Source organism: Sphingorhabdus sp., from assembly GCF_046596595.1.
In the GTDB taxonomy this organism is placed as follows: Bacteria; Pseudomonadota; Alphaproteobacteria; order Sphingomonadales; family Sphingomonadaceae; genus Sphingorhabdus_B.
In genome coordinates this window covers 1-57,671 of record NZ_JBKJMB010000121.1, presented here as the reverse complement: position 1 = coordinate 57,671, position 57,671 = coordinate 1, and the positions used below count along the sequence as shown (strand labels likewise).

Genomic DNA, 57,671 nt, shown 5'->3' with positions numbered 1-57,671 from the left:
TTATGACTTGCCCGACGATATGATCGGACGGATCTGGAAGGGCAAATATCGCGGCCAGCGGCAGAGCTGGTTCTTGATGCGCTTCAAAGGCACCGACGCCGATATCAACATCGAAACCGCGCATCAGGAATTCACCCGTTGGCAATGGGTCGATGCCCCGCAACTCCCGCAATTAATTGTGCCGTTCAAAAAGCGGCTATATGAAAATATCCTGGCGGAATTTGCCGACCTTATTTGAGGCGGCGGGACGAACGGCGTTTTTCGTCGGCAGCTTTAACGTCAATTCGTCTTGGGCTCTGGCGGTGCGCCCAAAGTCGCTTTCAAATCCACTGCGCTCGCCTGCGCCTGCTGTTTCTGGGACGCAGAATCAATCGCTAGCGAAAGCCGTTCGGCGGAAGAACAATTGGTGCGGCATAATGTTTTCAGCCGCGCGATATTTTTGCGTGCGAGTTCAAGCGCACCCTTTGAAATAAATGCATCGGCCTGTTCAGCCAGTGCGATCTGGTCATTGGGTTCAAGCTCCAACGCCTCTTTGTAAAAGCCGATTGCCTTGCCATCCAGACCTTGTGACTTAACTGCACGTGCCATGGCGACATAAGCCGCCCGGTTGCGTGGATCGACGGCAAGCGCCGATTCATACCAGCCAATGGCGTTGTCGAGGCGGCCTGCACTGGCTTCCTGATCACCCGTCTTCATCAGTGCGACGGATCGCGCATCAATTTCATCGTCTGCACGCCCGCCGATACTGGCGCTCGACATGACGGCTAGGGTAAGTGAAAGGGCAATGGCGGCAGGCGAAAAGCGCATAAAATATATCCAAAAAAGTTCGAAGCGCGACGCTATCACAGCTTTTGGAGCCTCGCGAAGTAAAATCCATCACTATTGTCATGCAACGGCGTCAGCAACACGCCATCTCCGTCGGCACGACCCGCTGCAACGCCGGTGTCAACAGCACGCCAGCCCTGATGCGACTTCAAAAATGCTGTCACTTGTCCCTTGCCCTCACTTTCGATCAGCGAGCATACCGCATATACCAAATACCCGCCACGCGCGACCATTTCCGACCCAATGTCCAACAGCTTTGCCTGTTCGTCAATGACGCGTTTCAAACGCGCAGCATCCAGACGCCATCGTGTTTCAGGGTTCCGCCGCCAAGTGCCACTCCCCGAGCAAGGCGCGTCAATAAGCACAAGGTCACAAGCCGCATTCAGATCGGACAGCATCTCCTTTTCCTTGCCGGGGTTCAGCAGCCGGGTTTCGACATTCGTTGCCCCTGCCCGCGCCGCACGCGGCTTCAACTGGTCCAGACGGTTACGGTTAGTGTCGGTCGCAATCAGCCGCCCGTGGTTTCGCATCGCCGCTGCAAGACCGAGCGTTTTGCCGCCTGCCCCTGCACATAGGTCAAGCACAGTTCCAACGCCCTTTGCCTGACATGCCTCAACTATAAGCTGACTACCGAAGTCCTGAATCTCGACCAAGCCATTTTCCACTGCTGGATGGCTGTCGATGGCCGTTCCGCCGGGAAGCCGAAGCGCAAACTCCAGCGCGGGCAAAATTTCCGCCTCGGGCAATAAAGCCGCCACTTCGTCGCGGCGTGCTTTCAACGCATTGACGCGCAAATCCATTGGCGCGCGGTCAAGCAGCGATGCCTGCTCATTCTCGTCGATATGTGCCGAGAACAAAGGCTTTATCCATTTGGGCAAATCTCCGCCCGTCGAGCGCGCCTCCGCCGGGTCAAGGACCGCCGGACCATAATCGCTGCCATCGAACAACGCCGCAAGTTCGGGGTCGGCATCCGCCATGGCTGCGAAGGCCGAACGCGCGGTCGCTGGCCGTTTGCCAAAGCGCCGGATGACGCCCCATGCCAGATCGCGCACCGCGCGGCGGTCCTTTGATCCTGCATAGCGCCGCTCGGCAAAAAAGCGTTTGGCAATTTGGTCAGCAGAAGCACCGCCGTCTTTGGCAGCAAGAATGATTTGATCCACCAGCTCAATCGCCGATTGCACACGTGCGGCGGGTCTCATAATTTAACGCGTCGGATAATTTGGTGCTTCGCGTGTGATGGTAACGTCATGAACATGGCTTTCCCGTAATCCGGCATTGGTGATGCGCACAAACTGCGCGCGTTCCTGAAGGTCGGCGATGGTACGCGAACCTGTATATCCCATAGCCGCCTTTACGCCGCCCACAAGCTGGTGGATGACGTCGCGTGCTGGCCCCTTGAATGGCACCTGCCCCTCAATGCCTTCGGGAACCAGCTTGAGCTGGTCCTTGATATCCTGCTGAAAATAACGGTCGGCCGAGCCACGTGCCATTGCGCCTACACTGCCCATGCCGCGATAGCTTTTATATGCGCGGCCCTGGTAGAGGAATGTTTCGCCCGGCGCTTCTTCGGTGCCAGCCAAAAGCGATCCGACCATCACCGACGATGCGCCTGCGGCAAGCGCCTTTGCAAGGTCGCCCGATGTGCGCAGCCCGCCATCGGCAATGACGGGAATCCCCGATTTCGCCGCTTCGGCAGCCGCGTCCATTACCGCGGTCAATTGTGGCACGCCAACGCCAGCAACAACGCGCGTAGTGCAGATAGAGCCTGGGCCAATGCCAACCTTGATGCCGTCTGCACCCGCATCAATCAACGCGCGGGTCGCGGCTGCAGTTGCAACATTGCCGGCGACGACCTGAACCTCTGGGGCCATGCGCTTGATTTCGGCAACCGCCGCAGCAACCATTGCGCTATGGCCATGCGCGGTATCCACAACGATCAGATCACATTCGGCGTCGATCAATGCCTTGGTATAGGCCAAGCCCTTTTCACCCACAGTCGTCGCCGCCGCAACGCGCAAGCGACCCGAACTGTCCTTGGTTGCATTGGGATACAGCACGGCCTTTTCGATATCCTTGACGGTAATCAGGCCAATACAATGATAGGCATTGTCAACCACCAGCAGCTTTTCAATCCGCCGCTGATGCAGCAAGCGCCGCGCCTCTTCCTGTGTCACCGACGCCGAAACCGTCGCCAGATTTTCGTGCGTCATCAATTCGGACACAGGTTGCGCAGGATTTTCGGCAAAACGGACATCGCGATTGGTCAATATGCCGGCAAGCTTGCCGCTCGCTTCGACCACGGGAATGCCGGAAATCGCGTTCACCAACATCAATGCCTGCGCCTCGGCCAATGTCGCATTGGGCGCAATGGTGATCGGGTTGACGACCATGCCGCTTTCAAAGCGTTTGACCTGACGCACCGCCGCGCACTGTTCTTCAATGCTGAGGTTGCGGTGCAATACGCCAATACCGCCAAGCTGCGCCATTACGATAGCCATGCGGGCTTCGGTTACGGTGTCCATCGCCGATGAAATCACCGGGATGTTAAGCGAAATGGTTTTGGTCAGCCGAGTCCGCGTGTCTGCCTGACTTGGCAAAATGTCCGACGCCCCGGGCTGCAACAGCACGTCGTCAAATGTCAGTCCGAGGGGGATGTCTTTCATGTGGCCACCGCTTTAAGCTTTGATTCGTGGCGGCCCATGTAAACAGTAACCCCTTTATTCACCAGCCTTCTTCGATTTATATTTTCGCGTGTCGGCAAAGTACCGGCCAAGCGCGATGTGCAAATCGGCATCTTCGGCCGCGCCACCCAATTGCGTGCTGTCGGTGAGTTCGTCATTTGGACCGTGATAGTCGCTGCCCAAAAATTTTTGAATTAGGTCCAAATCGGCAAAGGAACCGCCAACCATCAATGCTGGTACACCTTTTTGCGCCAGTGCCCAACCGTCCTGCCGTTGAATGAACGCATTCGCATCGGTCGAGCTCTCAATCAACCGGCCCGTTTTTTTGGCTACTGCCTCGACAACTTGATCAAGCGGTGTCGTGCCCCGCCCGATGATCGTAACCTTGGACCCGCGCGGCGCGATGGCAATCATGTCAACGTTCAGCGATAATATAATCTGATCCAGCGGCAAAACTGGCTTTTCAGCGAAAGCATAAGCGCCAAGCAAGCCGCTTTCTTCAGCCGTCGTGGCAAGGAAGTAAATATCACGGTCATGCTTCTTCTTGGCCAAGGCGTCCGCGACTTCGTTCAGTACCGCGATGCCACTGGCATTATCGACCGCGCCATTGCAAATCCGGTCCGGCGCGCCCTCTGGCGCACAAATGCCCAAATGGTCCCAATGCCCCATATACAGGACCGCGCCTGCATTTTTTTTACGGCCCGGTATCTTGCCAATGACGTTGGAACTGTTGAAGCGATAGACGTCGGTTGTGACATTGACGTCAGCATCGATGCCCAGCACTTCGCCTGCATAGTCCGATTGTTTGGCATGGGCGCGCAGCTGGTCCCAATCCAGGCCCGCTGCGGTTACCAGCCCCACAGCAAATTCGGTTGTTATCGCGCCTTCCAATGATGCGCGTCTTTCAGCGCTTTCCAATCCAATCGGGCGCGACAAAAGCAAGCGGCGAAGCAAGGGCCAGTTGCCGTTGCTGTCGCCCACAAAAATGACTGCTTCTGCGCCAGCGGCAATCAATGCTTCGCGCCGGGCACGCGGCGACTTGAAAGGGTCGGGCACATTTTCCGCGTCGAAAAGCACAAGTGCAGCCTTTCCAGTAACATCGGCGCGAACAACTCCATCGGACGTCACGCCAGCTCCGGTAAACACCAAAGGCAGCTTGCTGTTGGCATATTCGGCTTGCTTACCAATTAGGATAACATCGTCAGACCCGATGCGAAGTTTCCTTCCCTTGCTGGTAAAGCTATATGTGGCGCTGCCCTGCCCGCGCTGAACCAATGGCACCGGCTCAAACCAGCTTCCGTCCGAAGCGGCAGGCTTCAGGCCAGCCTTCGCCCATTGCTCGGCAATATATTTTACCGTTTTCGTCTCGCCTTCGGTGCCTGGTTTCCGGCCTTCAAACGCATCGCTTGCGAGGATTTCGACATGGCCCCTTAAGTCCGCCTCAGTAACTGCTTTTGCCATGGCGGGACCGGACGCCAGAGCCAAAAGGCTCACAAACATTGCAGAATGGACAAGACGCATCGTTTTTCGCTCCGGACTAAGACACGACGTCACCCATCGTGCACAGGGAACGCTCTATCGTCGAATTGGGTCCCTTTATATATATCGATTTAATGATGCGACCTTTTAATAGACTTACTGCGCACGCGCAGATTGGCCCAGCGGGATATCAGCCGCATTTTTTTGTCCGCCATCAAAGAAATTCAGACCCTGAACCAAGTTCAGGGTGACTTTGGAGGCTGAAATATATATTCGTTGACCGCCCGTTATGCTGTACTGGTTTCACCATGGGGGTAGCGATGTTGAACGCGTTTCACGATGACGGGCGGATCATGCTGAACTTGTTTCAGCATCTTACTTCTTACTGTATCTTAACGTGCCTTAATATTAAAAACCGAATGCGTTTTCGGTAACAGCAGCGATTTGTGGTTCGTGTGGCCCAACACCGCGTTTGTATTCGGCACATGGACGGCACCGGCATCTTAATTTTTCCTTTGTAACTGTCGAATAAAGCGGCATAATCTATCGTTCATAATCGGGAGGTTTCAGCATGGAATATTTTTTTGGCCTGCTCGTGCTTATCGTCATCATATTTGTGATGATGGGCGTTACGGTGGTTCAGCAAGGCTTTATTTACACAATCGAGCGTTTTGGCCGCTACACCTATTCGGCCCAGCCCGGCCTGACGATCATCATCCCGTTTTTTGACCGCGTCGGACGCAAGGTCAATGTCATGGAACAGGTCCTTGATATTCCGGGGCAAGAAATCATCACCCGCGACAACGCGATGGTCGGCGTGGATGCTGTCGTTTTTTTCCAGGTGTTGGACGCGGCCAAGGCGGCTTATGAAGTGTCGGACCTGTATAACGCGATCATGCAGATCACGACGACCAACTTGCGGACTGTGATGGGCAGCATGGACCTCGACGAAACTTTGTCGAAGCGTGACGATATCAACGGCCGCCTGCTTTCGGTCGTGGATCATGCAACCAGTCCATGGGGCATCAAGATCACGCGCGTCGAGGTAAAGGATATTCGCCCACCCGCCGACATTTCCAACGCAATGGCGCGCCAAATGAAGGCGGAGCGCGAAAAACGTGCGCAAATCCTTGAGGCAGAGGGTCTACGCGCTGCCGAAATCCTGCGTGCAGAAGGTGAAAAGCAAAGCCAGATTTTGCAGGCCGAAGGACGCAAGGAAGCCGCCTTCCGCGATGCAGAAGCGCGCGAGCGCGAGGCCGAAGCAGAAGCAAAGGCAACGGTCATGGTATCCGATTCCATCGCGATATCGGGCACACAGGCGTTGAATTACTTCATCGCCCAGAAATATACCGAAGCCATCAGCCAGTTTGCGACCTCGCCCAATGCGAAGACAATCCTCTTCCCCGTTGAAGCTACGCAATTGATTGGAACGCTTGGCGGCATAGGCGAGCTTGCGAAAGACGCATTTGCGACGAAGGATAAATAAGGACCAGTTGGACAAAAGTCTGACCGGTTTCCCGCCTTCGCGCCGGCAACAAAAGATGATACTGGCGGAAATGGCGCAGCAGGGAGTAAAATAGATGGCAGAATGGCTCGATACGATATCAACCCACTGGTTCTGGCTGTCGCTTGGGCTGCTACTTGGCGTCGCCGAGATGGTTGCGCCAGGCTTTTTCCTGATGTGGCTTGGGCTGGCTGCTTTGATCGTCGGAATACTGGACTATTTCCTGCCCATTACGCTTGCCTATCAAGTTGCGATGTTCGCCATATTGTCTGTCCTTACCGTGTTTGCGGGTAAAAAGTTTTTGCAGAACAACCCGATTGAAACCGAAGACGCAATGTTGAATGACCGCGGCGCGCGTCTCACTGGCGAAATTGTTACCGTGGTTGAATCGATTACCAACGGCAATGGCCGTGTAAAAGTGGGCGATAGCGTTTGGTCCGCCCGGGGTGCCGACGCTGACGTTGGAGCCCGAGTTAAAGTCACCGGCGCAGACGGCGCAGTGCTTCTGGTTGAAGGGGCATAGGCGCAGGGCCTTTCCCACTTGCAATGTAGGATTTGCTTTGAGAGAAGCGCATGTTGACGCCGCAAGGTATCAACGCGGTTCTTTGACATCGTGACGGTCCTTTATGCTCCAAACAACGAAGTCTAACGCATCGTACCGGCGCGATTTTAGCCTGAGCCTGGCTGTGCCGCCAACCGGTTTAGGTGAGACTTTAGTGTGACCTTTCGTGCATTTTCGCCAAATATGTCCGGTCGCGGAACAGCTTAGCACTCCAAACGTTGTTTTGTTGCCGCTGTCACCGCTTTGCAGTGTGCAATCTTTTTGCCCGGCTTCATTTGCGGTCGGGCCCAATCAGAGGAGGCTCACATGGGCATATTCAGCAGTATTAAAGACGCGATCTTCGGCAAAAAGGCAGTTGCCGCCACGCCAAAGGCATCATCCGTCGCGCCAACCGAAATAGTCGCATCGGCCCCTCAGCCAGTCGAAAGCCAACAGGTGACCGAAGTCGACGTGATGGCAAACTTAGAAGCCATAGACGCAAACGATGGCCGCAACTTGAACTGGCGGTCATCGATTGTCGACCTGATGAAAATGCTTGGTATGGAAAGCTCGCTTCAGGAACGCAAAGACCTGGCGATGGAGCTCGGCTACACCGGCGAACTTGAAGGTTCGGCCGAAATGAACATGTGGCTCCACAAGGCCGTCATGCGCGAACTCGCCAAAAATGGTGGCAAGGTGCCAGCGGAACTTTTGGATTAATTCTGTGGCAAATGCGGCGCGCTTTATATGTCGATCAGATTGCCCAAATCTGGCTCAATAAATGTGCGCCGCGCTTGCACCGAAAACAGCCGCTCTTTGGAGTAAAAGCGAAGTGGCACATCCCGCCTTCCCCGGTCGGATAGAAGCAGCGCGTTGACCGCCTTGTACAGCGGTATTGCAGAATCGACTTCGGCCAGGTGCGCCTTTACCGCCTCGATATAGACCTGCGTGATGGTCTCATGATATCCTTGGCTGTCGTCATTCACGCCGCCTGCCGCGACATTATACGCCGAAATAATGCCTGCCATATCGGAAACGGGGTCAATGTCCGGGCGGTCTCGCAATAGCCAGGTACAGGCCGCCAAATGTGCCTCATGCGTCCACGCTTCGCGCGGCAAATTGCAGGCAAGTAAGCCTTCACCGATCGCCTCGATTGACGCATCATCTTCGAACAAGCGGATCTTAAAATCGGACATTTCCGGACTTCCAAATAGGCCCGGATATGTCCGGACGGGTTACGCGGCTTTAGGCGCTGATTGCCTTACACCTTCATCAACATGGTCTGCAAATTGCGCAAAATTGTCGATAAACTGTCGCACCAGCTTTTGCGCGGTAACGTCATACTCAGCGCCATCTGCCCACGCCGCACGCGGATCAAGGATACCGCTATCAACCCCAGCAACGGCAACCGGGAATTCAAACCCAAAATTCGGGTCTTTACGGAAATCTGCGGTGTTAAGACTGCCGTCAAGCGCCGCATTGAGCAACGCGCGCGTTGCCTTGATGGGCATGCGGCTAATCCCCGGCATCGTTGCCTTGCCGCCAGTCCATCCGGTGTTGACGAGCCAGCATTGTACGTTGCCCTTGGCAATGCGCTCTTTCAACAAATTGCCGTAGACGCTCGGGTGGCGCGGCATGAAAGGCGCACCAAAGCATGTCGAGAACGTCGCTTCAGGCTCAGTCACGCCAATCTCTGTTCCAGCAACCCGCGCGGTATAGCCCGACAGGAAGTGATACATTGCCTGATCAGGGGTCAGCCGAGCAATTGGCGGCAGGACGCCATAAGCGTCAGCGGTCAGAAAAATGATCGTCTTTGGCACTGGTCCCATATTCTTTTCCGAAGTGTTCGGAATAAACTCGATGGGGTACGACCCGCGACTGTTTTCGGCCAAACTGTTATCGTCAAAATCCAGTTCGCGCGTTTCAGGGTCAATGACAACATTTTCCAGAATTGTCCCAAAGCGCTTGGTCGTGGCGAAGATCTCTGGTTCTGCGTCGGCAGACAAGCGGATCATCTTTGCATAACAGCCGCCTTCAAAATTAAACACGGCAGTGTCGGACCAGCCATGTTCGTCGTCGCCGATTAACGTGCGGCTGGCATCTGCCGACAATGTCGTTTTTCCAGTACCCGACAGGCCAAAGAACACCGCAGTATCGCCATTGGCACCAATATTGGAGGAACAATGCATCGGCATCACGCCCTTGGCTGGCAACAGATAATTGAGGATGCCGAATACCGACTTCTTCATTTCACCAGCATATGCGGTGCCACCGATCAAGATCAACTTCTCGGTGAAGTTCACCGCAATGACGGTCTCGCTGCGGCAGCCATGCCGCGCTGGATCAGCGCGGAAGCTTGGCAAGTCAATGATCGTATATTCAGGCACGAAGCTAGCCAATTCCGGCTGCGTTGGCCGGACCAGCAGCGTGCGGATAAAAAGATTGTGCCATGCAAATTCGTTGATGACGCGCACATTCACGCGGTGCTCAGGCTGCGATCCGCCAAACAAATCGGCGACATACAGCTTGTCTTTCATACCTAGCGCAGCGATGAAATCCTCTTTCAATGCCGCAAAATGTGCAGGGTCCATCGCAACATTGGTTTTGCCCCACCAGATGCTGTCTTCGGTTTCGGCATCGCGGACAATGAATTTGTCCTTTGCCGAACGGCCAGTGTGCACCCCGGTTTTCACGACAAGCGGGCCGTCTTTGGCAAGAATGCCTTCTTCGTTCGCAAGCGCTGCTTCAACCAGTTGAGCAGTGCCCAAATTGCAATGCAATGTTGCGTCCGTGCCGAAACCCTGTTGCGATAGCGAGATGTTCAGTGGTGTCGACATAAGTAACTCCGGCGAAAAGTGGCGAATCTAGGGCATACGTATGCACCTTTAAGCGGCTGCCGGTATACGAAGCACAATATAAGGTCAAATGGCGTTGGCGGATAATCCTCAAAACAAACGTTATCCCCAACTCAATAAGCGGCCAAATAGCAATAGATTGAACCAACGCCCTTGCGTCACTATACTCAGTTCATGAGCGCCCAAATCGCCTTGGTTGATGATGACCGAAATATCCTTACTTCGGTATCCATCGCGATGCAGGCCGAGGGATATGTTACCCGGATATATTCGGATGGCGAAGCTGCCTTGAAAGCGCTTCTCGACAACCCCGCCGATCTTGGCATTTTTGATATCAAAATGCCGCGCATGGACGGGCTTGAGCTGCTGCGCCGACTGCGCGAAAAAAGCGATATGCCCGTCATATTCCTGACGTCAAAGGACGAGGAGCTGGACGAGGCACTTGGCCTAGCGATGGGCGCCGATGATTACATCACCAAACCGTTTTCGCAGCGTTTGTTGATCGCCCGGGTCAAAGCTATCCTTCGGCGCGCGACGTATGACAAGGCGGTCGTTAATGGCGAATCCGAACCCGAGCCCGACCCGATGGTTCGCGGAAAACTCGAAATGGATCCCGCCCGGCACCACGTCAAATGGGACGGCAGGTCGCTCACGCTGACGGTCACCGAATTTATGATCCTTGAGGCATTGGCAAACAGACCCGGCGTCGTACGCACCCGCGATCAGCTAATGGACGCGGCTTACCAAGACGATGTCTATGTCGACGACCGCACCATCGACAGCCATATCAAACGGCTTCGCCGCAAATTTCGCGAGATAGATCCGGAATTCACGGCAATCGATACGCTATATGGGGCCGGATATCGTTTCGCCGACAGCTGAGCCCGCTGACCTTCAGTTGGGATGGAGCCGTGGGTTATCGCTGACCACGCGGATTCTCGCTGTAAACCTGTTTGTGGTGGCATTACTTGGTGCGGGGCTATTCTTTCTCGACAGCTACCGCGTGCGCCTTATTGCCGAACGCGAACTGGCCGCCCGCAATCAGGCCACTTTCCTTGCCCGCAGCTTGCCTTTGGTCGCTTTCAAAAACCAAGCCGAATATGTCAACAAATTTGGCCAGCAACACCAGTCGCGAATCCGCATTTATAATCAAAGCGGTGTCAAAATTCTGGACAGCTTTGCCAATCAACGACCCACCTATGTGTTTCGCGACCCGGACAAGGAGCCGTGGCGCAAAGTTGCTGCCCGCGGGATCGACAAACTGTTTGACTTCCTTGTGGGGGCGCAGGTGCTTGAACCATTTGCAGAACCCAAAATGGACAACAGCCAAGCGTGGCAAGAAGTTGCACAGGCAACACCGGAAAGAGCCGCCTCCAATGTGCGCTTTGCCCCGGACCTTACCCATGTCATTAGCGCCGCTGCGCAATCTGATGACCAAAGCTATTATGTGCTGACGACAGCGAATGAGCGGGATATCCGGCTTTTTGTAAGGGCGGAACGGTTTAACATCGGGATGTTTTTCCTATTCGCATTGGGCATTGGCGTTTTGCTTTCGGTATTTCTTGCCCGCACTATCGTTCGGCCACTGCGTCATCTTTCGCGCGCAGCGGTTAAGGTTCGCCTCGGCCGGGCACAGGAAGTAACAGTGCCGAGATTGCCCTCGCGCCGCGACGAAATTGGCATGCTTGCGCGCGCATTATCCGATATGAGTATCGCGCTGCGACAGCGGATAGACGCCACCGAGGCCTTTGCCGCAGACGTTGCGCATGAGATTAAAAACCCTCTAGCGTCCTTGCGTTCGGCTCTTGATGGCGCAGAGCGGATTGAGGACCCGAAATTGCGAAAGCAGTTAATGGATGTCGCAAAGGCGGACGTGCAACGCATGGACCGGCTGATCAGCGACATATCGGACGCAAGCCGCGTGGATTCGCAGCTGGCAAAAGCAAAGTTTGAACCAATCGATCTCGGCGACATGATCGAACAACTGCTTCAGGCACGCGAAGACCGCGGGAGCGACAATGATGTAACGATCGCCTTTGCAAGGCCCCGCCGCAAGATTGCCACGGTGATGGGCGAAGACGTGCGCCTCGAACGCATGCTGACCAACTTAATCGATAATGCCGTTTCGTTTTCGCCCCCTGCATCCGTTGTCGAAATCGCTGCGACTTTGGCTGAAGATGAGGTGATTATTCGCATCAGCGACGAAGGTCCTGGCGTCCCGCCGCACGAACGAGAGGCCATTTTTCGGCGGTTTCACAGTGAACGGCCAGCTGCGGAGAATTTTGGCAAACATAGCGGACTGGGCTTGGCGATTGCGCGGACGATCATTGAAGGTCATCACGGGCGCATCGCCGTGCGTGACCGGGTTGATGGCAAAGGCGGGGCATGCTTCGAAATCGCCCTGCCCTGCGCGGCGACAGCGACAAGCTGATGCGCGAGATGCGGCATGGCAGCGCGGTGGCGATCGATGGGCACGCTGTCTTAATATTTGGGCCGTCGGGGAGCGGAAAATCAGACCTTGCACTTCGTTTAATCGACCGCGGTGCAACACTCATTAGCGACGATATGGTCGGAATTGAGTCCACCGATAACCACCTCGTATTGTCTGCTGCGCCGAACATCGCAGGCAAGATTGAATTGCGGGGCGTCGGGATTTGCACCGTGGATTTCGTACCTTCCGCGCCGCTTGCTCTTGTCGTCGAACTCACCCATGACGTTGACCGCATGCCATCCGACGACCAGCGCGCAGCGATTGGCAACTTCCGGGTCCCGATGGTGAAGCTTGATCCATTCGAACCGAGTAGCGCGTTAAAGGTGGAATGGGCGCTCCGCTCGGTGATTGACGCCGGACGTCTGCCAGTGGCAAAGCAGCAGACCGTAGCGAATGAAGGCACAGGATATTGAACCGAACGACATCGTCCGAACCCCAAAAAATCTTGCTGGTAACAGGCGTCTCCGGAGCAGGTAAGACGACAGTCCTCAAGACACTGGAGGATTTGGGCTGGGAAGCTGTCGATAATTTTCCGATTAACTTGGCCGGTCAATTGCTCAAAATACCTGCTTCGGGCGGTGACGATGGTCCCAATATCCCGTTGGCGCTCGGGTTTGACAGCAGAACGCGCGGTTTTGATGCCGAGGCATTGATCCGACAGATCAAGCATCTGCAAAACCAACCAAAACTGAATATACTCACGCTTTTTCTCGATTGTGCGGGCGTGGAAATCGAACGGCGCTACGCCGAAACACGGCGGCGCCATCCTATGGCACAGGACCGACCAGCGATGGACGGCATTGCTATTGACCGAACGCTGATGGAACCATTTCAACGCTGGGCAGAAAATGTCATCGATACCAGCAAGCTGTCCGCGCATGATTTGCAACAGGTGATCCGCGAACGCTACACGAGCGAGAAATCACCCCATTCGACCATCACAGTGACGAGTTTTGGCTATTCACGTGGCGTACCCCACAATGCCGACTTGGTGTTTGACCTGCGTTTTTTGCGTAATCCACATTGGGACAGCCTATTGCGTCCGTTGACTGGCTTGGACGCCAGCGTGTCTGAATATGTCGCGGCAGACCCGGAATATGACGAAGCAATGCAGAAAATCCGTGAGCTATTACGCTTTCTGCTGCCACTCTACGACGCCCAAGGAAAGGCCTACGTAAACATTGCATTTGGCTGCACAGGCGGGCGACATCGCTCGGTGCATGTGGCCGAAAAATTCGGCAATTGGCTGCGCGAAGATGGCTTTGCGCTCACCGTTTCGCATCGCAACCTGACGTCAAGACCGATTGACGCGCTTGAGGAGCCTGCTAACGGCGCAAACAGAACTATGTCGCGACAGGACAGTAAAAGCACATGATCGGTTTGATTTTAGTCACGCATGGCAAACTTGCGAACGAGTTCCTCGTTGCGCTAGAACATGTCGTGGGGCCGCAACGGGACGTCGCTACGATCTGCATCGGACCGCATGACGATATGGAAGCACGGCGCAACGAGATTGCCGCAGCCATTAAGAAGGTTGATACCGGAAAAGGCGTGATCATCCTATCTGACCTATTCGGCGGCACGCCATCCAACCTTGCCATCTCGTTGCTCGACGGCGGACGGGTCGAAGTTATCGCGGGCGTCAATCTTCCCATGCTGATCCGGCTGGATAGTGCGCGTAAGAACCTTGATGTTAAGGAGGCTGTGGCCGCAGCGCGCGAGGCGGGACGCAAATATATCAGTGTTGCGTCCGAAGTACTTGAGGCATCACGGTGACTCGCCTCAGCCGCAATGTCACAATCGTAAACCAAAAAGGTCTCCATGCGCGGGCAAGCGCCAAATTCGTCACATTTGTGAGCCGCCTTCCCGATGGTGTTAAGGTGGAAGTCGAGAAGGACGGACAGTCCGTCACCGGCACATCAATCATGGGGTTGATGATGCTAGGCGCGGCCAAAGGGAGCGAAATCATCATCCATGTAGAGGGTGAGCAAGCCGAACTTGCAATCGAGAAGCTTGTGGGACTGGTTGTCGACGGTTTCGGCGAAGACTGATGCGCCGTGAAATCACCGGATTTTCCAATCCGTTGTTAAAAGAAATCCGCGGGCTTCGCGAAAAAAAACTACGCAAACGCGCTGGTCTATTTCTTGCCGAAGGGCTTCGCATCATGACCGAAGCGCGCGAGGCCGGGTTTCTCCCGGAGATGCTGTTTCGTGTGAAAGACCGGCCCGTGCACGACCTTGTCATTCCACTTGAGAATCAAGTCCTTGCAGCTGGCGGCGATGTAATCGAAACAAGTGCCGACATTATGGCGAAATTGTCAGGCAAGGATAATGCGCAAACGGTCGTTGGCGTTTATCGCGACCACGCGACAGCACTGACCGAAATTGATCGCACTGCCGCTCCCATTTGGCTGGTCGCGCAATCGATGCGAGATCCTGGAAATTTGGGCACGATGTTGCGAACGGGCGATGCTGTTGGGGCTGGTGGCCTAATCCTGCTCGACGATTGCACCGATCCGTTTTCGGTTGAATCCGTACGCGCAAGCATGGGCGCAATTTTTACACAGAAGGTCGTTCAATGCCGCTGGGAGGAATTTACCGCGTGGTTACGCAGCGGCGAAGGCCAATTGGTTGGCACAAGCCTCCAAACTGAAACAGATTATCAGGCCGCGCGCTACAGTGCGCCTTGCTTTATTCTGACCGGCAACGAAGCGCAGGGCTTGCCCGGCGACTATGAAACCCAATGCGACATTTTGGTGAAAATGCCTATGCAGGGCAAGGCGGATAGCCTGAACGCGGCTGTCGCAACCGCGGTCATGTCATATGAAGTCTTGAACCAGTTCCGGCACTCGCAAGCGAATTGATCAGCGACCGCGGATGACTGTGTTTAATCCAAGGCGCGTTGGTCGGCAACTGACGCCGTTATCTCGCTTTCACTTTATCGCGGCAGAGCCTCAACCAACGGAATATCTTCCAGTTCACGCTTGCCAGTTTCAACGTTGAGCTCAGCAAATTTTCGTCCAGTGGACATGACATTGCGTTCAAAACTGCCGACGAATTTATTGTAATTGTTCACGGCGGAGGAAAGGCCGCTGCCGACCGATTTCAGGTGCTGCGCAGCAACGGCAAGGCGGTCGTACATTTCCTTCCCAAGCGCCCCGATTTGCTTCGCCTCGCGCGCCAATCCCTCTTGGCGCCACACGCTGGCGACAGTCCGGGCAATTGCGACGAGGTTGGTTGGTGTTGCCAAAAGTACCTTTTTGTCGAACGCAAAATCCCACAATTGGGGCTCATGCTCCAATGCGGCGGCCAAGAAATGCTCGCCAGGCACGAACATGATGACATAATCAGGTGCATCGGAAAACTGATCCCAATAGGCTTTACGCGACAGCCCATCGATGTGATTTTTCATCGACTGCGTGTGCCGCGTCATCGCGACAGCGCGTACATCATCATCCACCGAGTCAAACGCGTCCTGATAGTCGTTCAACGACACTTTGGCGTCGATGACCAAGGTTCGGCCACCAGGCACGTGAATGACCGCATCAGGCCGCAGCCGCAAACCGTCGCCGACGTCGATGCTGGTTTCCAAATCAAAATCGACATGCTCCGACAAGCCGCAGCTTTCGAGCACATTCTTTAATTGTTGTTCGCCCCAGCGTCCGCGTGCCTTAGGCGCGTTGCGTAACGAATTCATCAGGCCGGAGGCAACGCTCGACACGCGCTCCTGGCCAATACGCATTTCGCCGATCAGGCCCTTTAGGTCGCCATAAGCCTCTGTGCGATCCTTCTCGATTTTGCCAACTTGCTCTTCATAAGCCTTTAGTTTGTCGCCGACAGGGCCAAGCAGTTGCTTCAACCGCTCCTCGTTTTTCTCGCCAGCCTGATGGAAACGCTCGTCGGCGCGCTGCAAAAAGGCAGCTTGCGCCTCACCCAATAACTTTTGGCCGATCTCTCCAAATTGCGCGGACAGGTTCTCCTTTGCATCACCGAGGGCGGCAATCTGCTCGTCAAAGCTCCGCTCGCGCTCTTCGAGGCTGGTTTCAAGCCGCGCCAAGCGGTCCTTTGCACTGTCGCGTTCAATAACAACCTCATCGAGCATGGACCGCAACTGTGCCGTCGTTTCCAGCCCCGCATTTCCTGCGCGTCCGCCAGCAAACCAGCCAAGCACAAGGCCAGCCAACAAGGCGACCATCACGATGGCGATGACAATTAACGGCTCCAACGCGGACCTCCCATTTAAGAACGAAACTGGAACATAGCCGGTGAAGGCCGGAGGTCAAGTCGCTTCGACTGAGCTCCGTTGCGTCCTTTTCACCCGGGCGTAGCTCATCATGCTGAACGGCAACAACGCAGCATAGATGATGGCAGCGCCAATCAGCGCCACCCAAGGTGCCGCTACCAATGTAGCCGCAAATAAGCCAACGGCTGCAAGCGCCATGAACCGGAGGCTTCGCCGAACCTTGATCGACGACCAGCTGAACGTAGCGACATTGGAAATCATCAGAAGCGCGCACAGTAACAACCATGGCGCAAGCAATCGATAGTCGCGGACCCATTCAGCCCCGGTTTCGAACCAGATCATCATGGGCAGCAAAGCCAAGGCCGCACCGGGCGGCGAAGGCACGCCTGTGTTAAAGCCAGCGGATTTATGCGGCTGATTTTCGGTATCAATGCGCGCGTTAAACCGTGCAAGGCGCAGTGCGGCGCACAGCACAAAAAACACCGAAATCGTCCAGCCAAAACGGGGCATGTCCTGCATGGCCCACATATACATCACAAGCGCCGGGGTTGCCCCGAAAGCAATGACGTCCGAAAGCGAGTCCAGTTCCGCTCCAAACCGGCTCTCGCCCTTGAGCATTCGGGCTATGCGGCCATCCATGGCGTCCAACACGCCGGCGATCACAATCGCGGCTACGGCACTCTCCCATCGGCCTTGCATCGCAAACCACGCACCCGACAATCCAGTGCATAAAGCGAGCGCAGTGATTGCATTTGGCGCAAGCGCCCGCAGGGAAATACCGGGACGGGAGGAATGCGAGTCCATCAATGCGCGACGGCTATCAGATCCTGGTCTACGCCAAGTTCAGCGAGAACGGTCTCACCAGCGACGCAACGCTGCCCTTTGATGACGCGCGAAGAGGTGCCTTGCGGCAAGTATACATCAACACGGCTACCAAAACGGATCAGGCCAACACGCTGTCCATTCGCGACGCTATCGCCTTCTTTTACAAACGCGACGATGCGGCGCGCGACCAACCCTGCGATTTGGGTAAACCCGATCCGGACGCCGTCGCTACGTTCCACAAGAAAATGCTGACGTTCGTTTTCATCACTCGCTTTATCAAGGTCGGCATTCAAAAATTTGCCGGCAATGTATACAACGCGCTTGATCGTTCCGCGAATGGGAGTCCGATTGATATGCACATCAAAGACGCTCATGAAAATCGACACCCGCGTCATCGGCTCGTCGCCAAGGCCGTCCGGGCCACGCAATTCAGGCGGTGGAGGCACTTTTTCGATCAATGTGACGAGCCCGTCGGCGGGCGCAACAACGAAACGGTCCTCAATTGGCGTTGCGCGCGCTGGATCGCGGAAGAACGCCAACGTCCAAACGGTCACAGCGACCATTGGCCATGCGAGTGTTTCCCAGGCCATAAAGGCAAAAAAGAGGGTAATACCCCCGGCGATAAGTCCGAACTTGCGGCCCTCAGGGTGGACGGGCGGAAATGACCATTTCGCGACCCCGGTCCCCCGGTTTGTCAATTCTTGTCTGCTCATAGGGCCTAGCTAGGGGATGCTTGGCAATGTTACAACCATAGATGCCATTTCCGCCATTCTCCGACAATCATGGGGAGTCGGTTGAACATATGACAGACTTTGCTATGGCTCCGTTCAAATTCCAAACTCCCTTACGGAAAGTGCTTTCTGCCATGGCAAAAATTAAGGTCAAAAATCCGGTCGTCGAACTCGATGGTGACGAAATGACTCGCATCATCTGGGAGTGGATACGTGAGCGGCTCATTTTGCCGTATCTCGACATTGACCTGAAATATTATGACCTCGGCATGGAATATCGCGACAAGACCAATGACAAGGTGACAGTCGAATCCGCGAATGCCATTCGCGAATTCGGTGTGGGCGTCAAATGCGCGACAATCACGCCGGATGAAGCGCGCGTCGAAGAATTCGGGCTGCAAAAAATGTGGAAATCGCCCAATGGCACCATCCGCAACATTCTGGGCGGCGTGGTTTTCCGCGAGCCCATCGTGATCCAGAACGTCCCGCGCTTGATCCCTGGCTGGACCGACCCAATTGTCATTGGACGCCATGCTTTCGGTGACCAATATCGCGCGACCGATTTCCTCGTTCCCGGCCCCGGTACACTTCGTCTGGTGTGGGAAGGTGACGATGGCGGTAAGATTGACGAAGAGGTTTTCCGTTACCCGTCGCCCGGTGTGGCGCTTGCTATGTATAACCTCGACGACTCTATCCGCGACTTTGCGCGGGCGTCTTTGAATTACGGCGTAACGCGTGAATGGCCCGTATATCTATCGACCAAAAACACGATCCTGAAATATTATGATGGGCGTTTTAAAGATCTGTTTCAGGAAGTGTTTGAGGCGGAATTCGCCGAAAAATTCAAGGAATTGGGCATCGTCTACGAACACCGTTTGATTGACGACATGGTCGCATCTGCGCTGAAATGGTCAGGCAAATTTATCTGGGCGTGTAAAAATTATGATGGCGACGTCCAGTCCGACCAAGTTGCGCAAGGTTTCGGTTCGCTCGGCCTGATGACCTCAATCCTGATGACGCCAGATGGCAAGACTGTTGAAGCAGAAGCAGCGCACGGAACCGTTACCCGCCACTTCCGTCAACATCAGCAAGGCAAGGCAACCTCTACGAACCCGATTGCGTCGATTTTCGCCTGGACGGGCGGCTTGAAATTCCGCGGCAAGTTCGACGAAACACCAGATGTGACGCGTTTTGCAGAAACACTTGAAGAAGTCTGCATTCAGACCGTCGAAGATGGCCACATGACCAAGGATTTGGCGATCCTGATCGGCCCGGATCAGGCATGGATGACCACCGAACAGTTTTTTGAACAAGTCCGCGCCAATCTCGAAGTCAAAATGGGCAGTTGGCAGTAACGAGACTATTCCGAACAGGGCGCGGGGTAAAACTCTCGCGCCTTTTTTGTCGCGCCGCCCTTTCCTTCTGATGCTGCATATGCGTAAAAGGGTGAATGGCAGCCGAACTCAATACCGACGGTTTACGCGACGTCATAGTTATTTTAGCCGCGGCCGGTGTGGTCATTCCCGCGTTCGCGCGGTTTCGCATTACCCCCATTATCGGCTTCATTCTCGTTGGCATCCTTGTTGGCCCGATGGGGTTGGGAAGCTTGGTAAGCAAATATCCGGCGCTCGAATGGGTGACCATTTCAGACACTGAAAGTATAAGCCCCATCGGCGAATACGGCATTATTTTGCTACTGTTCTCCATCGGCCTCGAGCTCTCTTTTCGGCGACTGTGGAAAATGCGACGCCTCGTTTTTGGTGTTGGCGCAGCGCAATTGTTCGGCGCAGGTCTGATCATCGCTGCCGGTCTCTTGTTATTCGGCTATGGCCCAACGGCTGCAATGGGCATTGGAATTGCGCTCGCCTTATCCTCAACTGCGCTTGTCCTTCCAATCGCAGGCACGCATTCGGCCGTAGGTAAATCCGCTTTGGCGATGTTGCTGTTCGAAGACCTCGCGATTGTTCCGATAATCTTCGTGCTGGGCGCACTTGCACCAAAGGCGGGCGACAGCTCGTGGGAAGGTCTGTTTACGGTCCTGTGGCAAGGTGGCCTCGTTATCGCTGCAATGTTGGTACTTGGCAGGTTCCTCCTGCCGCGCTTGTTTGGTCAGGCCGCCCGCACAAAAAGCCCCGAGCTATTTGTATCGGTGAGCTTGTTGGTCGTAATCGTCGCCAGCCTGGCAACAGGTGCGGTTGGGCTTTCACCTATCGTCGGCGCAATTATTGCCGGGCTTTTGATAGCCGAAACGGATTACCAGAGCGAAGTCGAGGTGATGACCGCTCCTTTCAAGGGCCTTGCTCTCGGCGTTTTCCTGATCAGCGTCGGTATGCAGATCGACCTTAGCTATGTCGCCGACAACTGGCCCACATTACTTGGTGCTGTGGCTGCTGTTGTCATCATCAAGGCAATCGTCACCGCCTCACTTTTGAAGCTGAATGGTGCGCGGACGGGCACTGCGACCGAAACGGGCGTGTTGATGGGCAGTCCGTCGGAAACAACGCTGATTGTCTTGGGCGCCGCTGGCGCAGCGCAGATCATCGACGGTGCGACGATCAATTTCTGGCAAGTTGCGACCGCCATTGGTTTGACCATTACTCCCATATTGGCGCGAATAGGTCATGACATGGCAACGCGGCTTGAGATGCGGGAAAGCGATGATGCAGCCGTCGAAAATGATGCGACAACCGATCCTCGTACGGTCGTCATCGGCTTTGGTCGGGTGGGCAAACTTGTTGCAGATATGCTGGTCACGCATGGCCAGCCTTATGTTGCGGTCGAATCCAATATCGACACGGTGGCAGTCGCCCGCCGTCAGGGATACAAAGTCATATATGGCGATATTTCGCGACCCGAAACGCTTGATAAGCTTCATCTGGGCTATGCCCGCGCGCTCATTCTCACAATGGACCAACCCGTTTTGGCCGAACATATCGTTAAACGCGTACGCGCGTGGCTGCCCGATATAACCATCGTCGCACGTGCCCGCGACCCTGACCACGCCGCGCGACTTTATCAAGCCGGCGCAAGCGACGCCGTGCCTGAAACACTCGAAAGCTCGCTTCAATTGTCAGAAGCCGTTCTGGTCGACCTCGGCGTTGCCATGGGACCCGTCATCGCCTCGATCCATGAAAAGCGAGACGAGTTCCGGCGGCAGATAAAGGAAGCCGGAGGCCTTGACGAGGCCCCCAAACTTAAACTCACAAGTTAACCTGCAATTTTTGCCCTGATCGCGTCCAGCGCCGCCTGCGCAAGCTCAGCGCCTGCAGGGCCGCCGCCTTGTGCCATGTCGGGGCGACCACCGCCACCTTGCGCGCCCATGGCCTCGGTTGCCACGCGAACGAGGTCAGGCGCAGTCACTGTGCCATGCAGTGCGGGTGATACAGCGACCACGACCGTGTTGCTGTTTTCATTCGCCGCAATGATAGCCACGATGCCAGACCCTATTGCTTTCATGTGATCATCGGCCAAGCCACGCAGTGCCTTGGGCTCAATACCCGAAATGACTTGCCCCATGAAAGTCACATTGCCGATTTGCTCTGCCTCAGCTTTGGGACCACCGCCGCCTGACAATGCGAGCGCGTTCTTCGCTTCGGACAACTCTTTTTCCAACCGCTTGCGTTCGCTCATTAGCGTCTCAATGCGCGCACCAACTTCATCAGGTGCCGTTTTTAGAAGCGCGGCAAGGTTTTTCAGTTGGGTTTCACGGCCAACGAGCCAAAGCCGCGCCGCTTCGCCCGTCAGAGCTTCGATCCGGCGGATACCGCTTGCCACCGCACCTTCGGAGATAATCGCAAACAATGCAATGTCGCCAAGCGCGTTCACGTGCGTGCCGCCGCACAACTCGACGGAGTAATCGGCATCATCGCCTTTGCCCATGGTCAACACCCGCACTTCGTCGCCATATTTTTCGCCGAATAAAGCGAGCGCACCAGCAGCGACGGCATCATCGGGTGTCATCAACCGAGTCGTGACGGCCTGATTGCCGCGAATTTGGGCATTCACATCCGCTTCTACCAATGCGATCTCTTCAGCCGTGAGCGCCTGATTATGCGAAAAATCGAAACGTAACCGCTCCGGCGCAACCATGCTGCCCTTTTGAGTCACATGGCTGCCAAGACGGTGCCGCAGCGATGCGTGCAGCAAATGCGTTGCGCTGTGGTTCGCCCGAAGGGCATCACGGCGCTCGGTATCGATTTTCAGCGTTACAAAATCGCCAACTTTAATCTGGCCAGTGCCAATGGTCACTTGATGGGCATGCAGACGTCCCAAAGGTTTGGCCGTGTCAGTAACTTCGCCAACCAATTTGGTGCTGGAAATCACCCCGGCATCACCCATTTGACCACCGCTCTCTCCATAAAATGGCGTCTGGTTCGTGATTACTGTCACGGTATCATTTTCAACTGCAGACTGTACTTCAATACCGTCATTGACGAGCGCAACGACCTGCCCCTCGCCCTCGCTGGCCGCGTAGCCAGTAAATTCCGTCTCACCGACACGCTCCACGATGTCGAACCACACATCGTCCGATGCCTTGGCGCCTGAGCCTTTCCATGCCGCCCGGGCCATCGCTTTCTGCGCGTTCATCGCGATTTCGAAACCGGCCTGATCGATGCCGAAGCCCTGCGCGCGGAGCGCATCTTCGGTTAGATCATATGGAAAACCGAATGTGTCATAAAGCTTGAAAGCTGTCTCGCCTGCCAAGACGTCGCCCGCAGTCATACCCGACGTGGCTTCATCGAGCAGCTTGATGCCTTTGTCGAGCGTCCGGCGGAACTGCGTTTCTTCTTGGCGAAGCGTTGCTTCAATAAGCGGCTGCGCGCGCAATAATTCTGGGTACGCAACCCCCATTTCCGAAACAAGGCTACCGACAAGACGATGCATCAACGGCTCTTTTGCGCCGAGTATGTGCGCATGGCGCATGGCGCGGCGCATGATGCGGCGCAAAACATAACCGCGGCCTTCATTGGAGGGCATAACGCCATCAGCCAAAAGGAAGCTGGTCGAACGCAAATGGTCGGCGATGACGCGATGACTCGCCTTTTGTTCGCCAACAGCCTTCGTGCCCGTCAGTTCTTCTGACGCGTTAATGAGGGCCTTGAACGTGTCGGTGTCGTAATTGTCGTGAACCCCCTGCATGACCGCAGCGATGCGCTCAAGCCCCATGCCAGTATCGATCGATGGCTTTGGCAAGGGCACGTCGGTGCCGTCATCCTGCCGCTCAAATTGCATGAACACGAGGTTCCAGATTTCGACAAAACGGTCGCCATCCTCAGTTGGGCTTCCCGGAGGACCACCGAAAATATGATCGCCATGGTCATAGAATATTTCACTGCATGGACCGCACGGCCCAGTATCGCCCATGGACCAGAAATTGTCGCTGGTGGCGATACGGATTATCCGTTTTTCAGGCAGACCGGCAATTTTGCGCCACAAGTCAAAGGCCTCGTCGTCGGTGTGGTAGACCGTCGTGGTCAACCGCGAAGGGTCAAGGCCCCATTCTTTGGTCAATAATGTCCATGCGTGGGTAATCGCCTGCTCTTTGAAATAATCGCCGAACGAGAAATTACCCAGCATTTCGAAAAATGTATGGTGGCGCGCAGTGTAGCCGACATTATCAAGGTCATTGTGCTTTCCGCCAGCACGCACACATTTCTGGCTTGAGGCAGCGCGCGGGGTGTCCCGGCTTTCAAGGCCAGTGAACACGTTTTTAAACGGCACCATCCCGGCATTGACGAACATCAACGTCGGGTCATTATAAGGCACGAGCGGCGCAGATTGTACTACGTCATGGCTAGCGCCCCCGAAATAATCGAGGAAGCCGCGGCGGATATCATTGGTCGAAGTCATAGTGTCAGCGACTTAGTGAACGACTCGCCGCGCTGCAAGCTGGATATACAGTCTGGCAGCAAGGTCAAGCGTAGGCATACGGCCCGCCTTTTTCGAGAGCTGTCTTGAATGCGGGGCGGGCGTGAATTTTTTCCACATAGGCCATCAGGTTTGGCCGGTTCGCGGCCTGTCCCATTTTGACTGCCGCTTCTGCAGGAAAACTCATCATGATGTCGGCACCAGTCATCTGATCTCCGACAAACCAACCCGTCGCGGCAAGACTGTCTTCCATAAATGTAAAATGGCTGTCCAATTGTTGATGGATACGCGGATGTAACGGCGCAGCCGCTTCACCCAAACGCGCGGTGTAAAGGTTCAACAGGATCGGTGTCATCGCCGAACCTTCGGCAAAATGCATAAATTCCAGATAGCGGATATGGCTGTCAGTGCCGCGCGCCGGAACAAGAGCGCCACCGCCATGACGCTCACAGAGATATTCGACGATCGCGCCGGATTCAAAAATTACCTGTCCATCTTCTTCAATAAGCGGCGATTTGCCCAACGGATGGACCTGACACAGCGCGTCCGGGGCAAGATTGGTGACGGGATCACGTCGATAATGCTGGATTTCATATGAGAGGTTCAATTCCTCCAGAAGCCACAAAACTCGCTGCGATCGTGAATTATTAAGATGATGCACTATGATGGTCATGGCCGTTCCTTCTTTGAATGTTCGTAATTGGCGTGGATGAGCGCCGCAACTTCGCGCAAAAGCTTTGCTGCGACGATTGCAGTGATGTCATTGATGTCGCGCGCAGGGTTAAGTTCAACGATATCGGCCCCGACAATGTGGGCACGCTGCCTCGACAGGATGGAGAGGACCTCGCGCACCGTCAGGCCACCTGGCTCTGGATGGGCCACGCCCGGCGCTTCTGACGGGTCAATACCATCTATATCAATGCTGATATATAAAGGGCCATCGAGCACCGGCACGTGCTCGGGCCGAAAATCGAGCATCGGCAGAATTTCCACATTGTAGCGGTGGGCCTGTTCACGGCAGTGGCGGTTCAATGTGCGGATACCAACCTGAACAATACGCTTGGCGTGGCCCGCTTCCAATATGCGTGCGAAGGGTGAGGCATGACTGCGCGGGTTGCCTTCAAAATTTTCATAAATATCGGGATGGGCATCAAAATGCAGGATGTTCAGCGGTCCATGATGCTGCGCCAGCGCCGCAACCACAGGGTAAGTCACCGCATGGTCCCCGCCAAGCAAAAGGGGGATCGCGCTATTGCCGAAGGCTTGAACGACAGCTTGCTTGATCAACGCATCATCGGCAACGCAATCCACATCCGATAACTGCAAGTCACCGAGGTCTTGTAGCATGACGTCCGTGCCGATTTCGAGGCCTGACTGCGCAGACAAATTGCCCCGGTCGCTCCATAAAGCAGCGCGGATTGCAGCAGGTGCCAAGACTGCCCCTCGTTCAAACGAACTGTTCTGGTCCGTTGGCAATCCGATAAGATGAATGAGCGGGTTCATGTGATCAGTTGGGCTGGAGCAATCGTTACTGTCAAGGGCCAGCGTTTTTATAAGCTAAAATATGGGCACCATATTGGTGAATGCACTTCGAACCAGACGCAAATGACCCGCCCCGGGGTGGACCAGGACGGGTCGAAAGCAACGGCCTCAGGCAAGGCCGTGCCTGTCTCTTAGAAGGCGTGTCTGTCTCTTAGAAAGCGCGCATGGCTCCAACCGGGACAGCGCGCCTTAAACGTCGTCGTCCGCTTCCGGACCAGCCATCAGCACCTCGGCCACCTCTTCGGTTTTTCCGCGGATAGCCGTTTCCAACCGCGCCGCAACTTCAGGATTCTCGGTAAGATAATTTTTCGAATTCTCACGACCTTGGCCGATCCGGATCGAATCATAGCTAAACCAGCTTCCTGATTTTTCCACCAAGCCAGCCTTCACACCCAAGTCCAGCAATTCGCCGGTCTTCGAAATGCCTTCACCATACATGATGTCGAATTCAACTTGCTTGAACGGCGGAGCCACCTTGTTCTTCACAACCTTCACACGGGTTGTGTTACCAACGATGTCTTCACCTGACTTAATCTGGCCAGTGCGACGGATATCCAGACGGACCGATGCATAGAATTTCAGCGCATTGCCGCCGGTTGTCGTTTCGGGCGAACCGTACATGACACCAATTTTCATACGAATCTGGTTGATGAAAATCACCATGCAGTTCGACCGGCTGATCGAACCTGTGATCTTACGCAGCGCCTGGCTCATTAATCGCGCCTGCAAACCGACATGGCTGTCGCCCATTTCACCTTCGATTTCCGCGCGCGGGACAAGGGCGGCGACCGAGTCGATCACGATAATATCCACAGCGTTCGAACGCACCAACGTATCGACAATTTCAAGCGCCTGTTCACCGGTGTCTGGCTGCGACACAATCAAATTGTCGATATCTACACCAAGCTTTTTTGCATAAGCTGGGTCAAGCGCATGCTCAGCGTCAATAAAAGCGGCCGTGCCTCCAGCTTTTTGCGCTTCGGCAATGGCATGCAACGTCAGCGTTGTTTTGCCTGAGCTTTCAGGACCATAAATTTCAATAACGCGCCCTTTGGGCAATCCACCAATGCCAAGCGCAATGTCTAGCCCAAGTGAGCCCGTTGACACTGCATCAATGCTAATGGCTTCACGGCTACCCAGCTTCATCGCTGAACCTTTGCCGAAAGCGCGATCAATCTGCGCCAAAGCCGCTTCAAGCGCCTTTTCACGTTCCGAATTTTTCATACCTTTTGCCTGATTCCCATCAATTATCTTGAGACTTGCTGCCATTTTTCCACTCCTTAGCGTCATGCCTGTTCAGGAAATCTTTTCCGGAACACGCCCTATGTACACCTTCTGTTCCAAAAGAACAAGAGCGGAACAAATTAAATTTCATATTTGTTTTCAATATCTAAACTATTCGCCCTTCGCAAGCGCATCGTGCACCGCTTCTGCGATCTGTTGCACCGAAAACGGCTTGGCCAAAAAGGACACATTGTCGAGGCTGATCGTTTCCCGCAACTGCTCTTCGGCATAGCCCGACATGAATAATATTCGGATTTCACCATAAATTTCGCGCAATTGACGCGCCATCGATGGCCCATCCAAATTTGGCATCACAACGTCAGACACCACGAGGTCATATCGCTTACCACCTGCAAACAGTTCAAGCGCTTGCTCCCCATCGGCGGCGGTCTCGACGACATAACCTTGCCGGACTAGCGCGCGTTCGGCCACTGCCCGAACCATGTCCTCGTCTTCAACAATCAATATTCGGCCAGTTCCCCACAGGTCTTTCGGTTTGTAAAGTTCGCGCTTGGTGACTTCAGGGGCGGGGATTTCTCCTCTATGCAAAGGCAGGAATATGTCGAACCGCGTGCCTTCTCCTGGCGTTGAGTCTGCAAAGATAAATCCGCCAGATTGTTTGACAATGCCATAGACTGTGGAGAGGCCAAGGCCGGTGCCCTTACCCATTTCCTTGGTTGTGAAAAACGGCTCGAAGATTTTCGCCAGATTTTCTTTGGGAATGCCAACACCGCTGTCTTCAACCGAAAGCTGAACATAATCACCAATTGGAAGGAATTCACGGCCCATCGCAGCGACTTCATTTTGACTTACGGCTGCTGTGCTGATGTTTACAACGCCGCCTTTCGGCATGGCATCGCGCGCGTTAACGCCCAAGTTGATGATCACTTGCTCAAGCTGCCCGGGGTCTGCACGCACCGCGCCAACCCCGCGTCCGTGATGCACCTCGAGCCGGACCGTTTCACCTAACAAACGCTTCAGCAGGCTCGAGACGTCTGCGACAACATTGGCCAATTGCAGTATCTGGGGACGCAAAGTTTGCTGACGGGAGAACGCCAACAGTTGACGGGTCAAGCTAGCGGCGCGATTTGAATTGTTCTTGATCTGCTGGATATCGTCATAGTCGCTGTCGCCCGGTTGATGGCGCAACAACATCAAATCGCAATAACCAATGATTGCCGTCAAAATATTGTTGAAATCATGCGCCACGCCGCCGGCGAGTTGACCAATGGATTCCATTTTTGTCTGCTGCGCAACCTGCCGTTTTAGCGTGATCTCCTCACTGTTGTCTTTCAGACCAAGCAGAACGGCTGCCTCGCCCAGCCCGCGCACGCCAGCTATGGACAAAGCGATTACCTCATCTGGCCGTTCCTTAAGCCTGATGGCGATGTCGCCCGAGGTCATCGAGCCGCTGCCATAACGGCGAATGCTGTCGAGCACCGCGCCCTTGTCTTCGCTGATGACAAGGTCACCGGGATAGGGCGGCAATTTGGTCGGCTCAACGTCCAGAACGCGTGCAAAGGCGTCGTTTGCAAACAGGAACCGACCATCGCGGTCCACGAGCGCTAGGCCCAATGGCAACGTCGAGAGCAATTGCTCGACATGCGCCAACGCAAGGCCCCGCTCTACTTTTGCGCCCTCTTCATCAACAGCAAGTAACAACGCTGCGCCCTCGGCATCATTTTCATTCAAGGGCACATGCAGCAACCGGATAGGTAGTCCACGGCGCCCTTCACGTTCGAAAAAGACGCTGCCTTTTTCATCCATCCGGACAAAGTCGGCAAATAGCTTGCCGGTGATGCGCTCCGCATCCGTACCTGTCGCACGCAATGTGAAGGCGGTGTTTGCGGCCCGTATTTGTCCATCGGGACTGACCGCGACCGCCATAACGCCGCTGCTGGACATTGCCCGTCCGATCCGGCCGGTAATCAATTCGATCGCGCGGCTCTCGATCGCCAGTTGTTCTAATATGGCGAGACGCCAGAGAAGATATTCGTCGGCACCGCCTGCCCGCGCAACTTTGACACTGTAGCTTCGGCCGTCCTTTGTGGTTACCGACAAATCAGCGCTGCCGTCGCGCCAAGCGGCCCGGCCTGCTGCAACAAGAATAGCGCGGTTTGCGTCATCAACCCCCAAATCCGGTGGCGCTTTCAGCCCGGGAAAGGCGAAAGTAAAATGGTCGTTGGCGCACACCAGACGCCCGGCGCGGTCGCTAATAGCAATGGCCGCATTGCTCAGTTGAGTCGCGGCGTGGGTAATCGACCAGTCAGGAACCGAAAGTTGAGCCTCGGTTTCGACAGAACGACCGCTGCGAAAAAATTGAATAAGTCCTGCCGCCGCAATGATGCCGGCGACACAGGATCCAACCAAAATGACATTTTCGGTCGATAACCACAAAATTGCCAGCGACAGCAGGCTTGCCAGAGATAGAGCCGCCAATTGCTTGACGTTCGGCTTCGAAGACAGGTCGACATCCCCGCCAAGCAGCTGAAAGTCAGTCGGCGGGGATATCTTGTTCAAAACGGCTCCTTACCAGATGCGAACGCGGTCCTCAGGCTTGAGGTATAATTTTCCGTTAGATTTCGGCTGGAACGCATCGTACCATTTGTCAAGATTGCGTACCACCCACCCTCGCTGGGCCGATGGACTGTGTGGATCAGTTATCAACCGCTGCCGCAGATTAGCCTCACGATAATTCCGCCGCCATACTTGGGCCCAACCGAGAAAAAAGCGCTGGTCTCCCGTCATTCCATCAAGAACTGGCGGCTCTTTGCCGTTCAGCGACGTGCGATAAGCGTCATAGGCGATGGTCAACCCTGCAAGGTCTCCGATATTTTCGCCAAGCGTAAATTCACCCTTGACCGATGCATCCGGAAAAATCTGATACGCGTCATATTGCGCGATCAATTTCTTGCCAGCTGCTTCAAATGCTTTCACATCGCTTTCAGTCCACCAATCGGAAAGCTTCCCATTGGCGTCGTATTTGGCCCCCTGATCGTCGAAATGGTGGCTGATCTCGTGCCCAATAACCGCTCCAATTCCGCCATAGTTGACGGCCGCATCTGCCTTTGCATCAAAGAATGGCGGCTGTAATATCGCGGCAGGGAAAACGATTTCGTTCATTCCGAAATTTGCATAGGCGTTGACCGTCTGCGGCAACATGCCCCATTCCCACCGGCGAATTGGCTGTCCAAGCTTCGACATGTTGTCATCGAACGTCCACTGATTGGAACGCAGATCGTTTCCAAATAAGTCCCCGCGCAGGATTTTTAGCTTGGAATAATCTTTCCAACGATCGGGATAACCGATTTTGGTTGTGAAATTCGCCAATTTGGCACGTGCCTTGGTTTTTGTTTCAGGCTGCATCCAGCTCAACCCATCAATCCGGCGACCCATCGCTGACAGTACATTTTTGACCAGTACGTCCATGGCAGCCTTGGTTTCAGGCGGGAAGTATTTGGCCGCGTAAACCTTGCCGACTTCATCACCGACCGTGCCCTCAGTCAAAGCGACTCCACGCTTCCAGCGGGGCTCGCGCTGAGGCGTTCCCTGAAGTGTCGTCCCGTAGAAAGCAAAACTGGCGTCAGATACCGAATCGGGCAGAACGTTTGAGAATGATGCCAAGCTATTTACGATCATCTGGTCTTTCAAAACGGCCAGATCTGTTTCCGCATAAATCTTGGCAATGCCCGTCAACGCGCTTGGCTGGCTGACAATGATATCACTAATCTTGGGGCTTAATGTCGTAAGGATAGGCGACATCTTCAGGCCGGGCGTAATCGCGTCCAGTTGCTGCAACGACATCTTGTTGTAGGTCTTGGTGGCGTCGCCTGAATCTTCGCGTGTCCACTGAACACCCGCAATCCGCTTTTCCATAGCGAAGATGGCGTCGGCGCGTGCGACAGCATTTTTTTCGCCAGCTAATGTGAGCATCTTTGCGAGATACTCCCGATAAGCTTTTCTTATACCTTCGAATTTATCATTTTCGACAAGATACATGTCGCGGTCCGGCAATCCGGTTCCGCCTTGATAAATCTGGTAAATATAGGTGTCTGGATTCTTGTCATCCTGACCAACATAGCCGCCAAACAGTGCGCCTACACCGTTCCGCGCTGCAATCGGCATCAGCTTTTCAAATGCCGCTTTGCTTTTTGCGCCACGCACACTCCTCAGCCAAGGCTGAATGGGCTTCAAGCCCTTTTTTTCTACTGCCGCATAGTCGATGTAACTTGCATAAACGTCTCCCGCTTTGCTTCCCTTGCGGTCCTTTTCCACGTCTAACACCAGTTTTACCCGATCCTTTGACAGGTCATCGAGCGCTGTAAACATTCCATAGTTCGATTTGTCCGCCGGGATGGGTGTTTGCGCCGCCCACTTGCCATTGGCATACAAATAGAAGTCATCTGCGGGCGACACGCTGGCGTCCATTCCCGCTGCATCGAACCCATAGGACCCAAGTTGCGGCCCTTCATTGCTGGTCTCCTGAGGCGCTTTCGGCGCTTCTTGTGCAAAAGCCTGCACCGATAGCGAAGCTAAAGACACAGAGGCAATGAGTGCGAGCCTGGCTGCAAATTTCATATTCATACTCTCCGTAAAGTTATGGAGAGCAGCTATTGCCAGCGCATCACGCCAACAAAGTTTTATCCACCAGACGCAACTGATTTCGACCGGCGTCGCCATTTGGCGCTGATCCGCCAGCGCCAGAACCAAGCGGATATGAAATATCCGATGGCCGCCATCACTACGGAAATAATGGCAAGTCCGGCAATCCCCTGAACCAGCGCAAGTGGCGCCTCGTTCCAGACATAATCGCCCCACGCCGACAATGGCGCCGACGTCTCAATGAGTTCATAGAAACGGGCAGAACCGTTATTCAAATGCAGAACCGATTCCCCGACATAAACCGATCCAAACAGGATAAACGGCGTCGTCGCTGGCATGCTGAGAAAGGTCATCGCAGCGCCGATGGGTATATTGGCGCGAAACGGCAATGCCAACAGCGCGACCCCGGCTATTTGAACGCCGGGAATGAGGAGGAATATGCCAACCAGCAATCCAAGCGCAACGCCGCGCGGGACGGAACGGCGCGTGAACCGCCAAAGCGCAGGGTGAAATACGCGCTGCGCAAACGGACGCAAGAAACGGCTGCGTTCAAAGCTGTCGCGCGTCGGCGCTTGCCTGTGTAACCAGTCGTTAAACTTGCTCATCCGCGATCTCGCATGATCCGACCTTGCTCCCGCTTCCAGTCACGCTCTTTCTCCGTCGCGCGTTTATCAGGTGCCTTCTTACCCTTTGCCAACGCAAGCTCAACCTTCGCCCTGCCCCTGCCGTTGAAATAAATCGACAATGGCACAAGGGTCATGCCCTGCCGCATCACTGCGCCATGCAGCTTATTTATTTCACGTATGTTAAGAAGCAACTTACGCGGGCGTTTTGGTTCGTGGTTGTTCCGATTACCATGGCTGAATTCAGGGATATTGGCGTTAATGAGCCACACTTGGTCATCACGCAACTCGGCATAGCTCTCGGCAATTGACCCCTCACCAAAACGAAGCGATTTCACTTCAGTGCCCGTTAGGACAATGCCCGCTTCATATTTGTCATCGATAAAGAAATCATAACGAGCCCGCCGGTTTTCAGCGACTGTTTTGACCTTGTTGAATGCTTCAGGTTTGGGTCGCGCCATCAGATTAGACCTGCATTCTCCAAGGCGGCATCAACCTGATATCGGCTCGCTTCGCTCGGTGGCGTCATTGGCAGACGCAACTCGGTCGGGAACCCATCGATAACGCGCGAAAGCGCGTACTTAATCGGGCCGGGAGACGCATCAGAAAACAAAGCCAAATGAAGCGGATAGAGTTTGTCATTAAGTTGCCGCGCCAGGTTGTAATCGCCCAAAGCGCACGCTGCCTGAAACTCGGCGCATAATTTCGGTGCGACGTTCGCCGTGACCGAAATACACCCCTTCCCGCCTGCGGCGTTGAAAGACAAAGATTGCTCGTCCACACCAGACAGCAGGCAAAAATCCGGCCCGCATGCTAATCGGTGATCCGTTACGCGCGGCATATCACCGCTTGCGTCCTTAATTCCAATTACCGTTGGAAGTTGCGCAAGACGCGCAACAGTTTCGGGTTTGATGTCTGTCACGGTCCTTGCCGGGACATTGTAAAGCAGAATGGGCAAGTCATTCTTTTTCGTCATATGCTCGAAATGGGCGTAAATACCCTCTTGGTTCGGACGGTTATAATATGGCGCAACAACCAACCCCGCCGCAGCTCCACTTTTTTTGGAAAAGTTAAGATGAAGGACCGCGTTATTGGTGTCGTTGGACCCACAACCCGCAATGACTGGCACCCGTCCGGCGGCCTGTTCGATGCACACCTCAATCACCCGATGATGTTCAGCATTTGAAAGCGTCGATGCCTCGCCGGTGGTGCCGGCGGGCACAAGCGCGCTTGAACCTTGTTCGATTTGCCAATCGACCAACGCTCGAAAATGCTTTTCGCTAAACGCTCCGTCGCGAAAAGGAGTCACTAGAGCCGGTATTGATCCGGAAAACATAGCAATTAACTTTCATTTTGGCTCGTATAGGCCGCTATAAACTATATAGTCGTTCGTTCAGCACCTGATAAGGATGGGGCACATATTATGTCTAGCATGGTAAAGCATCTCATTTCAGCATCTATCCTTATAATTCCTTTTATGGCCTCAGCTTCTGCCCAGCAGGCCGATGGCGTAATTTGGCAAGCCGGTACTGGTGACGCTACGGTTGCCTTACCTAATGTGCAACCGGTTGCAGAACCCGTCGTGTATGATCCTAAAGAGGGCAAAATCCCAGCAGCTATACAGCGCTGGAAAATGTTAAGCGCACCGGGCAACTTCAGTTTTAACGACTATGCATCGTTCCTGATGGTTTACCCCGATTGGCCGAATACTGACGATATGCGGAAAAAGGCCGAGCAGGCCATAAACCCCTTGTCTTATTCCCCAAATCAGTTGGTTGCTTATTTCGACCGTCTTCCGCCCGTTACAAACGCTGGGCGAGCAAAATTCGCAATGGCGCTTGATGCCGTCAGTGATACATCACGTGCCCAAACCCAAGCCCGCGAAGCGTGGCGCGGAGGGACGCTTGATGAGCAAGATGAAGCGCTCATATACCGCATTGCGGGCAGCAAGCTGACCTCTGCGGATCACGACGCACGCGTTGACCGTTTATTATGGTCTGGAGCGACGAGTGCTGCGGAGCGCTGGGTTGCGTATACATCGCCGCGACGGCGGGCCGCGTTTAGCGCCGCGCTTGCAACGCGGCTTAACGCGCCTGACGCGGAACTTAAGGTCCAAGCTGCTGGCGCGTCTGCAAACAGTGAAGCCAGCTTAATCGCTGCACGAATTGATGCCATGCGGGCTTCAGGCAATAGCTTTGGTGCACGTGAATTGCTTGCAAATCGCGGTAATCTAAACGCCCCTGCGCCGGTGCTTAAAGACTGGTATCAGTTGCTGCTGACACATGCACGTGCCGCCGAAAATGATGGCCAATATGATGTAGCGTACCGTATTGCTTCACGCGTGGATGACGCCATACCTGCTGGCGTTATTATGGCGGATCAAGACCTTACGACGCGCGATCGATATACAAGCCTCACCTGGTTGGCGGGGTCGATCGCCATGGACCGCCTTGGCCGTCCACGAGATGCTGTAACGATGTTTGAACGTTACGCATCCGCCGCAAAAAGTGCGCAGACCCGCTCAAAGGGTTTCCATTGGGCAGGCAAAGCTGCTGCGAAAGCCGGAGATCAAGCAGGGGCCATACGCTTTCACGAGCAAGCGGCGGCTTACTATGAAAGCTTTTTCGGCCAATTATCGTTGGAGCAATTGCGTCGTCCGTTGCCGCAAGTACCACGCGTAACACCTACAGCGCCGATATTGGCCGAAGGAAATGTACCGCCTGTTATTCTCGCTGCTGCACTCGCCTCCAAATATGGCAGTTGGCGCGACCAAAGCAACTTTTTCAGGGCAATTGCGCGCAACGCGGATGACCGGGATAAATATGTTGCAGCGGTCGGCCTCTCGCAAAAACTCGGCCGCCCTGACCTCGCGGTGATGGCAGGCCGAGCAGCACGTACGGATGGCATTCCCGATTTACTCGGCAACAGCTATCCCACCGTAAATGTTCCGGCGGCACACAGCCGTACTTGGACGCTTGCTCATGCGATCATGCGGCAAGAAAGCCAGTTTGACCGGGCAGCCGTCAGCCAAGCAGGTGCGCGCGGCCTTATGCAATTGATGCCAGGGACCGCGCGTGAAACATCGGGAAAGATTGCGATGGCCTATCGTCCCGATGCCTTGACTGTTGATACCGATTACAACATTGCTTTGGGTGCGACTTACATCGAACGGATGCTCGATTATTATGGGGGCAACTACCCCTTGGCGATCGCTGCCTATAATGGTGGACCCGGGAATGTGAACAAGTGGCTAAAGACTTATGGCGACCCACGCACCGGCAGCATCAACATCATGGATTGGATTGAGAAAATCCCGCTGAGCGAAACGCGCGATTATGTGTATCGCGTGCTTGAAAACGCAGTGATGTACGATCATCTCCATCCAGAGAAGGCACGGGTGCGGTCTGCAACGCCCCTGAGCACCTATCTGGGTAAGTCGACACCAGGTTAGGTGTACTTTGCTGCATAGAATTTAAGCTCCGACAATGCCGTTCGTGTCGAGCGCAGTCGAGACGCCATCCGTCAGCGCATGCATTTGCGGCATCTCGGATGCGCTCGATGCGAACGGATGTTTAAAACTTCCCATCTGCGCATCTCGACTTTGCCCGACTCAAACGGCTAAGGCGGATGGATGGCCGAGCGCACAAACCCGATTACGCCTCCTGGATTCGCAGCCTTACGCGCTCGGTACGAACAATTGTTCGCTATTGACCGCCCTGCCGTCGTGGAAATTGTCCACTGGGCGGCAGGCAATGGCGACCGGAGCGAAAATGGTGACTACATCTACGGCAGACAAAAACTGCGCGCAATTGACCGGGAACTGGGTCAGCTATCCAAAAAGATGAAGGCTGCCAAGGTACTTGACCCGTCGAAGCAGGAGGACCGCAGCCGGATTTTCTTCGGGGCAACTGTGACGATTGCCGATGTCGACGATGTAGAGCGAACCGTCACAATCGTCGGCGACGACGAGGCAGATGCCAGCATTGGCCGCGTCGGATGGAACGCGCCGATTTCCCGAGCATTGCGCGGAGCACGCGTAGGTGATGTTAAAACGGTAACTCTGCCGGCAGGCCCCAAGGAATGGGAAATAATGGCAATCGATTATCCCTTGGGCGAATAGCCAATTGTGCGGTGTGCCAACGCAACGATTTGTGAATCTGCATTGGGAAATTCCTGCGGCACACTGTTCTCCAGTTCCTGAATAACATGCGTGAGGACGGCAATCCGTGCTGCTTTTTGGTTGTTGCCGTCAATAACTGTCCAGGGTGCCCAATGCGTATTGGTGCGCTTGAACATGTCTTTTAACGCATCGAGATATTCCGCGCGTCGTTCGCGGTTGCGAAAATCTTCGGCCGTTACTTTCCATCTTTTGGCTGGATCGTCCAGTCGCTCGGTCAAAACCTTATCCTGCGTTTCAGCCGTTACATGCAGGAATATCTTGATAATCTTTGTGCCGATTTCGCCCTGACGCGATTCAAATTCATTAATCTCGTCATACCCGCGACGCCATTCGGCTTCGTTGCAGAAACCCTCCACGCGTTCGACGAGCACACGGCCGTAATGGCTCCGGTCCCAGATGCTGATCTCCTTTTTGCCCGGCAATTTATTCCAGAAGCGCCATAGGAAATGCTTGTCTTTTTCCTCATCGGTCGGCGCAGAGATCGGAAACACCTGATAATATCGTGGGTCGAGCGAAGACGTCATCCGCTTTATGGCTCCGCCTTTCCCGGCTGCATCCCAGCCTTCCATGACGATGAGCGTGCGCGCTCCGTGCAGGATATGCAGCGCCTGCAGCTTTGCAAGCCGATCCTGAAGATCCTTAAGGTCCTTGTCATAGGTCCCGGTATATTTTTTGCCGGATTCAAAATGGGAAAGGTCGATGGCCATCCGTGCCTTCCAGCATCTATTGCCCCCCGGCACAAGGGCAAGCGCAGCCCTGTCCATAAAAGGGACAAAGCGTAGGTTCGGTCTTACGACGCACTTCAAGCCTTTGGCGGCTGTTCCACGACGCGAATGTTCAGCTCGCGCAATTGCTTGGCCATAGCGGGTGAGGGCGCGCCCATCAAAAGGTCTTCTGCGCGCTGGTTCATCGGGAATAGCGTAATTTCGCGCAGATTCTGCACGCCGCACAACAACATCACCATACGATCAACCCCGGCCGCCATGCCGCCATGCGGTGGCGCTCCAAACTGGAATGCACGATACATTCCGCCGAAACGGTCTTCGACATCAGCCTGCGTGAGGCCAGTGAGTTCAAATGCCTTGACCATCAAATCCGGATGCTGGTTCCGGATCGAGCCAGACGCAAGCTCATAGCCGTTGCAGACCATGTCATACTGATAGGCTTTGATAGTGAGCGGGTCCTGCGTCTCCAACGCTTCCAAGCCGCCCTGCGGCATCGAGAATGGATTATGCGCAAAATCGACCTTCTTGTCTTCCTCACTCCACTCGTAGAACGGAAAGTCGATGATCCAGCAGAAACGGAAGGCGTCTTTGTCAATCAAATCAAGCTGCTCGCCCGTACGTGTCCGCGCTGCGCCAGCAAGCTTTGCTGCTTGTTCTTCCTTCCCGGCAGCAAAGAAGCAGCCGTCGTCCGGACCAAGGCCAATTGCTTCGTACAGCGCGCGCATGCCTTCTTCGCCATGGTTCTTGGCAATGGGACCGCCGAACTCGCCGCCCTTGCGAGTCACATAGCCAAGGCCAGCATGCCCTTCGCTTCGCGCCCATTCGTTCATATCGTCAAAAAACTTGCGGCTTTTGTCAGCGGTCTTCGGCGCAGGAATTGCGCGAACCACGCCGCCGCTTTCCACAATGCGTTCAAACAGACCGAAGCCGGACGTTTTGAAATGAGCGGTGACATCGTGAATGATCAAGGGGTTGCGCAAATCCGGCTTGTCGGTGCCGTAATCGAGCATTGCTTTTGAATGCGGGATGCGTGGAAACTGCCCCGCCGGAGTAACTTTTTTCCCGTCAGCAAATGCCTCAAATACGCCAGCCATTACTGGCTCCATCGTGTCCCAGACTTCTTCTTGAGTCACAAAGCTCATTTCAAGGTCGAGTTGGTAAAATTCGCCGGGCAGACGATCGGCACGCGGGTCTTCGCCGCGGAAGCAAGGCGCGATCTGGAAATAACGGTCGAAACCCGCAACCATCAACAACTGCTTATATTGCTGGGGAGCTTGCGGCAGCGCAAAGAACTTGCCTGGATGAATTCGGCTCGGCACGAGGAAGTCGCGCGCTCCCTCGGGGCTGGATGCGGTCAGGATTGGGGTCGAATATTCGGTAAAGCCAATATCTTCCATACGGCGACGGGTTTCGCGGATAATCTGCGTGCGCTTTACGATGTTGGCGTGCAGCGTATCGCGGCGTAAATCGAGGAAGCGGTACTTCAGACGCGTTTCTTCTGGATACTCTTGCTCGCCTGCAACTGGCAAGGGCAGCTCTTCGGACTTGCTCAGCACCGTGACGCTGCGTGCGAAGACTTCAATTTGGCCAGTTGGCAAATTGGTGTTGACCGTGCCGGCGCTGCGAGCCTTTACCTCGCCATCAATCGTAATAACGCTTTCGAGCCGCAATGCTTCCAATGTGGATAATGCTGGGCTGTCACTATCGGCAACAATCTGGGTCATCCCATAATGGTCGCGCAAATCGACAAACAAAACGCCGCCATGGTCGCGCTTACGGTGGACCCAACCCGACAAACGAACCGTTTCCCCCACGTGGGAATCCCGAAGTTCGGCGCATTTGTGCGTACGATATGCGTGCATTGTTCACTCAATTCAAAAAAGCTGTGGAAAGCGCGCCTGTCAACAGTGCAGCGGCACTTTGTCAAGTCGCGAATGGGTGCTACGGCCATGGCTCATGCAGATTCATCCTCTCATCTCCGACAGCAAACGTCTCGCCGAATTGTGCGCGCGGCTTGCACAATCGCCCTTTGTTGCGGTTGACACCGAATTCATGCGGGAAAACACGTATTATCCCGACCTTTGCCTGGTCCAGCTGGCGGACGCAAATGAGGCGGCAGCGGTTGACCCAAAAGCCGATGGCCTTGACCTCACGCCAATGCTGCAACTGCTTTGCGAGAATGAGGATGTTTTAAAGGTTTTCCATGCCGGTGGGCAGGACATTGAAATTTTCTACAATTTAACCGGCAAGACCCCTCATCCGATGTTTGATACACAGATTGCTGCCATGGCGCTCGGTCAGGGAGAGCAAATTGGCTACTCCAATCTGGTCGATTTGTGGATGGGCATTCAATTGGACAAGGGTGCGCGCTTCACCGACTGGTCGCGTCGGCCGCTAGATAAGCGCCAGATCGACTATGCGATCGCTGATGTCACCCATTTGTCAGTAATCTTCCCGATGATGCTGGAAAAATTAAAGGTTACTGGTCGCGGCGCATGGTTGAATGACGAGATGGAGCGGATATCCGATGCCGCTAACTATCGGAACGATCCTGAAAACGCTTGGTCGCGGATAAAAGTGCAATCGCGCAAGCCCGAGGTGCTCGGTCGGCTTCAGGCGATGGCCGCGTGGCGCGAGAAAGAAGCCCAGCGTAAAAATATTCCTCGCGGACGGATTATGAAGGATGAAACGATGGCGGATATCGCCGCGCATCCTCCGAAAACGCAGGCGGATTTACCCAGAGTACGAGGTTTGTCACCTGCGTGGCGGGATAACGACATCGGCGCGCGGTTAATTGCTATCATTGAGGCAAGCCAACCTATGGCGCGGGATAATATGCCAGACCGCGGGCGTTCGGCACCCGGCGGCGGTAAAGATGGTTCGCTGGTTGCCGACCTCCTGAAGCTTTTGCTGAAAATCCGTTCGCGCGAAATTAATGTCGCCCCGCGCCTCATTGTAAGAACTGAGGAACTTGAACGCCTTGCGGCGGGGGAACGCACGGACCTTGAGGTTCTCACCGGGTGGCGCTTTGAACAATTTGGCCGAGATGCGCTCGATTTGGTTGAGGGCAGAGTGGCGTTTGCAGTGGTAAACGGCAAGCTCAAGATGACGCTTACGCACGAAGAAGACATGGTAAGAGAAACTGCGGTTTAGTTAGCTTTCGATTATCTTCTTTACCAAGCTCAAATTGACTGGCGCATTCTCTGCCAAGGCCATTGCGTTTGCGGCACGCGCAAATTTTTCGATAGCGGTGTAGCTCCGCTCGATTCGCCTCTTCACATAACTCAATGCATCGATGCTGATGGCGGCCCCCCGGTCGGCAAGTTGTTTTTGCAACAATTGTTCGATCATCTCGTCATCGGGCGGCGCGATATTGAGCAACAACGCCGCACCCAACCGGGACTGCAAATCGGGCAAAGCCACATTCCATTCTGCCGGTTGCCAGCGTGAAATGAGTAACAACGGTAAACCGCTCTCCTGCGACCGGTTCCATGCATTAAACAATGTCTCAGCGGCTTGTGCCTCGGCATCGTCAATTACTGTTCCGTTCTGACCGGAAAAATAGCGGGCCATCAAACTTTTCCCGGAGCGCGCAGGTCCAGTTAAGATCGCACAGCGTTTTGCCCAGGTCGATGCACTGGCAAGCCCTGCAAAAGCCGTCGCGTTGCATTCGGTAATGATAAGGCTCGAGGAGGTGCCTGAGCGCAATTCGTCCAAGGGCAAGGCAATTTGACGCATATCTGCCGCGTAAAATCGCTTAGGGTCGCGGTTGCGGGACAGGTGCAGATGGCGTTGCCGCGTCACGCGAGTCCTGCGCCTCTGGCACAATCGATTTGACCACCTCGTCAAGCGAAGGACCAGCATCACTGTCAGGCAGCAATTCGCCTTCATCTGGCAATGCAACGTCTTCGATCTCGCTCGCCAACTCCTCATCCTCAACAACGTCGGGCTCAAGCACGAGCGAAGCGTCGGCGCGTAAGCGACCGGACGCAAATGCCGATTGGAACAACTCATCCATCCGGACAACCGCCTTATCCATCATGGCCGGGATTCCCGCGCTGCTGGTCGTGCGCAGCATAAAGGCCCCCAGAAATTTGTTATCCGGGCCGTAGCGCGCCGAAAAACGACCGACAACTGGGCCGCCAGGCCATTGCCGCTCGATCCGCGCGATGGGGATGATGACATCTGCTGCCCCAAACTGGTCGAGGATCGTGCGCCACCAGATGCGGCTGCGTCGATCCGGTTGGCCTGCGTTCAGCAACAGCGACTCGCCCCCCGCCCCGCTCGGCCGAACATAATCAATCGTGCTATCCGCAGTGCGATATTTGGCCCAGCTGCGTTGCCACGATGTTCGTTGTTCAAATACCGTCGGCGCGCCAGCAGAAAAGGTCACTGGCAATAAAAGCAAGGGCGCCGAGCGCCGCGTGACGCCACTTACACCCAACAACTGTCCTGCACGTGCGCGGTCAAAAAGCACACCAAGTTTGGCCACATAGCGGCGAGGGCCAATCTGTTCTTGCTCGACGACGATGGCTGATACGATGCCGTCCAACGTCGAGTCGGACAAGCCGCTGCCGGTATTGCCGTTGGTTTTGCGCCATAATGCTGACCATGCAAGACGTTGGGCGAGCTCCCAACCCTTTTGACGCGCCTCAAACGCATCTTTTCCAACAACATTGACCGATACACCCGTGACTTCAAAGTCGCCAGCGCTCGCAATTGGTGCAATTCCGCGCTTCGGGCCCTCAATTTGGGCGACAACAATTCCGCCGCCAATCAGCGCCAACGGCAACCCGAACGCTGCAACCCGCAACCATTTTTTTGGCAAAAATTTCATTACGGCACCTTTAGGCGACATAGGCGTGGAATTCCAAGCATGTTCTCGCTAACGGCGATACATGGACGCAAAAGAACAGCAACCCGAAACCTACACCTACGCCAAGGCAGGTGTTTCCATTGCAGCCGGCAATGCTTTGATACGCGCCATCGCGCCGTTGGCCAAGGCTACCCGCCGCGCCGGCGCAGACGCCGATCTGGGCGGCTTTGGCGGATTTTTCGATCTGAAGGCTGCTGGTTTTAATGACCCGTTGCTCGTCGCAGCGAATGATGGCGTTGGTACCAAACTTAAGCTGGCAATAGAAACCGGACGCCATGATGGTGTAGGAATCGACCTTGTCGCCATGTGCGCTAATGATTTGATCGTGCAGGGCGCAGAGCCGTTATTTTTCCTGGATTATTACGCGACCGGAAAGTTGGATAACGAAGTCGCAACAGCCGTTGTCGCCAGCATTGCTAAGGGATGCAAAATGGCCGGCTGCGCGCTTATCGGCGGAGAAACGGCAGAAATGCCAGGCATGTATTCCGACGGCGATTATGACCTTGCCGGATTTTGCGTCGGCGCTGTCGAACGCGACCAAGTGCTGACTGCTGACAAGGTCACGGAAGGCGATGTGATTTTGGGCCTCGCTTCGTCGGGTGTCCATTCCAACGGATTTTCACTTGTCCGCAGATTGGCATCGGACAAAGGGTGGAAACTGGACCGTCCAGCATTATTTGACCAAAATGTTATCTTGATTGATGCACTTATGGAACCGACGCGAATTTACGTAAAATCATTATTGCCATTGGTTCGTACCGGCAAAATTCACGCAATGGCGCATATCACTGGCGGAGGGTTGCTCGAAAACATTCCGCGCATCCTGCCAGAAGGACTTCACGCACATATTGATGCCGACTCTTGGGAGCAACCCCGACTGATGGCGTTTCTGCAGGCGCAGGGCCATATCGAGCCCGAAGAAATGGCGCGCACCTTTAATTGCGGCATTGGCATGGCCGTCGTTGTTGCACCTTCGGATGCTGCCGAAGTCACTTCGACCCTAGAAGCCGCTGGCGAGACTGTTTACACGATTGGCCGCGTTGCAGCTGGCGACAAGGGATGCACTGTCACCGGATCTGTAGAAACATGGAGCGCGCAGTCCGCATGGACTGCGACTTACAATGGCTGACATCCTAACCGTCACCCTGAACTTGTTTCAGGGTCCGTCTTTCAAAGTGGCACCGCTCGATTTCGCGCGATTGATGCTGAAACAAGTTCAGCATGACAGTATTCTGTTAGTGGTATGACAGCCAGAGTCGCCGTCCTGATATCCGGCGCTGGCACCAACATGGCCGCGTTGGTATATGCCTCAAAACTGCCAAACTGTCCTTATGAAATTGTCTTGGTTGCCAGTAACAATCCAGACGCTGAGGGCTTACAGATCGCTGCAGCAGAACGCATCCCTACATTCGCAAAATCCCATATCGGCCTTGAGCGTGCAGAGCATGATGCAATCATGCACGACCACATCGTCAAAGCTGGCGCTAATTATGTCGTATTGGCGGGATATATGCGGATTTTGGGCACTGATTTTGTCCAGAAATGGGACGCGCGGATGTTGAACATCCATCCGTCACTGCTTCCGAAATACAAGGGGCTAAACACACACCAAAAGGCATTAGACGCGAAAGACGACTTTGCAGGCTGCAGCGTCCATTTGGTGACGGCTGCGCTCGACGACGGACCGGTGCTCGCTCGCATTGAAGTTGCAATCCAACCCGATGATAGCGCAATAACTTTGGCTGAACGCGTTCAGATGGCGGAGCATCAGCTATATCCTCACGCTCTGTCTGAATATGTCGCCCGTAGCTATAATCCGGAGTATTTAATTGCGCAGGTGCGCGATCTGGCGCTCGCGCTACCGCAAGCCGACGAAGTCCTGTCTCACGGCATGCCGTGCTTCGGGATCGCAGGCGGCAAGAAATTCGCTTATGTTTCGGCCGACCATCATAATGACGGCAAAATTGCGCTTCTTGTAAAAATCAGTGGCCCAGAAGAACAGGCGATGCTGATCGAAAGCGATGGCGAACGATATTATCGCCCACCATATTTCGGCGATGGCTGGGTTGGAATTCGGCTGGACCTTAGCGACACCGATTGGGATCATATTGGTGACTGGATCGCGAAAAGCTGGCACGCGGTTGCTCCACAAAAACTAAAATTACATATTTTATAGAGAGTTAAATGCTTTTCTATTAAACATTGCTGGACGAGAACCGTTCAAGTTCTTGCAAGCCAATGACTAACTTTCTTTGCCTCTTCAATAATGAAGCGCATCCGCAGCAGACGCATGGCGTCTCCATTCGTGCCCAGTTAGGTCTATTGTTCATTCTAATCATGGCCATCGCGTCGTTTTCGATTCCCGTTAACGCGCAGACTTTCACCAACCAAGGCGCTTGGACATACACGATCCCCGCTGGCGTAACGCGCATTCAGGTACAGGTTTCCGGCGCTGGTGGCGGCGGTGGCGGCGCGGACAACGCAAGGGGCGGAAATGGAGGCAATGGTGCCCGAATAACCGCAATCATCTCGGTAAGCCCTGGTCAGGTCTTATCAGGAACCATTGGTCAAGGTGGGGCCTCGGCCTTTACGTCCGGCTCGACGACATTCGGCTATGTGCCTTGTACCGGAAATGGCGCTGGCGGGGCCGGAGCCGCAGCGGGCGGAACCGGTGCTGCCGCAAACTGCCCCGGAGTTGGGTTTAGCGGAAGTGGCGCAGGCGGTGGCGGCAGCACCAACCTCGCCATTGACGGCGTTGTGTTCATTCAAGCTGGCGGCGGCGGCGGCGGCGCGGGCGGAGGCAGCGCATTAGGCTTAAACGGCGGTTCAAATGTAACCATGACTACCACCTCGAACTGCTCCACCAGTTTAAGCGGTGGCAACGCGACTGTTTTGAATAACGACGGTGGAGGCGGCGGAGGAGGCGGCGGCGGGTTTACAGCCGGTTCTGGAGGCTCAAGCGTAAACGACTTTACCAGTGCGGTTGCCGGCGGTGGAGGCGGCAGCTGCCATTTTAACTCGGCTTCGATTTCGTCGATAAGCATTGCCGCTACTGGCGCCACAGGCGCTACAGGTAAAACAACACGTGTTACGACTGCCGGGGCCCGCGGTGGTACAGGATCAGTTGTGATCAGCCTATGGGCGGTAGAGGTGGTGAAGACGTCGACCGTAACATCCGACACGATTAGCGGTTCAAACCCCAAGGCCCTGCCCGGCGCGACGATGCGATATTGCATTTTTGTCCGGAACAACTGGGGTGGGGACGCGACAAATCTCATTGTCACAGACGCTTTGCCTGCCCAAACCAGCTTCGTGGGCAACAGTTTCAACAAAGGAACGACTTGCGCCGACGCTACAAATAGCGAACCCTTTGCGTTCCTGATCGGCAGCGACGTGGTGGCCTTTGTCGGCGCATTACCGACAAGCGCGACCTACGCACTTGCCTTTCAGGTTACCTTGAACTGACGGAATTTAGCCTACTATTTCTTCCGGCTTGAAGAAGTACGCGATTTCGATTGCCGCGTTTTCGTCGCTGTCCGAACCATGCACGCTATTGGCTTCGATGCTCTCTGCCAGTTCCTTGCGGATCGTGCCTGCTTCGGCATTTGCAGGGTTGGTCGCGCCCATGATGTCGCGGTTGCACTGCATGGCGTTCTCGCCTTCAAGCACCTGAACGACTACGGGTCCGCTGATCATGAACTCGACTAGCTCACCGAAAAACGGGCGTTCTTTGTGGACAGCATAAAAACCTTCGGCTTGTTCGCGCGACATGTGAATGCGCTTTGATGCGACGACGCGCAGGCCAGCTTCCTCAAGCATCTTGGTTACTGCGCCTGTCAAATTGCGACGCGTTGCGTCAGGCTTGATGATTGAAAATGTGCGCGTAACCGCCATGGGAAGCTCCATATTAAAGGGGGGAATTGGGCGCGCCTCTAACGTTGCTTGCGGTTTTGTGCAAGCGTTATACGAAACGGTCTTACGGGCCTTGCACCCATTTGCCGCCGTCCTGTTTCCAATAGTGCCGATCGGTTTGCTTGTCCAACCCACGCCAGGCGGCGCGTGCGTTATCGGTTTGATCCGGCGGGAATAAATAAAAGGCACGGTCGAACAGATTTTCGACAGGTCTCCAGATTCCATCCGCAATCGCCACGAAACGCGCACCATTGGACGCGTTGACCTCGGTCGAAAGCAAAATGGGCTGGACAGCATCATCGCCCTCGCCTGACCTGGCATGCGCGAGGAAACTATCGGCCTTTGCTGTCCAAAGTGACGACGATATTACCTCAAGCTGCGCATTGTCGGAGGCGACGATGACGAGGCGCCCGCCCCCATCCAACACGCGTTGGGCGATAGCGGGAAGCACTTTTTCAGCAGGATCACGGGTCAGCTGATAAAAATCGACCTGCATAAGGTGGTTAAATCACCCTTCGAAATTGTCGGCAACAAACCGGTCGAGCAACCTCACGCCAAATCCGGTCGCGCCTTTATCCCAAACTGGGCCAGCCTTGTCGGCCCAGACAGTTCCGGCAATATCAAGATGCGCCCATTTCACGCCATCCTTGATAAATCGGCCAAGAAATTGTGCTGCGGTAATCGAGCCAGCACCCTTGCCGCCGATATTCTTCATGTCGGCAATCGGGCTATCGATCATCTTGTCGTAAGCCTTAGAGAGCGGGAACCGCCATAGGGGGTCACCTGAGGCTTTGCCGGCCGCGGTCAATTTATCGGCAAGTTCATCGCTGTTCGAGAAAAGCCCGGCATATTCGCTGCCTAGCGACACGATAATCGCACCTGTAAGTGTTGCCAAATCAACAATATATTCCGGGTTATAATTTTCCTGCACCCAGTGAAGCGCGTCGCATAACACAAGACGCCCTTCGGCATCGGTGTTCAGCACTTCGATTGTCTGCCCTGACATGGACGTTACCACGTCACCCGGGCGCTGTGCATTGCCATCGGGCATGTTTTCGACAAGGCCGCAAACGCCAACCACATATGCCTTCGCCTTGCGTCCAGCGAGCGCCTTCATGGCACCTGCGACCGCTCCAGCGCCGCCCATGTCCCACTTCATGTCTTCCATCCCCGCGGCTGGCTTGATGGAAATTCCGCCTGTATCGAATGTGACGCCTTTACCAACCAATGCAACTGGCCGCGATTGCGCGCCGCCCGTGCCGTCCCACTTCATCACCAACAAACGTGCGGGGCGGCGTGAGCCTTGCGCCACGCCGAGCAACGCACCCATTCCTAGCGCAGCCATTTCCTTGTCATCCAACACGCTAATCTCGACGCCAAGCTCCTTTAAATGCTGGCAGCGTTCGACGAAGCTTTCCGGATAAATGATGTTTGCTGGCTCCGTGACCAATTCTTTGGTGAAGGCGACACCTTCTGCAACCGCTTGATAGTTTGCCCAATGTCCGCTCGCTTCGTGCGGTGCGGCAACTAATGTCAGAAACTCAACCGTTGGTTTTGAAGTTTCAGGTAATTTGGTGCGGTATTTGTCCATCCGCCAGTTTCGCAACGTGGCACCGTAAGCAACTTCAGCGGCATGCTGCGCGGTTAAATTGGCGCCATGTATGGCGACATGCTTCGCGCCTGACGTCTGCACCTTGGCAATGATATCGCCACCAGCTTTTTGAAAATCCGCAGTATCGCCTTCAGCGACGCCAAGCAGGATAATCCGCACCAGCTTGCCGCCCTCTTCATTAATGAGCAGAAAACTTTGACCGGCGGCGCCTTCGAACCGTGCAAGTTTTGCCGTCGCGTGGACGATGTCCGTTTTCTCCAACGGAAATTGAAAGTCGGCAAAAGTGGTTTTGGTCACGATGAAGGCAAGTACATCGGCATCTTGGGGGCGCGCATCGGTAAAATTAATCTTCATGAAAATAAGCAGCCTTTCCGCTGGATGTCGTGTTTGGGGCTATATAGGCGCAATCGACGTTCCGGTTAAAGAAAAAGATGCGACGAAATTACCATCAGTTAAGCGCAAATACAGCCGAGCGCGGCAACTAGGGTGGACCCATGGCAATCGCAGCGATAAAGGGCTTATCAGTTTTTATGATTATTCCTGCCCCCCGCCCCCGCTTTTTGCGCGCTTTGCTGATATCGATTTTGTTCGGCGGGGGGTCTATGTCCACTATCGCCGTTGCGCAAACCGAAGCTGCAGAGGCATCACCGCAACAGACAAGCGACCAAATCGGATTCTCTGCCGCAGTTGTCGAATATGACTCCAACACCGAAATCGTCACGGCGAAGGGTGATGTCATTGCCAACCGTGATGGCTCTTCGGTGCGTGCCGACAATATTGTATGGAATCGCAATACGGGTCAGGTTGTAGCCGAAGGGAATATTCGCGCGATCAGCCCTAACGGCGACGTTGCTTATGGCGACCGTATCGAACTCACAGACGCCCTTAAAGACGGCGTTATTAACAATATGCTTGTGGTGCTTGCCGATGAAAGCCGCCTTGCTGCGAACCGCGGATCACGCAAAGACGGCATCTACACACTAGATTATGCGGCGTACACCGCGTGCAAGGTCGTGACGGCCGATGGCTGTCCCAAAAAGCCTAGCTGGGAAGTTAAAGCCGTCAAGGTCGTATATGACCCGGCCAAAAAGCGCGTGGTTTATAAGGGTGCACGGATTGAGCTTTTTGGATTGCCGGTCATTCCGCTCCCTTTTTTGTCGCATCCAGTAGATGCCAAGGCTGGCAGCGGTTTTCTTGTCCCAAGTATTGGTTTTTCCCGAAACAATGGCGTTGAACTGGAACAGTCCTATTATTGGCGTATGGCACCCAATCGTGATTTGACCGCAGCAATCACGGCCTTTTCTGATGCCGCACCATTGGGCCGTGTGAATTTCCGGACGCTGGAGAAAAAAGGCGCTGTCGAGTTGACGGCTTATGGTACCTACAGCAACCGAATTAGTACCAGCGGCGATATAGTGGCTGAAGGCGCCAATGTGTTTCGCGGATATTTGGAAGGTGCGGGCAAGTTTCAGCTCGATCCCTACTGGTCAGTTTCTGCCTCGGGTCGTTACGCATCGGATCGTACTTTCCTGCGTCGCTATGATATCAGCCGCGATGATCGGCTGCGGTCAACATTCTCTGCCGAACGCATTGGCGTCAAAAGCTACTTTTCGCTTGCAGGCTGGGCCGTACAGACCCTGCGCACCGGCGACCGCCAAGGGCTCGCCCCTATAGCACTGCCTGAAATAGACTACCGACTGCGACTGGATGCGCCAGTGGTGGGAGGTATTATCCAGCTTCAGGCCAACAGCCTGGCAATTGGCCGGACCGAGGGACAGGACACCCAACGCGCTTTTGCCTCAGCCAAATGGGACTTGCGCACGATAACCGGGCTTGGGCAAGAGGTGACGTTCACTGTATTGGCGCGCGGTGACGTGTACCACAGCGACGAAAATTCTAGCACCCTTACGACCATCTATCGTGGTGAACCGGGTTGGCAAAGTCGCGCAATTTTTGCTGCCGCGGCCGATGTCAAATGGCCATTTGTCGGACAGGCTTTTGGTGGGACTCAAATTTTCACACCGCGCGTTCAAGTTGTGGCTGCTCCCTCCATCAACAATCTAAGCATTCCGAACGAAGATTCGCGGGCCGTGGATTTGGAGGACAGTAACCTTTTCGCGTTGAACAGATTTCCGGGTTACGATCGTTTTGAAGACGATTATCGAATAACTTACGGCTTTGACTGGGCGTTGCGGAGAACCGACCTGAGCGCGGACATTAGTCTGGGACAAAGTTATCGCTTGTCGAACCGGGCTTCCATTTTTCCCGACGGGACGGGTCTATCCGACAAAGCATCCGACATTGTCGGTCGATCCGAGTTTCGGTTCAAAAATATCGTCAAGCTCACCCATCGGTTTCGGCTCGACAAGGACAACCTTGCAATTCGTCGAAATGAGATCGACGCTACTTTCGGCTCTCGTGGCACATATTTACAAGCTGGCTATCTCAAACTGAACCGCAACATCGGTCCCACCGTTGAAGATTTGGCGGATCGCGAAGAAATTCGCTTGGGCGGGCGCGTTCGCGTTGCGCGCTATTGGTCGGTTTTTGGGTCTGCCATCGTTGACCTTACAGATACCAAAGAAGATACCACCAGCCTTTCAGATGGCTTCGATCCCATACGCCACCGTCTTGGCGTTGCCTATGACGACGACTGCCTGTCTCTTAGCCTGTCATGGCGACGCGATTATCAACCTGTGGGCGACTCCCAGCGGGGCAATAGCTTCTTGTTCCGTCTGGCATTTCGCAATCTGGGTGTGTAAGGCCGAAGCAACGAATTTCGAAACGGGCACATAGCCGCTCATCTGCTGTTCAGCGGCGAATGACTAATGGCACGTCAGAACTGACTGTATACTGGATTATTATCAATGAAGCTATTCAAGCGTTTGTCCCTTGTTGCCGTGCTTGTTTCCGCTACGGCGCTGACACCGCTAATTGCCCAAACTGCCACGCAAAATGTGGCGCCTCAGGGTAATCTGGACATACCAGATGGGCAACAATTGTTCGGTAAAAATGACCCTAATGTTCGGCGTGCGACCGCGCAGGTTAACGGAGAAATCATCACTGGCACGGACATTGATCATCGCCTTGCGCTGATTGTTGCTGCCAACGAAAACAAATTACCGCCCGAGGAATTGGCCCGTTTTCGTGCCCAGATCTTGACCAACTTGATTGACGAAACGCTTCAGATTCAAGAAGCAGCAGCCAATGAAATTGAAGTGACGGATGCCGAAGTAAATCAGTATTTTGACCGCGTGGCGCAGCAGAATTTCAACCGGCCAGCGAACGAAGTTGAGAAATATCTCGTGTCGATTGGCGCGTCGGTGGCAACCCTAAAGCGCCAGATTAAGGGCGAGCTGTCGTGGAGCCGTCTCCTTTCGCGGAACGTACGTCCATCCGCGAATGTCAGCGATGACGAGGTCAATGCGATCATCGAACGCATCGAGGCCACAAAAGGCACGACTGAATATCGCCTAGGTGAGATTTACCTGTCAGCAACGCCTGAAACTTTGCCTGCGGTATCTGAAAACGCCAAAAAGATTATCGCTCAACTTCGTCAGGGTGGTAATTTTGTGGCTTATGCCCGCCAGTTTTCTGAGGCATCTACTGCCTCTGTGGGCGGCGACCTCGGTTGGCTTTCGCTTGCGCAATTACCGCCGTCACTTGCCACAGCTGCCGGCAGCATGAACGCGAATGAAGTGCAGGCCGTTGCATCGCCTGGCGGAATTTCCGTCCTTTTGCTTATCGACAAACGCCAGGTTGCAACTTCCGATCCGCGGGACTCGGTACTCAGCCTGAAGCAAATTGCGATCACATTCGCCAAGGGTACTACCGAGACGCAAGTTGCGCCTTTGGTCAAAAAGTTCAGTGAAGAAACACAACAGATCAGTGGTTGCGGCGTAGCCGACGAAATGGCCCGTAAACTTGGCGCTGACGTTGTTAACCGTGACGGTATTAAAATTCGAGATCTTCCTTTGCCGTTGCAGCAGGTCATGCTCGATTTACAGGTTGGGCAATCGACACCGCCTTATGGTTCACTCCAGGATGGCGTCCGGGTATTTGTCTTGTGCGGTCGCGATGCGCCACAAGAAGCAGCGTCCGAAAGTTTTGACGAAATTATGTCGCGACTAGAAGAAGAGCGCGTGAATAAACGGGCTCGTATCTATCTGCGCGATTTGCGCCGCGATGCTGTCATAGAATATAATTGATGCAGTTGGGCCGACTGGAACTGCCGCTGGCCGTTTCGGGCGGTGACCCCGCGGGTATTGGGCCGGAAATCATCGGAAAGGCATGGGAAGCGCGTCATTCCGTAGGATTGGCGCCTTTCTTTGCTATTGGTGATATTGCGAGTTTCGCGCCGCACTGGAACGGGCCCGTTGTCCGCATCGAAGACCCCGCCGACACATTCAAATATTTCGACACCGCACTGCCCGTCATCCAATTGCATAATTGTATTTCAGTCGTTCCGGGAAAACCGGATTTGGATGGTGCGCACTGCGCTTATCAGGCGCTGGAGATGGCCATCGGCTTTGCGCGCGCTGGAAGTGCCGCGGCGCTCGTGACTGGCCCTGTATCCAAATCACAGCTCTATGCCGTCGGCTTTACCCATCCCGGACAGACAGAATTTATTGCTGAACGGTGTGGAGTGGCCAAGAACAATGCAGTCATGATGCTGGCTGGCCCCGATCTGCGCGTCGTGCCGATGACAACACACATTCCGCTTGCCGACGTTGCTGGCAAGTTGGACGGCAGGCTCATTCGTCAACGTCTTCGCGCCACGGCGAAGGGCCTTAAGCGTAATTTTGGAATAGACAATCCGAGGCTGGCTGTAGCAGGGTTTAATCCCCATGCTGGTGAAGCGGGCAATATGGGTCGCGAAGAACTCGACATATTCTTGCCAGCGATCGAGCAAATCAGAGACGAAGGCTTCGATGTCGTTGGCCCGCTTCCGGCTGATACGATGTTTCATGCAGAAGCGCGTTCGCATTACGACGCCGCCTTATGTGCATATCATGACCAAGCGCTTATTCCATTGAAAACGCTGTATTTTCATGAAGCTGTCAATATTACGCTCGGACTGCCTGTCGTCCGCACATCACCGGACCATGGCACCGCGTTTGGTATTGCTGGTCAAAACATGGCACTCCCGCATTCCATGATCGCGGCGATTAAAATGGCCGAGTCCGCTGCGCTTCACCGTCTCGCCGCCGCCGACTGTGGCTGATGTCGGTTTCACTGCCTCCACTTCGGGACGTCATTGCCCGCCATGGTTTGTCCGCCAGCAAGGCACTTGGACAAAACTTCCTTTTTGACGAAAAGCTATTGGACCGCATCGCTGCCATTCCGGGTCCGTTGGCAGGTGAGCATGTCTATGAAGTTGGCCCAGGCCCGGGGGGCCTTACGAGGGCGCTTTTACGTGCGGGCGCCAAGGTGGTGGCGGTAGAGCGCGACCGGCGTTGCCTGCCTGCATTGGCTGAACTGGCAGAAGCCTTCCCCGGCCAGTTGCGCTTGATTGAAGGCGACGCCCTGAAAATCGATCCATATACAGAAATCGGCGCGCCGTTTCATATCGTTTCCAACCTCCCTTACAATGTGGGGACTGCTTTGGCGGTCGGGTGGCTTGGTGGATGCGAATGGCCGCCAACCTGGAAGAGCCTGACCCTCATGTTTCAACGCGAGGTTGCGGACCGAATTGTGTCGTCGCCAGGCACGGGAGCCTTTGGCCGCCTTGCAATATTGGCGCAGTGGCGATCATCCGCTTCGATTGCCATGTCCGTACATCGATCGGCGTTTACGCCGCCACCCAAAGTAATGTCAGCAGTCGTGCATATGACGCCAAAGGATGCACCGGCTGGTGTCAGAATGTCTGTTCTTGAGAATTTGACCGCAGCAGCATTTGGACAGCGCCGCAAGATGCTTCGACAAAGCCTGAAGAGCGTTCCACGCGCGCTGGCTGCTTTAAGTATTACGGGCATTGCTGAAGACCGCCGTCCGGAAACCGTCAGCATAGCGGAGTGGTGCGCGCTTGCGAGGGAAGTCGGATAGCTTCCACGCCGGGGGTGGCACTTTAAGGTTTCCAAAGCTAAGAGCATCTCATGGATACGCTAAGCAGTGGCGAACAACAGGTTCTCGAAATTATTGATCAGCACGAAATGCTTGATCAGGTGCAGTTGTGGTCCGCCGTAAATAGCGGATCAGGAAATCTCGACGGGCTTGCCGCAACTGCTGAAATGCTAGCACATGCGTTTTCCATTTTACCTGGGATCGTCACCTTTGTCGAACCAGAGCCGGTGGATCGCGTCCTCACGGATGGCTCCATCAGCAGCGTGCTCCACGGCAAGCACTTGTTGGTCACAGTCCGCCCTGAATCGGCCACGCAGCTTTTGTTTACGGGCCATATGGACACTGTTTTTCCGGCAGATCATGGATTTCAGGAACTGCGCTGGCTTGACGAAGGCATCCTCAACGGACCCGGAGTTGCCGATATGAAGGGTGGCATTGCCGTATTGCTGGCAGCGCTAGGAGCCGCAGAACAGGCGGGAATGCTAAAGGGTACAGGCTACCAAATTCTCATCAACAGCGATGAGGAGGTCGGATCGCCATCGTCTGCAAAACTGATTGCCGATCTGGCGAGGAACAAGCTTGCTGCGTTAACCTATGAGCCTGCCCTGCCCGATGGAACACTGGCCGGCGCGCGTGGGGGAAGCGGCAATTTCTCGATAATTATTTCGGGCAAGCCAGCGCATGCCGGACGTAACCCAGATGATGGACGCAATGCCCTTTTGGCTGCGGCGGATCTAGCGCTACGACTCAAGCGCCTTTCGCACGAAGGGCTGTCGGTAAACCCTGCCAAAATCGATGGCGGAGGCCCGAACAACGTGGTGCCCGATCACGCGATACTGCGGGTCAACTTTCGGCCGCGCACACCGGAAATTGTGTTGCAAACGCAGGACGACCTGAGGCGGATCGTCGCTGATGTCGAACAGGAACACGACGTGAAGGCGCATCTTCATGGCAGCTTTGGTCGCCCACCAAAGCCAATAGACAATGACGCAGCAAAGCTTTTTGGCCTGGTCAAGCAATGTGGCGAAGACCTTGGCATCCCTGTCGCTTGGCGCTCAAGCGGCGGCGTTTGCGATGGCAACAACATTGCCGCCTGCGGTGTACCTGTGGTCGATACCATGGGCGTACGCGGCGGCAATATCCACAGTAACGAAGAATTCCTCATCGTTGAAAGTTTGCGCGAGCGCGCACAATTGTCTGCGCTGACCATTATGCGTTTATCCGAAAAAGGGGCTTTATGAGCTTTGTTATCCGGCCGGCCAATATGGACGACCTACAACCAATTTATGAAATGGCCAAGCGTACGGGCGGTGGTTTCACAAACCTGCCACCAGACAAAAAAGCTCTCTCGGCCAAATTGGAGCGGTCGGCTGCGGGTTTTGATCGCGTAGGCGATGATGTTGCCGACGACTTATACGTTTTTGTCCTGCAAAACAGCGCAACCGGCGAGGTCCGCGGCACCTGCCAAATTTTCGGCACAGTGGGACAAAAATGGCCATTTTACAGCTACCGTATAGGCGCCTTGACCCAACATAGCGTTGAACTCGAACGCACATTTCGTGCCGATATTCTTAATTTGTCCACCGATCTTGAGGGCACAACCGAAGTCGGTGGTCTGTTTCTGCATCCGGGTGAACGCGCTGGCGGCCTCGGGATGCTGATTGCACGCAGTCGATATTTGTTTATCCGCAACCATCGCCAGCGATTTGCGGACCGAACCATTGCAGAATTGCGGGGTGTTATCGACGAAGCAGGTGGCTCGCCGTTTTGGGACGGTGTTGCAGGACGATTTTTCGGCATGAGCTTTCAGGAGGCCGACGAGTTCAACGCAAAGTTCGGCAACCAGTTCATTGCCGATCTGATGCCCAAACACCCAGTGTATATTGCCATGCTTCAAGACAGCGCAAAAACGGTTATCGGTGTTCCGCACCCATCAGGTCGCGCCGCCATGCGGATGCTCGAGAATGAGGGTTTTGCCTGGGAAAATTATGTCGACATTTTCGACGGTGGTCCCACCATGACAGCACGAACTGATCAAATACGAAGTGTCCGCGAGGCAAAGGATGTAACTGTCGCGGGCGTGAGTGATCAGGTTGGAGAGCATAAATCAGGCGACAAAATGCTCATTACGCTTGGCCGTCTTCACACGTTCAAGGCGGCTTATGGCTGGATTGATGACCGAGGCGATAATGTTATCATAGACACCGAATGTGCAAGAACACTTGGCATTTCGGCCGGTGACCAGATCACATTTGTGGAGCGATCATAGTCATGGCGTTGGTGGAAATAAATTTTGACGGGATTATTGGCCCGAGCCACAATTACGCCGGACTGAGCCTTGGTAATCTGGCTTCCTCGAGTAACGCAGGCGCTGCATCTTACCCAAAGGCTGCTGCTTTGCAGGGTATCGAAAAGATGCGCACCAACCTGCGCCTTGGGCTCGCGCAGGGATTTTTCATGCCGCTGGATCGGCCAAACAAGAATTGGCTGGATGGGTTATCAGTCGATATGCACTCCGCCGAACCGCATATCCGCGCGGCTGCCTTTTCCGCATCAGCTATGTGGGCAGCCAACGCGGCTACGGTGTCCCCTGCCCCTGATACCCAAGACGGCAGATGCCATCTTTCAGCTGCCAACCTGATGACGATGGCCCATCGCAGCCATGAGTGGCCCGGAACGCTGGCACAATTGAAACTGGCTTTTGCTGACGATCAATATTTTGCAGTACATGGTCCAATACCTGCCCCATTTGGTGACGAAGGTGCAGCCAATTTTATGCGGTTATGTCCGTCGCATGGCGAATCTGGCATTGAGATATTCGTCTACGGCAAAACCGGAGGCCCCTTCCCGGCGCGGCAGCATTTTGAAGCATCAAAGGCAATCGCCCGCGCGCATCGTCTTGACCCGGTCAAGACGTTATTCGTGCAGCAGTCCGAGACCGCGATCGCCGCGGGCGCCTTTCATAATGATGTCGTAGCCGTGGCGAACGAACATGTCCTGTTCACGCACGAATATGCGTTTGAACATCCCGAACAGACCTATGCTGATATCAAACGGCTTATGCCGGACGCGGAAATCATAATTGTCCCAGCCAATCGCATAAGCTTGGCTGATGCAATCCAGAGTTATCTGTTTAACGCGCAATTGGTGACCTTGCCTGAAGGTGGCATGGCCTTGATCCTGCCAAGCGAGGCCCAGCAAAATGATCGCGTGTGGGGCTGGTTAACCGAAATGGCTGCCAGCAATGGCCCTATTCGGAAACTTGTGCCTGTCGATGTGCGCCAGTCGATGGCCAATGGCGGCGGGCCGGCGTGCCTGCGTCTGCGGGTTGTAGCTGATCCAACCACTGTTGATCCGAGATTTATCGCCGACGAGGCAAAACTGGATTACCTTGCGGCGATAGTTGCAGGACACTGGCCCGAGACTATTGCGCCAAATCAGCTGGCTGATCCCGCACTGGTGCAACAGGTCCAATCAGCGCGCGTTGCGCTGTTGGACGCGTGTGATCTCGGTACGCTGTCCTAACCGTCGAATTTCTTTACAAACCAGTTGATCGTTAACCATCGAGCCCCGCAGTAACCCTGACCTGGCACGGGCATTGCTTTGTGTTTTGTTAACTATGAAGAAAATCATGCGCCTCTTCACCATCAAGACCAAGTTTGAGGTCTTCATGATCACTTATGCGCTTGGGCTGGGCGCGGTGAAGCGTGGCGAGGAATATATGCTTCAATATCCGGGCAACATTGGAAAAGTGTTTTTCCTTCTTTGTACCGCCGCAGTTTTCATTGCCGGAGCAAAGATGTTGGAAGCCGTGGAACTGGATACAGCATTCGGCGCGGATTGAACCGGGCTGACCTGAATTACCAAATTAGACAAAGTCGGCGGATTTTGCGGCCCTGCGTTCCAGATGCGAACGCAATTTTTCGGACGGAAAACCGAATTTCGAACATCGTCAAAATGCGCGTAAAGTGGGGGGTTTCTGTTGCCCGGCACAGAAATTTAGAAAGGTCCCCGGATTCTGTTGCCCGGCTCCGGGGGGCCGCTGTAACCTTTCTGTTGCCCGGCCGGTTCGGCCGCGTTCTTTTAGTGTAAATTCAGACCGTGAGGCCCAAAATTACGCTGCGAGAGCAAGTGCTGAGTTATCGTTTGCACCTATTGGTTATGAACCATTTCACGGCTTATTCATGCCGGGCAAAAACAATGCTTTTCA

52 protein-coding genes and 1 other RNA gene (1 of these 53 running past the window's edge) are annotated in these 57,671 nt (G+C 54.7%); 27 read left to right on the top strand and 26 right to left on the bottom strand.

What is annotated here, in order from left to right; all coding sequences use genetic code 11:
* Window positions 1-238: the end of an RNA pyrophosphohydrolase gene (locus ACLL9E_RS11985; RefSeq protein WP_411291967.1), read on the top strand. Its footprint begins 248 nt before the window's first position; only the last 238 of its 486 coding nucleotides appear in the window; the start codon falls outside the window, past its left edge; its stop codon occupies window positions 236-238.
* Between the two features lie 41 nt (window positions 239-279).
* Here ACLL9E_RS11985 and ACLL9E_RS11980 read toward each other — a convergent pair whose 3' ends face one another.
* From ACLL9E_RS11980 to ACLL9E_RS11965, 4 genes are read right to left on the bottom strand one after another with little or no spacing between them, the layout of a single operon-like run.
* Window positions 280-807, bottom strand: coding sequence for a hypothetical protein (locus ACLL9E_RS11980; RefSeq protein ID WP_411291966.1), 528 nt, complete (start codon window positions 805-807; stop codon window positions 280-282).
* A gap of 35 nt (window positions 808-842) precedes the next feature.
* Window positions 843-2,024: an RsmB/NOP family class I SAM-dependent RNA methyltransferase gene (locus tag ACLL9E_RS11975; protein ID WP_411291965.1), complete on the bottom strand. Its 1,182-nt coding sequence runs from the start codon at window positions 2,022-2,024 to the stop codon at window positions 843-845.
* A gap of 3 nt (window positions 2,025-2,027) precedes the next feature.
* Window positions 2,028-3,488 carry an IMP dehydrogenase gene (guaB, locus tag ACLL9E_RS11970; protein ID WP_411291964.1) on the bottom strand — a complete coding sequence of 487 codons (1,461 nt, stop codon included), beginning with the start codon at window positions 3,486-3,488 and terminating at the stop codon, window positions 2,028-2,030.
* A gap of 54 nt (window positions 3,489-3,542) precedes the next feature.
* Window positions 3,543-5,027, bottom strand: coding sequence for a M28 family peptidase (locus ACLL9E_RS11965; RefSeq protein WP_411291963.1), 1,485 nt, complete (start codon window positions 5,025-5,027; stop codon window positions 3,543-3,545).
* Window positions 5,028-5,556: 529 nt separating this feature from the next.
* Here ACLL9E_RS11965 and ACLL9E_RS11960 point away from each other — a divergent pair.
* From ACLL9E_RS11960 to ACLL9E_RS11950, 3 genes are all read left to right on the top strand, one after another.
* Window positions 5,557-6,471 (top strand): SPFH domain-containing protein, encoded by a 915-nt coding sequence (locus ACLL9E_RS11960; protein WP_411291962.1) that lies wholly within the window; start codon window positions 5,557-5,559, stop codon window positions 6,469-6,471.
* Between the two features lie 94 nt (window positions 6,472-6,565).
* Window positions 6,566-7,012, top strand: coding sequence for an NfeD family protein (locus tag ACLL9E_RS11955; protein ID WP_411291961.1), 447 nt, complete (start codon window positions 6,566-6,568; stop codon window positions 7,010-7,012).
* A gap of 345 nt (window positions 7,013-7,357) precedes the next feature.
* On the top strand, window positions 7,358-7,750 hold the full coding sequence (locus tag ACLL9E_RS11950) for a DUF3597 domain-containing protein (protein ID WP_411291960.1): 393 nt from the start codon (window positions 7,358-7,360) through the stop codon (window positions 7,748-7,750).
* Between the two features lie 23 nt (window positions 7,751-7,773).
* On the opposite strand, the gene ACLL9E_RS11945 is transcribed toward ACLL9E_RS11950, so the two are convergent.
* Together ACLL9E_RS11945 and ACLL9E_RS11940 are read right to left on the bottom strand one after the other, a co-directional pair.
* Window positions 7,774-8,226, bottom strand: a complete 453-nt coding sequence (locus ACLL9E_RS11945; RefSeq protein WP_411291959.1) for a hypothetical protein — start codon at window positions 8,224-8,226, stop codon at window positions 7,774-7,776.
* Between the two features lie 39 nt (window positions 8,227-8,265).
* Window positions 8,266-9,867, bottom strand: a complete 1,602-nt coding sequence (locus ACLL9E_RS11940; protein ID WP_411291958.1) for a phosphoenolpyruvate carboxykinase — start codon at window positions 9,865-9,867, stop codon at window positions 8,266-8,268.
* A 192-nt stretch (window positions 9,868-10,059) separates the two neighbouring features.
* On the opposite strand from ACLL9E_RS11940, the gene ACLL9E_RS11935 reads away from it, so the two are divergent.
* From ACLL9E_RS11935 to ACLL9E_RS11905, 7 genes are read left to right on the top strand one after another with little or no spacing between them, the layout of a single operon-like run.
* A complete protein-coding gene (locus ACLL9E_RS11935) occupies window positions 10,060-10,767 on the top strand; it encodes a response regulator (protein ID WP_411291957.1) in 708 nt (235 codons plus the stop codon).
* Complete coding sequence (locus ACLL9E_RS11930) at window positions 10,736-12,316, top strand: ATP-binding protein (RefSeq protein WP_411291956.1); 1,581 nt, start codon at window positions 10,736-10,738, stop codon at window positions 12,314-12,316. Before ACLL9E_RS11935 ends, ACLL9E_RS11930 begins: the two co-directional genes overlap by 32 nt.
* Window positions 12,271-12,789, top strand: coding sequence for an HPr kinase/phosphorylase (locus ACLL9E_RS11925; RefSeq protein ID WP_411291955.1), 519 nt, complete (start codon window positions 12,271-12,273; stop codon window positions 12,787-12,789). The genes ACLL9E_RS11930 and ACLL9E_RS11925 overlap by 46 nt, the downstream gene beginning before the upstream one ends.
* A complete protein-coding gene (gene rapZ, locus ACLL9E_RS11920) occupies window positions 12,786-13,751 on the top strand; it encodes an RNase adapter RapZ (protein ID WP_411291954.1) in 966 nt (321 codons plus the stop codon). Before ACLL9E_RS11925 ends, rapZ begins: the two co-directional genes overlap by 4 nt.
* On the top strand, window positions 13,748-14,152 hold the full coding sequence (locus ACLL9E_RS11915) for a PTS sugar transporter subunit IIA (protein ID WP_411291953.1): 405 nt from the start codon (window positions 13,748-13,750) through the stop codon (window positions 14,150-14,152). The genes rapZ and ACLL9E_RS11915 overlap by 4 nt, the downstream gene beginning before the upstream one ends.
* A complete protein-coding gene (locus ACLL9E_RS11910; protein WP_411291952.1) occupies window positions 14,149-14,427 on the top strand; it encodes an HPr family phosphocarrier protein in 279 nt (92 codons plus the stop codon). Before ACLL9E_RS11915 ends, ACLL9E_RS11910 begins: the two co-directional genes overlap by 4 nt.
* Entirely contained in the window at window positions 14,427-15,239 is an 813-nt protein-coding gene (locus ACLL9E_RS11905; protein ID WP_411291951.1) for a TrmH family RNA methyltransferase, read from the top strand. The genes ACLL9E_RS11910 and ACLL9E_RS11905 overlap by 1 nt, the downstream gene beginning before the upstream one ends.
* 74 nt (window positions 15,240-15,313) lie before the next feature.
* On the opposite strand, the gene rmuC is transcribed toward ACLL9E_RS11905, so the two are convergent.
* From rmuC to ACLL9E_RS11890, 3 genes are all read right to left on the bottom strand, one after another.
* Window positions 15,314-16,570 carry a DNA recombination protein RmuC gene (gene rmuC / locus ACLL9E_RS11900; RefSeq protein WP_411291983.1) on the bottom strand — a complete coding sequence of 419 codons (1,257 nt, stop codon included), beginning with the start codon at window positions 16,568-16,570 and terminating at the stop codon, window positions 15,314-15,316.
* 84 nt (window positions 16,571-16,654) lie between these two features.
* On the bottom strand, window positions 16,655-17,422 hold the full coding sequence (locus tag ACLL9E_RS11895) for a CDP-alcohol phosphatidyltransferase family protein (protein ID WP_411291950.1): 768 nt from the start codon (window positions 17,420-17,422) through the stop codon (window positions 16,655-16,657).
* A complete protein-coding gene (locus tag ACLL9E_RS11890) occupies window positions 17,422-18,156 on the bottom strand; it encodes a phosphatidylserine decarboxylase (RefSeq protein ID WP_411291949.1) in 735 nt (244 codons plus the stop codon). The genes ACLL9E_RS11895 and ACLL9E_RS11890 overlap by 1 nt, the downstream gene beginning before the upstream one ends.
* Window positions 18,157-18,308: 152 nt before the next feature.
* Here ACLL9E_RS11890 and ACLL9E_RS11885 point away from each other — a divergent pair, with 152 nt between their 5' ends.
* Both ACLL9E_RS11885 and ACLL9E_RS11880 read left to right on the top strand, forming a co-directional pair.
* Complete coding sequence (locus ACLL9E_RS11885) at window positions 18,309-19,529, top strand: NADP-dependent isocitrate dehydrogenase (RefSeq protein ID WP_411291948.1); 1,221 nt, start codon at window positions 18,309-18,311, stop codon at window positions 19,527-19,529.
* A gap of 95 nt (window positions 19,530-19,624) precedes the next feature.
* A complete protein-coding gene (locus ACLL9E_RS11880; protein ID WP_411291947.1) occupies window positions 19,625-21,385 on the top strand; it encodes a cation:proton antiporter in 1,761 nt (586 codons plus the stop codon).
* Here ACLL9E_RS11880 and alaS read toward each other — a convergent pair.
* The 9 genes from alaS to dapA form a co-directional block, all read right to left on the bottom strand.
* The gene (alaS, locus tag ACLL9E_RS11875) at window positions 21,382-24,024 is read right to left on the bottom strand and encodes an alanine--tRNA ligase (protein ID WP_411291946.1); all 2,643 of its coding nucleotides are present in this window, start codon (window positions 24,022-24,024) and stop codon (window positions 21,382-21,384) included. The genes ACLL9E_RS11880 and alaS overlap by 4 nt on opposite strands.
* Before the next feature lie 64 nt (window positions 24,025-24,088).
* Window positions 24,089-24,715 carry a glutathione S-transferase family protein gene (locus ACLL9E_RS11870; protein WP_411291945.1) on the bottom strand — a complete coding sequence of 209 codons (627 nt, stop codon included), beginning with the start codon at window positions 24,713-24,715 and terminating at the stop codon, window positions 24,089-24,091.
* Window positions 24,712-25,545 carry an agmatinase gene (gene speB / locus ACLL9E_RS11865; RefSeq protein ID WP_411291944.1) on the bottom strand — a complete coding sequence of 278 codons (834 nt, stop codon included), beginning with the start codon at window positions 25,543-25,545 and terminating at the stop codon, window positions 24,712-24,714. The genes ACLL9E_RS11870 and speB overlap by 4 nt, the downstream gene beginning before the upstream one ends.
* A gap of 228 nt (window positions 25,546-25,773) precedes the next feature.
* Complete coding sequence (recA, locus tag ACLL9E_RS11860) at window positions 25,774-26,853, bottom strand: recombinase RecA (RefSeq protein ID WP_411291943.1); 1,080 nt, start codon at window positions 26,851-26,853, stop codon at window positions 25,774-25,776.
* A gap of 126 nt (window positions 26,854-26,979) precedes the next feature.
* Window positions 26,980-29,388: an ATP-binding protein gene (locus tag ACLL9E_RS11855; RefSeq protein ID WP_411291942.1), complete on the bottom strand. Its 2,409-nt coding sequence runs from the start codon at window positions 29,386-29,388 to the stop codon at window positions 26,980-26,982.
* Window positions 29,389-29,397: 9 nt separating this feature from the next.
* Window positions 29,398-31,446 (bottom strand): M13 family metallopeptidase, encoded by a 2,049-nt coding sequence (locus ACLL9E_RS11850; RefSeq protein WP_411291941.1) that lies wholly within the window; start codon window positions 31,444-31,446, stop codon window positions 29,398-29,400.
* A 62-nt stretch (window positions 31,447-31,508) separates the two neighbouring features.
* The gene (locus ACLL9E_RS11845; RefSeq protein ID WP_411291940.1) at window positions 31,509-32,075 is read right to left on the bottom strand and encodes a DUF2062 domain-containing protein; all 567 of its coding nucleotides are present in this window, start codon (window positions 32,073-32,075) and stop codon (window positions 31,509-31,511) included.
* Window positions 32,072-32,554 carry an SsrA-binding protein SmpB gene (gene smpB, locus ACLL9E_RS11840; RefSeq protein ID WP_411291939.1) on the bottom strand — a complete coding sequence of 161 codons (483 nt, stop codon included), beginning with the start codon at window positions 32,552-32,554 and terminating at the stop codon, window positions 32,072-32,074. The genes ACLL9E_RS11845 and smpB overlap by 4 nt, the downstream gene beginning before the upstream one ends.
* A complete protein-coding gene (gene dapA / locus ACLL9E_RS11835; protein WP_411291938.1) occupies window positions 32,554-33,429 on the bottom strand; it encodes a 4-hydroxy-tetrahydrodipicolinate synthase in 876 nt (291 codons plus the stop codon). The genes smpB and dapA overlap by 1 nt, the downstream gene beginning before the upstream one ends.
* 87 nt (window positions 33,430-33,516) lie before the next feature.
* Here dapA and ACLL9E_RS11830 point away from each other — a divergent pair, with 87 nt between their 5' ends.
* Together ACLL9E_RS11830 and ACLL9E_RS11825 are read left to right on the top strand one after the other, a co-directional pair.
* A complete protein-coding gene (locus ACLL9E_RS11830; protein ID WP_411291937.1) occupies window positions 33,517-35,544 on the top strand; it encodes a lytic transglycosylase domain-containing protein in 2,028 nt (675 codons plus the stop codon).
* Between the two features lie 180 nt (window positions 35,545-35,724).
* Complete coding sequence (locus tag ACLL9E_RS11825; protein ID WP_411291936.1) at window positions 35,725-36,213, top strand: GreA/GreB family elongation factor; 489 nt, start codon at window positions 35,725-35,727, stop codon at window positions 36,211-36,213.
* Here ACLL9E_RS11825 and ACLL9E_RS11820 read toward each other — a convergent pair.
* Window positions 36,195-36,980 carry a polyphosphate kinase 2 family protein gene (locus ACLL9E_RS11820; protein WP_411291935.1) on the bottom strand — a complete coding sequence of 262 codons (786 nt, stop codon included), beginning with the start codon at window positions 36,978-36,980 and terminating at the stop codon, window positions 36,195-36,197. The two genes, ACLL9E_RS11825 and ACLL9E_RS11820, sit on opposite strands and share 19 nt — an antisense overlap.
* 95 nt (window positions 36,981-37,075) lie before the next feature.
* Window positions 37,076-38,860, bottom strand: coding sequence for an aspartate--tRNA ligase (gene aspS / locus ACLL9E_RS11815; RefSeq protein ID WP_411291934.1), 1,785 nt, complete (start codon window positions 38,858-38,860; stop codon window positions 37,076-37,078).
* 94 nt (window positions 38,861-38,954) lie between these two features.
* On the opposite strand from aspS, the gene rnd reads away from it, so the two are divergent.
* Window positions 38,955-40,151, top strand: a complete 1,197-nt coding sequence (rnd, locus tag ACLL9E_RS11810) for a ribonuclease D (RefSeq protein WP_411291933.1) — start codon at window positions 38,955-38,957, stop codon at window positions 40,149-40,151.
* Here the strand turns inward: rnd and ACLL9E_RS11805 are convergent, their stop codons facing one another.
* Both ACLL9E_RS11805 and ACLL9E_RS11800 read right to left on the bottom strand, forming a co-directional pair.
* Entirely contained in the window at window positions 40,152-40,736 is a 585-nt protein-coding gene (locus tag ACLL9E_RS11805) for an ATPase (RefSeq protein ID WP_411291932.1), read from the bottom strand.
* Between the two features lie 19 nt (window positions 40,737-40,755).
* Window positions 40,756-41,835 carry a heavy-metal-associated domain-containing protein gene (locus ACLL9E_RS11800; protein WP_411291931.1) on the bottom strand — a complete coding sequence of 360 codons (1,080 nt, stop codon included), beginning with the start codon at window positions 41,833-41,835 and terminating at the stop codon, window positions 40,756-40,758.
* Window positions 41,836-41,896: 61 nt separating this feature from the next.
* On the opposite strand from ACLL9E_RS11800, the gene purM reads away from it, so the two are divergent.
* From purM to ACLL9E_RS11785, 3 genes are all read left to right on the top strand, one after another.
* Window positions 41,897-43,003, top strand: coding sequence for a phosphoribosylformylglycinamidine cyclo-ligase (gene purM, locus ACLL9E_RS11795; protein WP_411291930.1), 1,107 nt, complete (start codon window positions 41,897-41,899; stop codon window positions 43,001-43,003).
* Between the two features lie 114 nt (window positions 43,004-43,117).
* Entirely contained in the window at window positions 43,118-44,050 is a 933-nt protein-coding gene (purN, locus tag ACLL9E_RS11790; RefSeq protein WP_411291929.1) for a phosphoribosylglycinamide formyltransferase, read from the top strand.
* A 62-nt stretch (window positions 44,051-44,112) separates the two neighbouring features.
* Window positions 44,113-45,339, top strand: coding sequence for a hypothetical protein (locus ACLL9E_RS11785; RefSeq protein WP_411291928.1), 1,227 nt, complete (start codon window positions 44,113-44,115; stop codon window positions 45,337-45,339).
* A gap of 6 nt (window positions 45,340-45,345) precedes the next feature.
* On the opposite strand, the gene ndk is transcribed toward ACLL9E_RS11785, so the two are convergent.
* The 3 genes from ndk to ACLL9E_RS11770 form a co-directional block, all read right to left on the bottom strand.
* Window positions 45,346-45,768 (bottom strand): nucleoside-diphosphate kinase, encoded by a 423-nt coding sequence (gene ndk / locus ACLL9E_RS11780; RefSeq protein ID WP_411291927.1) that lies wholly within the window; start codon window positions 45,766-45,768, stop codon window positions 45,346-45,348.
* 82 nt (window positions 45,769-45,850) lie between these two features.
* A complete protein-coding gene (locus tag ACLL9E_RS11775; protein ID WP_411291926.1) occupies window positions 45,851-46,282 on the bottom strand; it encodes a DNA polymerase III subunit chi in 432 nt (143 codons plus the stop codon).
* 12 nt (window positions 46,283-46,294) lie between these two features.
* Window positions 46,295-47,752 carry a leucyl aminopeptidase gene (locus ACLL9E_RS11770; protein ID WP_411291925.1) on the bottom strand — a complete coding sequence of 486 codons (1,458 nt, stop codon included), beginning with the start codon at window positions 47,750-47,752 and terminating at the stop codon, window positions 46,295-46,297.
* Between the two features lie 248 nt (window positions 47,753-48,000).
* Between ACLL9E_RS11770 and ACLL9E_RS11765 the strand changes: the two genes are divergently transcribed.
* From ACLL9E_RS11765 to ACLL9E_RS11730, 8 genes are all read left to right on the top strand, one after another.
* Complete coding sequence (locus tag ACLL9E_RS11765; RefSeq protein WP_411291924.1) at window positions 48,001-50,160, top strand: LPS-assembly protein LptD; 2,160 nt, start codon at window positions 48,001-48,003, stop codon at window positions 50,158-50,160.
* A gap of 105 nt (window positions 50,161-50,265) precedes the next feature.
* Window positions 50,266-51,606, top strand: a complete 1,341-nt coding sequence (locus tag ACLL9E_RS11760; RefSeq protein ID WP_411291923.1) for a peptidylprolyl isomerase — start codon at window positions 50,266-50,268, stop codon at window positions 51,604-51,606.
* Window positions 51,606-52,622 (top strand): 4-hydroxythreonine-4-phosphate dehydrogenase PdxA, encoded by a 1,017-nt coding sequence (gene pdxA / locus ACLL9E_RS11755; RefSeq protein WP_411291922.1) that lies wholly within the window; start codon window positions 51,606-51,608, stop codon window positions 52,620-52,622. The genes ACLL9E_RS11760 and pdxA overlap by 1 nt, the downstream gene beginning before the upstream one ends.
* A complete protein-coding gene (gene rsmA, locus ACLL9E_RS11750) occupies window positions 52,622-53,443 on the top strand; it encodes a 16S rRNA (adenine(1518)-N(6)/adenine(1519)-N(6))-dimethyltransferase RsmA (protein WP_411291921.1) in 822 nt (273 codons plus the stop codon). Before pdxA ends, rsmA begins: the two co-directional genes overlap by 1 nt.
* A 50-nt stretch (window positions 53,444-53,493) precedes the next feature.
* Window positions 53,494-54,702 (top strand): hydrolase, encoded by a 1,209-nt coding sequence (locus tag ACLL9E_RS11745; protein WP_411291920.1) that lies wholly within the window; start codon window positions 53,494-53,496, stop codon window positions 54,700-54,702.
* Complete coding sequence (locus tag ACLL9E_RS11740) at window positions 54,699-55,730, top strand: arginine N-succinyltransferase (RefSeq protein WP_411291919.1); 1,032 nt, start codon at window positions 54,699-54,701, stop codon at window positions 55,728-55,730. Before ACLL9E_RS11745 ends, ACLL9E_RS11740 begins: the two co-directional genes overlap by 4 nt.
* Window positions 55,731-55,732: 2 nt before the next feature.
* Window positions 55,733-56,986 (top strand): N-succinylarginine dihydrolase, encoded by a 1,254-nt coding sequence (locus tag ACLL9E_RS11735; protein ID WP_411291918.1) that lies wholly within the window; start codon window positions 55,733-55,735, stop codon window positions 56,984-56,986.
* 94 nt (window positions 56,987-57,080) lie between these two features.
* Window positions 57,081-57,305: a hypothetical protein gene (locus tag ACLL9E_RS11730; RefSeq protein WP_411291917.1), complete on the top strand. Its 225-nt coding sequence runs from the start codon at window positions 57,081-57,083 to the stop codon at window positions 57,303-57,305.
* A gap of 197 nt (window positions 57,306-57,502) precedes the next feature.
* Here the strand turns inward: ACLL9E_RS11730 and ssrA are convergent.
* Window positions 57,503-57,671, bottom strand: a transfer-messenger RNA (tmRNA) gene (gene ssrA / locus ACLL9E_RS11725); the annotation flags it as partial.

Bases quoted from the DNA above. Each gene is read 5' to 3' on its own strand.
- smpB (WP_411291939.1), bottom strand. From the start codon at position 32,554: ATGGCGCGACCCAAACCTGAAGCATTCAACAAGGTCAAAACAGTCGCT.
- ACLL9E_RS11850 (WP_411291941.1), bottom strand. From the start codon at position 31,446: ATGAAATTTGCAGCCAGGCTCGCACTCATTGCCTCTGTGTCTTTAGCT.
- ACLL9E_RS11965 (WP_411291963.1), bottom strand. From the start codon at position 5,027: ATGCGTCTTGTCCATTCTGCAATGTTTGTGAGCCTTTTGGCTCTGGCG.
- speB (WP_411291944.1), bottom strand. From the start codon at position 25,545: ATGAACCCGCTCATTCATCTTATCGGATTGCCAACGGACCAGAACAGT.
- guaB (WP_411291964.1), bottom strand. From the start codon at position 3,488: ATGAAAGACATCCCCCTCGGACTGACATTTGACGACGTGCTGTTGCAG.
- ACLL9E_RS11915 (WP_411291953.1), top strand. From the start codon at position 13,748: ATGATCGGTTTGATTTTAGTCACGCATGGCAAACTTGCGAACGAGTTC.
- ACLL9E_RS11805 (WP_411291932.1), bottom strand. From the start codon at position 40,736: ATGCGTCAAATTGCCTTGCCCTTGGACGAATTGCGCTCAGGCACCTCC.
- ACLL9E_RS11955 (WP_411291961.1), top strand. From the start codon at position 6,566: ATGGCAGAATGGCTCGATACGATATCAACCCACTGGTTCTGGCTGTCG.
- ACLL9E_RS11785 (WP_411291928.1), top strand. From the start codon at position 44,113: ATGACTAACTTTCTTTGCCTCTTCAATAATGAAGCGCATCCGCAGCAG.
- ACLL9E_RS11895 (WP_411291950.1), bottom strand. From the start codon at position 17,422: ATGGACTCGCATTCCTCCCGTCCCGGTATTTCCCTGCGGGCGCTTGCG.
- ACLL9E_RS11775 (WP_411291926.1), bottom strand. From the start codon at position 46,282: ATGCAGGTCGATTTTTATCAGCTGACCCGTGATCCTGCTGAAAAAGTG.
- ACLL9E_RS11745 (WP_411291920.1), top strand. From the start codon at position 53,494: ATGGATACGCTAAGCAGTGGCGAACAACAGGTTCTCGAAATTATTGAT.
- pdxA (WP_411291922.1), top strand. From the start codon at position 51,606: ATGCAGTTGGGCCGACTGGAACTGCCGCTGGCCGTTTCGGGCGGTGAC.
- alaS (WP_411291946.1), bottom strand. From the start codon at position 24,024: ATGACTTCGACCAATGATATCCGCCGCGGCTTCCTCGATTATTTCGGG.
- ACLL9E_RS11940 (WP_411291958.1), bottom strand. From the start codon at position 9,867: ATGTCGACACCACTGAACATCTCGCTATCGCAACAGGGTTTCGGCACG.
- ACLL9E_RS11820 (WP_411291935.1), bottom strand. From the start codon at position 36,980: ATGGCCATCGACCTTTCCCATTTTGAATCCGGCAAAAAATATACCGGG.
- ACLL9E_RS11880 (WP_411291947.1), top strand. From the start codon at position 19,625: ATGGCAGCCGAACTCAATACCGACGGTTTACGCGACGTCATAGTTATT.
- ACLL9E_RS11935 (WP_411291957.1), top strand. From the start codon at position 10,060: ATGAGCGCCCAAATCGCCTTGGTTGATGATGACCGAAATATCCTTACT.
- ACLL9E_RS11830 (WP_411291937.1), top strand. From the start codon at position 33,517: ATGTCTAGCATGGTAAAGCATCTCATTTCAGCATCTATCCTTATAATT.
- ACLL9E_RS11770 (WP_411291925.1), bottom strand. From the start codon at position 47,752: ATGAAGATTAATTTTACCGATGCGCGCCCCCAAGATGCCGATGTACTT.
- rnd (WP_411291933.1), top strand. From the start codon at position 38,955: ATGCAGATTCATCCTCTCATCTCCGACAGCAAACGTCTCGCCGAATTG.
- purN (WP_411291929.1), top strand. From the start codon at position 43,118: ATGACAGCCAGAGTCGCCGTCCTGATATCCGGCGCTGGCACCAACATG.
- ACLL9E_RS11905 (WP_411291951.1), top strand. From the start codon at position 14,427: ATGCGCCGTGAAATCACCGGATTTTCCAATCCGTTGTTAAAAGAAATC.
- ACLL9E_RS11975 (WP_411291965.1), bottom strand. From the start codon at position 2,024: ATGAGACCCGCCGCACGTGTGCAATCGGCGATTGAGCTGGTGGATCAA.
- aspS (WP_411291934.1), bottom strand. From the start codon at position 38,860: ATGCACGCATATCGTACGCACAAATGCGCCGAACTTCGGGATTCCCAC.
- ACLL9E_RS11950 (WP_411291960.1), top strand. From the start codon at position 7,358: ATGGGCATATTCAGCAGTATTAAAGACGCGATCTTCGGCAAAAAGGCA.
- ACLL9E_RS11760 (WP_411291923.1), top strand. From the start codon at position 50,266: ATGAAGCTATTCAAGCGTTTGTCCCTTGTTGCCGTGCTTGTTTCCGCT.
- ACLL9E_RS11765 (WP_411291924.1), top strand. From the start codon at position 48,001: ATGTCCACTATCGCCGTTGCGCAAACCGAAGCTGCAGAGGCATCACCG.
- rsmA (WP_411291921.1), top strand. From the start codon at position 52,622: ATGTCGGTTTCACTGCCTCCACTTCGGGACGTCATTGCCCGCCATGGT.
- purM (WP_411291930.1), top strand. From the start codon at position 41,897: ATGGACGCAAAAGAACAGCAACCCGAAACCTACACCTACGCCAAGGCA.
- ACLL9E_RS11735 (WP_411291918.1), top strand. From the start codon at position 55,733: ATGGCGTTGGTGGAAATAAATTTTGACGGGATTATTGGCCCGAGCCAC.
- ndk (WP_411291927.1), bottom strand. From the start codon at position 45,768: ATGGCGGTTACGCGCACATTTTCAATCATCAAGCCTGACGCAACGCGT.
- ACLL9E_RS11890 (WP_411291949.1), bottom strand. From the start codon at position 18,156: ATGAGCAGACAAGAATTGACAAACCGGGGGACCGGGGTCGCGAAATGG.
- rmuC (WP_411291983.1), bottom strand. From the start codon at position 16,570: ATGGTCGCCTTGTTGGCTGGCCTTGTGCTTGGCTGGTTTGCTGGCGGA.
- ACLL9E_RS11730 (WP_411291917.1), top strand. From the start codon at position 57,081: ATGAAGAAAATCATGCGCCTCTTCACCATCAAGACCAAGTTTGAGGTC.
- ACLL9E_RS11885 (WP_411291948.1), top strand. From the start codon at position 18,309: ATGGCAAAAATTAAGGTCAAAAATCCGGTCGTCGAACTCGATGGTGAC.
- ACLL9E_RS11870 (WP_411291945.1), bottom strand. From the start codon at position 24,715: ATGACCATCATAGTGCATCATCTTAATAATTCACGATCGCAGCGAGTT.
- ACLL9E_RS11845 (WP_411291940.1), bottom strand. From the start codon at position 32,075: ATGAGCAAGTTTAACGACTGGTTACACAGGCAAGCGCCGACGCGCGAC.
- ACLL9E_RS11960 (WP_411291962.1), top strand. From the start codon at position 5,557: ATGGAATATTTTTTTGGCCTGCTCGTGCTTATCGTCATCATATTTGTG.
- dapA (WP_411291938.1), bottom strand. From the start codon at position 33,429: ATGTTTTCCGGATCAATACCGGCTCTAGTGACTCCTTTTCGCGACGGA.
- ACLL9E_RS11930 (WP_411291956.1), top strand. From the start codon at position 10,736: ATGGGGCCGGATATCGTTTCGCCGACAGCTGAGCCCGCTGACCTTCAG.
- ACLL9E_RS11740 (WP_411291919.1), top strand. From the start codon at position 54,699: ATGAGCTTTGTTATCCGGCCGGCCAATATGGACGACCTACAACCAATT.
- ACLL9E_RS11925 (WP_411291955.1), top strand. From the start codon at position 12,271: ATGCTTCGAAATCGCCCTGCCCTGCGCGGCGACAGCGACAAGCTGATG.
- recA (WP_411291943.1), bottom strand. From the start codon at position 26,853: ATGGCAGCAAGTCTCAAGATAATTGATGGGAATCAGGCAAAAGGTATG.
- ACLL9E_RS11800 (WP_411291931.1), bottom strand. From the start codon at position 41,835: ATGAAATTTTTGCCAAAAAAATGGTTGCGGGTTGCAGCGTTCGGGTTG.
- ACLL9E_RS11945 (WP_411291959.1), bottom strand. From the start codon at position 8,226: ATGTCCGATTTTAAGATCCGCTTGTTCGAAGATGATGCGTCAATCGAG.
- ACLL9E_RS11980 (WP_411291966.1), bottom strand. From the start codon at position 807: ATGCGCTTTTCGCCTGCCGCCATTGCCCTTTCACTTACCCTAGCCGTC.
- ACLL9E_RS11825 (WP_411291936.1), top strand. From the start codon at position 35,725: ATGGCCGAGCGCACAAACCCGATTACGCCTCCTGGATTCGCAGCCTTA.